Raw genomic sequence first — 55,481 nt, forward strand, 5'->3', positions numbered from 1 at the left:
AGCGTGCGCATTTCAGCGACGCGGTCGGAGATCTTCTGGCCAAGCAGCATGCCGCCGCCACCGGGCTTGGCGCCCTGGCCGACGACGACTTCGATCGCATCGGCCCGGCGCAGGTCGCGCGGGTTCATGCCGTAGCGCGAGGGCAGATATTGATAGACCAGCTGCTTGGAATGACCGCGCTCTTCCTCGGTCATGCCGCCATCGCCGGTGGTGGTCGAGGTGCCCGACAGGGTTGCGCCGCGCCCGAGCGCTTCCTTGGCGGGGCCCGACAGCGAGCCGAAGCTCATGCCGGCGATGGTGATCGGGATCTTCAGCTCGATCGGCTTCTTGGCATGGCGCGAACCGAGTACGACGCTGGTGTCGCAGCGCTCGCGATAGCCTTCGAGCGGATAGCGCGAGATCGAGGCGCCGAGGAACAACAGGTCGTCGAAATGCGGCAGCTTGCGTTTGGCGCCGGCGCCACGGATATCATAGATGCCGGTCGCCGCGGCACGGCGGATCTCGGAAAGCGTGTAGTCATCGAAGGTCGCGGATTTGCGCGGCGTCGTCGGCGGGTTGCGATAGGTCATGCTGCCTCAATACGCGTCGGCGTTGTCGATATTGAAATTGTAGAGGGTACGCGCCGAGCCGTAGCGCTTGAACTCCGACGGCTTGACGCCGGTGACGCCGGCGCGATCGAGCAGGCCTTGCAGCAATTCCAGATGTTCTGGCCGCATCTCCTTGGCGATGCAGTCGGCACCCAGGCTGTCGACCTTGCCGCGCACGAACAGCCGCGCCTCGTAGATGGAATCGCCCAGCGCATCGCCGGCGTCGCCCAGCACCACCAGATTGCCCGACTGCGCCATGAAGGCCGACATGTGGCCGATATTGCCGTGCACGACGATGTTGATGCCCTTCATCGAAATGCCGCAGCGCGACGAGGCGTTGCCTTCGATGACCAGCAGGCCGCCCTTGCCGGTGGCGCCGGCATACTGGCTGGCGTCGCCTTTGATGGTGATCGAGCCGGACATCATGTTCTCGCCGACGCCAGGCCCTGCCGAGCCATGCACGGTAATCGTGCTGCCGGAATTCATGCCGCCGCAGTAGTAACCGACGCTGCCACGCACATCGATGGCAACAGGCTGGTCGACTCCGACGGCGACCGAGTGGCTGCCTTTCGGGTTCAGCACTTCCCACGCCGTTTCATTCGAGCCGGGAGCCAGATTGTGCAGCGCCTGGTTGAGTTCGCGCAGCGACGATTGGTCAAGATCGAAGACCCGAGGGTCGTGCGCCGCGGTCTTTGAAAGCGTGGTTGCCGGCATGAACTCAATGCTCCCAGAAATAGACGGTTGCGGGCTCGGGTTCCCAGACCCTCGCATTGTCTATGCCGGGCAGTTTGGTCAGCGCGCGATATTCCGAGCCGAAGGCGACATACTGGTCGGTCTCGGCCATCACGGCGGGCTTGCAGGCGATCGGATCGCGCACCACGCCAAAGCCGTTCTTGGTGCCGACGACGAAAGTGAAGAAGCCATCGAGATCGGAAAGCGTGCCTTCCAGCGCCTCGCCGAGATTCTTGCCATGCGCCATCTGCGACGAGAGATAGGCGGCAGCAACCTCGGTGTCGTTTTCGGTCTCGAAGGTCATGCCTTCGCGGATCAGCTCGCGGCGAACATTGTTGTGGTTGGACAGCGAGCCATTGTGCACCAGGCACTGGTCGGCGCCGGTCGAGAACGGATGCGCGCCCATTGTCGTCACAGCCGATTCCGTCGCCATGCGGGTGTGGCCGATGCCATGCGTGCCGGTCATCTTGCGGACATCGAAGCGATCGACGACCGCCTCGGGCAGGCCGACTTCCTTGTAGATCTCGACAACGTCGCCGGCGCCCATGATGCGGATGTCGGGGCGCAGCGTCTGGATGGTTTCGCGCGCTTCATCGATCTTGGCGGCCGTGGTCCTGACGACCGCATGGGTGGATTTCACCGCGATCGTCACCGGCGTGCCGATGGCCTTGGCGAGCTCCGCCTCAAGGCCGCGGAAATCGCGGTCCGGCTTGGCCGACTGGATGGTGATCTTGGCCTCATTTTTGGAGGGTGCGCCATAGATGGCGATGCCGGCGCTGTCGGGACCGCGATCGCTGAGCGAGATCAGCATCTGCGACAGCATCGCGCCAAGCTGGGGCTCCAGCGACTTGTCCTTCAAAAACAGTCCGACAATTCCACACATGTCAGCCTCCCGATGTTTGTAGCTAAGAGATCGTTTGTAGCTAAGAGAGGATGTATCGAATGAGTTGCACAAATTCAATCGTATGAAAAAAATATTCCTCTAGTTACCTATGCGGCTCAATGCCGCTCTGCGCACTGTCGCCGTCTCGCCGGGCATCGTGAACCCATTTGGCGGTGCGGATGCGAGCGATCTTGTAGGCGTCGAGAATCGACAAGGCATAGATCAGGAAGCCGCCGGCGTGACGGCCGACAAAGCTGGCATCGGGCGGTGCGATCTTGGCCGTCACCCATGCCAGGATCACCATGAAGAAAAGGAACTGCAGGCCGCGCACCGGCACGCCCAGAATGACGTGCCCGCTTGCCGGCAGCACGATTGCCGCGCCGAGAACCAGATACGGGCTCGGAGGAGTGGGTGCAGTGGCGGAACTGGTCATGCGGCCTGCCGTTCGCTTTTATTGATCGCGTCGCGAAGCGCCGACACCGACACCAGCAGTCTTTCGATCAGTGCGGGATCCAGTGTTGCGTCGCCGAATTCGGCTTGCCGGAAAACGCCATAGCGTGCCCGTTCGGCTTCCGCCAGCAGCCAGACGATGCGTATACCTTTGGGCGTGATCAGCAGTTCCTTGGCGCGCCCTTCGGAAAAAATCCCGAGGTGACCGGCGATGGTCTCCAGCGGGAAGTGGACGCCCCTGCGATCCGTCCGCAACACGGCCTCAGCCGGAAATGCGGAACTCTTCGGCAGCGTGTGGTCAAGATGATCGAAATTGGAGAAGGTCGTTGGCGACCCCGGCCGCATCATCATGTCGAAGATGCCGGGCACAGCCACCGGCTCGGTGATCGAGATGCTGAGCCAACGTGCCGGGAGTTTTCGCGTCGCCAGTGTGTCGACGATCGTGCGCAGCTGAACTCGCCGCCCGCTCCATGACCCTTCCCAGGTGATGACGCCGGCGGTGCCATCCGAAACATTGGCAGCGTCGGCGATGACTGTGCGGATGCGGCCTTGCTCAACGGCGAGCGCCATCGATGCCCTGCTGCGGCTGGCACGCGCCTGCCGGGCAAGGTGGAGGACGACAGCCAGGACAATGGCCCCGGCCAGCAGTGCTGATGTCACCTCGGACATTTTCTCATGCCAGGCCCGCCCGGGATCCGGACGGGCCTACTCCCATCAATAACCCTGCGGCTTTGGCCACGGCATGGTGAATTGGTCGCCGCGCCGCACGAATTTGTAGCGATAGAAATGGAACCACAGCGAGATCAGGAAATAGAAGGCGACCATGGCGATCAGCTGCGAGCCGAAGCCGAGGAAGATGGCGAAGAAGGTCACCACGCACAGGCAAAACAGCACGATGGCCGGGATCGGATGGAAGGGGTGCGTGTAGCCGCGGCGGATCGAGCCGAGCGGCCACTTCTTGCGGAACATGATGATGTTGATGCTCATGAAGGTGTATTGCAGCACGCCCGACAGGATCGAGAAGGTGATCGCCTGATTAAGGTCGGCGATGAAGGCGAAGGCCAGCGCGATCGGCAGCAGGAACAGGATCGAGCGATAAGGCGTGCGGTATCTCGGATGCACCGCCGAGAACCAGGCCGGCAGATAACGGTCACGGCCGAGCGAGAACCAGGCGCGCGCCGCGTCGTTGATGCAGCCATTGGCCGACGCCAGCGCGGCAAGCAGCGTGGCGACGAACAACAGGTTCTCGAGCAGCGGGCTGCCGGTCAGCTTGCCGGCGTCCCACAGCGGATAATAGGTGATGCCGAGATACTCCCACGGCATCATCGAGGCGCAGACATACCAGGTCATGGCGGCTGCGATCAAAAGCGTGATCATGCCGGCCATGGTGCCGTAGGGCAGCGAGCGGGCGGGCGAGCGCACTTCCTCGGCGGCCTGTGTGGTGCCCTCGATGCCGAGATAGTACCAGATGCCGAACTGGAAGGCGGCGATGACGCCGATCCAGCCATAGGGGAGCGCATTGCCGGGAGTGACCAGTTCGTTCAGCTTCAGCACCGCGCCTTGCGTCCACGGGCTGACCGAGAAGAACAGGATGACGATCGAGATATAGGCGATCGCGGTGATGACGAAGTTGACGTTGAGCGTCATCAGCACGCCGCGATAGTTCAGCCACGCCAGCACGACGATGGTCGCGGCGATGAAGGAATTGTGGGTGAGCCCTTCGACGCCAGCCTTGGCGACGATGGTGTCGCCGAGCAGGATGGCGTCGGACACTTCGAGCATGGTGTAGGCAAAGACCAGGAACAGCGCGACGTTGAACGCCATCAGCGGTCCGACGATGTGCTTTGCCTGCGCATACTGGCCGCCGGCGGCGGCCACGGTCGATGTCACCTCGGAATCGATCATGGCGACCGAGGTGTAGAGCAATCCCACGACCCAGCAGACGATCAGCGCAGCAAGTGCGCCACCCTTGTCGGCCGAGAAATTCCAGCCGGTGAATTCGCCGACCAGGACGATGCCGACGCCGAGCGCCCAGACATGGGCCGGTCCGAGCACGCGCAGGAGTGAAACTCTGTCCCCTTGGGCAGCCGGGGCAGCCGGTTCAAGTGCGATCGTCATTGTTCAATCCTCACTCAGATCCGGTGTTTTTCGGAAGTGGCTTCCAGTTCGCCTTCGCGCGAGGAGGTCAGCACCTCTTCGGAGAAGGTCGTGTCGACCTTGAACCAGTCGTAGAGCATCCACAAAGCGAGCACGATCGAGATGCCCCAGCATGCGTAAGAGAGTGCCACCCACATGATCGTGTCCCCCGAATTAGATCGTCCTCAGAACTCTTACTTGTCGTCGAATTTTTCGTTGATGACGTCGCGATATTCGCGGTCTGATGCACGAAACAGGAAGACGAAATAACCGATCAGCACCGCCGCCATGATGATCAGCGTCGGCCAGTCGATGACATAGTGGAAGCGGTTCTGGATGATGTCGTGCGCCGTCTCGGGCGTATAGCCGAGCTTTTCCCAGATAGACGCCATGGTCGGGTTCTGGCCTAGCGCTTCCCAGGTCTTGGCGTCGAGCGCGTCGATGGATTTCGCCGCGCCGGCGAGGCCCAGCTTGAGCGGTAGCCACAGTGCCACGAAAATGGCGACGACGACGACGGCGATGTCGAAAACCTGCCCGGCCTTGCTTTGCTCCGGCGGCGTGTAGCGGGACATTTCTTCTACCCCTCAGGACTTGCGGTTGCTGAACGCGTCGGCGTTCTTGATGTCGAGCCCGTAGATGAATTCCTTGTCTTCCTTGTAGTGCCTTACCATCGCCAGGATGGCGGCGGTGTTGAAGATCAGCACGGCGCCAGCGGCGATCGCGACGACGGCTTTGATGCCGCCGTGCGGGATGTAGGGCCATGTCATGAGGAGAACGAAGAGGATCGTCGCCCACAGGCAGATGATCAGGAGCGCGCATCCGCGCAGGTCGGAACGGTACAGCGCTTCGATGCGCTGCTGCATGTCTGACATCGGCTTTCCCCCTTTTTTCCGGCATCCGGTTCCGAATCCCCGTACGCCGTCCTCTTTCAACAGAGTGAAATTTTTTTCATAAACTCGGTCCGAATTCCGCAATTGTCAAGCGCGATTTACGCAGGGTTAACCGTTTGCTTGGCGCAATGGATTTTGCCTGACAATGAAATTAATTGCTTATGGGTATTGCGGCGCCCGGAGGTTTGCGATCAATATTCGGCCAAAGCTTCCGCCGCTGCGCAGGGGGCAGGGAACAGCAGAGCATTATCGAAACGGAGGACGAGCGGATGACGGCATCCTGGAGATTTTCGACCCTGGCGGATCGCCACCGAGCGCTCGGTTCGAAGCTCGAAGACTGGAGCGGCATGGGCACCGCCTGGACCTACGACAAGGATGCCGATGAGGAGTATATCGCCATCCGCACCAAGGCCGGCCTGATGGATGTCTCCGGCCTCAAGAAGGTCCACATCACCGGGCCGCATGCCTCACACCTGATCGACCTGGCGACGACGCGCGATGTCGAAAAGATCTATCCCGGCAAGTCGGCCTATGCCTGCATGCTGAACGAGGCGGGGAAATTCACCGACGACTGTATCCTCTACCGGACCGGACCGAATGCATGGATGGTCGTGCATGGTTCGGGCACCGGCCATGAGGAGTTGCAGCGTGCTTCGGTAGGACGCGACGTCTCGCTGCGCTTCGACGACAATCTGCACGATTTGTCGTTGCAGGGGCCAACCGCCGTTGATTATCTGGCCAAACACGTGCCGGGTATTCGCGACCTCAACTATTTCCATCACATGCAGACGCAACTGTTCGGCTTGCCCGTCATGATTTCGCGCACCGGCTATACCGGCGAGCGCGGCTACGAGATCTTCTGCCGCGGCCAGGATGCCGGCACGATCTGGGACAGGATCCTCGACGAGGGCAAGAGCGCCGGCATCATTCCATGCCGCTTCACCACGCTCGACATGCTGCGCGTCGAAAGTTATTTGCTCTTTTATCCCTACGACAATTCGCAAAAGTATCCGTTCGACAATGAAGGCCCCGGCGACACGCTGTGGGAACTCGGCCTCGACTTCACCGTCAGCCCCGGCAAGACCGGCTTTCGCGGCGCCGAGGAGCATTACCGCCTGAAAGGCAAGGAACGCTTCAAGATCTATGGCGTGCTGCTCGACGGCAAGGAGCCGGCAGACGAAGGCGCGCCGGTCTACCGCGACGGCAAAAAGGTGGGCGTGGTGACCTGCGCCATGTATTCGCCGCTGGTCGAGAAATCGATGGGCATCGCCCGACTCGACGTCGACTGCGCGGTCAAGGACACCAAGCTCGAAATCCGCAACAAGAGCGGTGCCATCAAGGCGACGGCGCAGCCGCTTCCCTTCGACGATCCCAAGAAGACCAAGCGCACGGCGAAAGGTTGAGGCATAGTCAACGGCGAGGGGTTCGAGGCACGAAGACTTAAATGGCAGCCAAAAGCATCATCAGCCGGCCGGTTTACGGAACCTTGTCTCCGCAGCCCGGCAAGCATCATCTTTTCATCGCGGATGCGGAAGGGGCGCTGGCAATAGCGGAGATGGCCGGGAGCGCGCCGCCCGGGTTTTTCGACGACGCCGAAATCGTCTTCATTCCCGGGCCCGACGGCAAACACACCGCCGCCCTCGAAGCGCTGAAGCCGGCACAGTTCCACCAGGCGCCGTCCTTTGCCAGCCTGCTGCCACGGCTCCGGCAGACACTGGCCAACGCGCATATGGGCCTGCGCCTCTATCTCTCGGGCACCGAGGGCCTGATCGGCCAGGCGATGCAGGTGGCGCTTGAGGCCGGCATCGACCACACCTCGATCCAGACCGAGCACCGCGGCTCGCTGGCGCGGCGCATGCAATGCGTCCACTGCAAGGGCATCACCGAAAATGTCACGACGCAGCCCGCGACCTGCGCGCATTGCGGCCTGCTGCTGCTGGTGCGCGACCATTATTCCAGGCGCATCGCAGCCTTCCAGGGCGTCTGCATCAATGCGGAAGATCGCTCGGAGATTCCTCCGATGGAGGAGATTTTTCGATGAGCACCGGAACAACAAAACTCGATGTCGTGGTCAGCGACGTCGTCCCGGTCAACGACCTCGTCACCCGCTTCCATTTTCGCCGGCGCGACGGGCAGCTTTTGCCGACTTTTTCCGGTGGCGCCCATGTCGTGGTCGAGATGCGCGACGGCGAACGCACCAGGCTCAATCCCTATTCGCTGATGGGCTCGCCGCTCGATACGCGCGAATACACGATCTCGGTACGCCGCGACGATGTCGGCCGCGGCGGATCGCTGTTCATGCATCGGAATGTCAGGCCGGGGCTGGAGATGGTGGTCAGCTATCCGGTCAACCTGTTCTCGCTCGACCTGCGCGCCAAAAAGCACTTGATGCTGGCCGGCGGCATCGGCATCACCCCGTTCATGGCGCAAACCGCGCAACTGGCGGCGGAAGGCGGCAATTTCGAACTGCACTACACCTGCCGCACCGCTGCACTCGGCACCTATGCCGACGTGCTGCGCGAGCGCTACGACCGCCGGGTCAGGCTCTATCATGATGACCTCGACGAGCGCATCGAACTCGACCGGTTGCTGTCGACGCAGCCGCTCGGCACGCATCTCTATGTCTGCGGCCCGGCCGGCATGATCGGTTGGGTGCGCGATCGCGCGGCAAGCCTCGGCTGGCCGGCGGAAACCGTGCATTTCGAGCATTTCGCGGCCCCTCAACCCGGACTGCCGTTCGACGTGACGCTTGCCGTCAGCGGCAAGGCGATCCGCGTCGACGAACAGCAGAGCCTCTTGGAAGCGATCGAGGCGGCCGGCGTCGATCCGCCCTATCTCTGCCGTGGCGGTGTTTGCGGCCAGTGCGAAACCAACGTCATTTCTTGCGACGGCAAGTTCATCCACAACGACCACTGGCTGAGCGAGGAAGAGCACCGTTCGGGCAGGAAGATCATGCCGTGCGTGTCGCGCTTCGAAGGCCGGTCGCTGGTCCTGGAACGGTAGGAGAAGATCATGGGCATCACCTTTCGCAAGGAAACGTTCCGCGACGACTTCACCTTCAAGAACAGCCCGGAGCACATCAGGCGTTTCCCGTTCCCGTTCCACGAAGACGCCTACATGTATGCGGTCAACATCGAGCCGCATGTCGTCGGACCCAGGGGCAGCGTCTTGGAAAATCTGATCGACGTCGACGAGCACTATGTCGCCGAGATGCAGGACCGCGCGCTGGTGCTGGCCGAGGATCCGCTGCGCTGCCAGTCGCTGCCGCACATGACGCTGGCCGGCTGGGATCTGCTCGAGCTTTTGATGGAGCAGCAGGCGCTGGGCTATCCCGAGCATTTCACGCTGACCCGCGACGGCGATCGCTGGCGCTGGATCAACCGGCCGCTCGGCATCGACGACACCTTCACCTTCGGCGACACCTCGACGCTGCCCTACGGGCCGATGGAATACATCACCCGGCAAAGCCAGGGTGATTTCTGCATCCTCGATCAGCGCGACGGCAATCTGTGGATGGATGCCGGCATGGTCACCACCCAGGCCGACTGGTCGCTCGATTTCGACATCGGCATGAACTTCTTCGAATGGCATGCGCCGGTGCCGCTGGCGCATGAGAAGGGGATTTTCGTCAGGGCGCTGAAATTCCTCACCAACATCCAGCAGGGCAAGCCGGCGCGGCGCCTGAACTGGACGATGACCATCAACCCGCGCCTCGACACCAGCCCGGAGAATTACCACAAATGGGGGCCGGACCGGGCGACGGTGACGCCGGAGAATGTCGGCGACAAGGTGCATCTGCGTGTCGAGTTGCAGAGTTTCTGGCGCCTGCCGCGCTCCAACGGCATCGTCTTCCCGATCCGCTGCTATCTGATCAAGATGGACGAACTGGTGACGCAGCCGAAATGGGCACGGCGCCTGCACCGCGTCATCCGCGACCTGCCCGACGAACTCGCCAACTACAAGGGCCTGACGCGCTATCGTCCGGCGTTGGTCGAGTGGCTGTCGAAGCTGGATGATGGCAGTGCGACAAGTTCGGGCTTTGGGCCGGATTGAAGCTGCCGCCCGTGAAGCTGCCGATCTCCCCCCTCGTGGGGGAGATGCCCGGCAGGGCAGAGGGGGGCGCAAGGAACGCATACCTTTCCCGTGTCCGCGAAAGACCACCAACAACCCTAAGGCCGCAGCTCCAATCGATTGAGAAGTCGGCGGGACAGCGCCCCCCTCTGTCCTGCCGGACATCTCCCCCACAAGGGGGGAGATTGGCCAACTCACCCCGCGCTCTGCGGATAGCAAATAATCGACAAGTACCGCATCGGCAGTTTCGTGAGCTGTTCCGGCCCGTGCGGCGCGTCGGCGTCGAAGAACAGGCTGTCGCCGGGCTTCATCGGGTAAAGATTGCTGCCGTGCCGGTAAACCACCTCGCCTTCCAGCATGTAGAGGAACTCCATGCCCTCATGCTGGAAGGTCGGGAACACATCGGAATCCTCGGTCAGTGTGATCAGATAGGGTTCGACGACGACGCCGCTGGTGTTGGAGCCGATATGGCCGAGCAGATTGTACTGATGGCCTGCACGGGTGCCGCGGCGCTCGACATCGAGGCCTTGGCCGGCCTTGACGAAGACGGCGCTGCGCTCTTCCTCGAAGCGGCGGAAAAAGGCGGTGACAGGAACGCCGAGCGCCCGCGACAGTGCCTGCAAGGTGGTCAGCGACGGCGAGGTGATGCCGTTCTCGATCTTCGACAGCATGCCCAGAGAAATGTCGGTGGCGACCGCCAGATCGGCGACGGTGATACCGAGTTTCTTGCGGAACGCCCGCACCTCGCGGCCGATCGCCACCTCCAGCACTTTTTCGCGCGTGTCGCGAATGGCATGCGGGTTCTGCGTCAGCGGCGCGCGGATGATCTTGCCGTCGGCCGAAACCTTTGGCAGCGGCTTGGCCGTCGCACCGGCGAGACCAGCCTTGGGATCGGAAACCTTCTTCGCCATGTCGCCCCCGGCACTCCTGGGATTTATTTCACTCTAGGTGAACATGTCAGGTGCCGATACAGGAGCGCAACTGCGACGGCAAGCCGCGTGAACGCGCATGCGGATGATAATGATGTTTGGCAGCGTCCGATTTTTCGCGGGAAATCCACATCGGCGGAACCTTGTTTCAGCATCGGGCTGTTGACAGCACGAAAGGGCCAATTACTGTCCTGTGAGTGAAATTTGTTTCGTAAGAGCAATTCAGATCGGGAGGCCTGCCATGAAAAGTCGCGTTGCCGTCATCGGAGCCGGCCCGTCCGGCCTGGCACAGCTCAGGGCTTTCAAGTCGGCGGCCGACAAGGGCGCCGACATTCCCGAAATCGTCTGCTTCGAAAAGCAGTCGGACTGGGGCGGCCTGTGGAACTATACCTGGCGCACCGGCCTTGACGAGCATGGCGATCCGGTGCACGGCTCGATGTACCGCTACCTCTGGTCGAACGGACCGAAGGAATGCCTGGAATTCGCCGACTACACATTCGAGGAGCATTTCGGCCGGCCGATCGGCTCCTACCCGCCGCGTGCCGTGCTGTGGGACTACATCAAGGGCCGCGTCGAGAAGTCAGGCCTGCGCAAATGGGTGCGCTTCAACAGCCCGGTGCGCATGGTCACCTTCTCGGACGAGACGAAGAAATTCACCGTCACCGCGCACGACCGCACCAACGACGTCACCTATTCGGAAGAGTTCGACAATGTCGTCGTCGCTTCCGGGCATTTCTCGGTGCCCAACGTGCCCTATTTCGAGGGCTTCTCCACCTTCAACGGCCGCATCCTGCACAGCCACGATTTCCGCGACGCGATGGAGTTCAAGGGCAAGGATATATTGATCATCGGCCGCTCCTATTCGGCCGAGGACATCGGTTCGCAATGTTACAAATACGGCGCCAAATCGATCACCTCCAGCTACCGCTCGAAGCCGATGGGCTTCAAATGGCCGGACAATTGGAAAGAGGTGCCGCTGCTGCAGAAGGTCGTCGGCAAGACCGCGCATTTCAAGGATGGCACCACCAGGGATGTCGACGCCATCATCCTGTGCACCGGCTATCTGCATTCCTTCCCGTTCCTCACCGAGGAACTGAAGCTCAAGACCGCCAACCGTATGTGGCCGGACGGGCTCTATGAGGGCGTCGTCTGGGAGAAGAACCCGAAACTGTCCTTCATCGGCATGCAGGACCAGTTCTACACCTTCAACATGTTCGACGCGCAGGCCTGGTTCGCCCGCGACGTCATCATGGGCCGCATCAAGCTGCCGTCCGCCGAGGCGATGGCCGAGCACGGCGCAAAGTGGCGCGCACGTGAGGAGACGTTGGAAGACGCCGAGCAGATGATCTGGTTCCAGGGCGACTACACCAAGGAATTGATGGACCAGACCGACTACCCCGGCTTCGACGTCGAGGCGGTCAACCAGACCTTCATGGAATGGGAGCACCACAAGGCGGAGAACATCATGGGCTTCCGCGACCACGCCTACCGCTCGCTGATGACCGGCACCATGGCGCCGCTGCACCATACGCCGTGGCTGCAGGCGCTGGACGATTCGATGGAGAGCTATCTCGAGATGAAGGGCGTCGCGGCGGAGTAGGGCGGCGCCTGCTATCCCAGCCTCGCCCTGGCCTTCGCCGTCCAGGCGCCGAACAGTCGGTCGGCGACGATGCCGATGAAGGCGATGGCCAAGCCCGCGACGATGCCGCGGCCGGAATCGGCCTTGGACAGCGCGATGAACACCTCCTGGCCGAGATCGCGCGTGCCGACCATGGCGCAAATGATGATCATCGCCAGCGCCATCAGGATCGTCTGGTTGACGCCGAGCATGATCTCCGGCAGCGCCAGCGGCAACTGCACGCGAAAGAATGTCTGGCGCGGCGTGCAGCCCGACACCTTTGCCGCCTCGATCAGCGCCGGCGGCACCTGCCTGATGCCGTGATTGGTGTAGCGGATCGCCGGCACCACAGCGAAGGCTACCGTTGCGATCATCGCGGTGACGTCGCCGACCCTGAACAGCATCACCACCGGGATGATGAAGCAAAAGGATGGCAGCACCTGCAGCGTGTCGATGATGGGCGTGACGATCTTCTCGAAGCGGTCGCTGCGCGAGGCCATAAGCCCGATGGGGATGCCGATCAGGCAGGCAATTAAGGCAGAGATGCCGCAGAGATAGACCGTCGCCATGGTCTTTTCCCACAGGCCGGTGATGGCGCAGAAGGCGGTCAGTGCGGCTACCAACGCGGCCAGACGCAGGCCGGAGAGCTGATAGCCGGCGAGGCCGAGCAGGAACACCGCGCCCAGCCACGGAAACCCTTCGCAGAAGGCGCGCAGCGGGTTCAGAACATTGAGGATGAGCGCCACGCGAAACGCCTCGATCGTGTCGAAGAAGTTGATCGTCACCCAGTTCACCGCCGCTTTCCACAGCGGCGCCGTGGTGAAGGTGATCGCTTTCGGCACCACTGCCAAGGCCGGCACGAACAGGCCGAGCAGCGTTGTCACCACAAGGATGGCTATGGCCAGTGTCAGATTGGGGTAGCGCCGCCAGAGGCCGAGGCTTGCCTCCTGATGGACATGGCCCTTTGCTTGGCTGTGCGCGATGGCCTGGCTCAGCCGGTCGAGCGCGATGGCGAGCGCGACGATGGCAAGGCCGGCTTCCATCGCTTCGCCGACCTTCAGCGCGCGCAGTGCCAGGAGCACATCATAGCCGAGGCCACCGGCGCCGATCATCGAGGCGATGATCACCATGTTCAGCGCCAGCATGATCACCTGGTTGACGCCGACCATCAGCGTCGGCCGCGCCGAGGGCAAAAGCACCCGCCACAGTTTCTGTCGCGCCGTACAGCCGGCCATTTCGCTGAAATCGTCGATCTCGGACGGCACCCGCGACAGGCCCAGCATCGTCGCCCGCACCATCGGCGGCGTGGCGAAGATGGCGGTCGCGATCATCGCCGAGACCGGGCTGTTGCCGAACAGCAGCAGCATCGGGATCAGGTAGGCGAAGGTCGGGATCGTCTGCATCAGGTCAAGGGCAGGGGAGACGACAAGCCTTTCCGCCCACGGCTTGCGCCATGCCCAGATGCCGGCGAACAGCCCGGTGACGATGCAGAACGGCACCGCGATGGAAATCAGCGCCAGCGTCAGCATGGCGCTGGTCCATTGGCCGAACAGGGCGATGTAGAGGAAGCAGCCGCCGACCAGCAGGCTGAGTTTTCTGCCGCCAACGGCATGACCGGCGAGGAAGGCGGCGGCGCAGACGCCGACCCAGGACAGGCGCGGCAGGACATAGGCGTCAGCGCCGTGGCCGACCTTGAAATTCTTGGCCAGCAGATTGAGCGCGAAATCGAGGGGAACGCCGAGCACCGCGGTGATCGAGCGCGTTAACCAGGACAGGTTCGACTTGATCCAGCGCATCAGCGCGCTGACCCAATCGGCGACCGGCACGACGGCGCTTGCCGGATAGTTGACGGCCCAGGGCAGGCGGTCCTGCAGCAGGAACACGACAAGCACGGCGGCAAGCGCTGCCGCCCAGATCAGCAGCCATACCTGAATCGGCCGTGGCCTTGCCTCGCTGGCGCTTGCTGTCACCGTCATGCGCCGGCCCTCGAGCGATCGATGCCGGCCAGCAAATCGATCACCGCTTGCGGCGTCACCTCGCCGATCGGCTTGCCGGTGCCGTTGACCACCGCGAACGGCTTGTTGGCGGCAACGATACCGGCCGAGAAGCTGGCGATCTTGGCATCCGGGGCAACGGTGCCGCCATGTTCCGAGCCGTCGCAGGCGCGCATCAGGCTGCGTGCTGAAATCACCTTGGCGCGGTCGACGTCCCGAGTGAACTCGGCGACATAGTCGGTCGCCGGATTGACCACCAACTCCTCCGGCGTGCCGATCTGGATGACCTCGCCATCCTTCATGATGGCGATGCGGTCGGCCAGCCTGATCGCCTCGTCGAAATCATGGGTGATGAAGACGATGGTCTTGTGCAGCATGGTCTGCAGCCGCATCAGCTCATCCTGCATCTCGCGGCGGATCAGCGGGTCGAGCGCCGAGAACGGCTCGTCGAGGAACCAGATTTCCGGTTTTGTCGCCAGGCTGCGGGCGATGCCGACACGCTGCTGCTGGCCGCCGGAGAGTTCGCGCGGATAGAAATGCTCGCGGCCGCGCAGGCCGACAAGTTCGATGACCTCGCGCGCCCGTGCCTCGCGTGTCGGCCGGTCCTGCCCCTGAATGCTGAGCGGGAAGGCGATGTTCTCCAGCACGTTGAGATGCGGCAGCAGGGCAAAATTCTGGAACACCATGCCCATGCGGTGTCGTCGCAACTCGATCAGCGCTGCATCCGAAATCTTCAGGAGATCCTTGCCCTCGAATTCGACCTTGCCGTGGGTCGGCTCGACCAGCCTCGACATGCAGCGCACCAGCGTCGACTTGCCGGAGCCCGACAGGCCCATGATGATGAAAATCTCGCCCTGGCGGATTTCGAGGTCGACGGCGCGCACCGCGCCGACCAGCCCGGCGGCGGTGACGTCGGCCATGCTGGCCTTGCCGTCGCGTTCGCGGATGAAATTGGCCGCGTTCGATCCGAACAGCTTCCAGACATTGCGGCAGGCAAGCTTTATCGGGCGGGCATCTTTTGGCGTGCCCGCCCCAATGGACCCCTGTTCAGTCTTGTCCGTCATTCAAACGTCCTTCTGGAACATCAACAAGTGAGGCCCGGCTGATCAGGCAGCCGGGTCTCATTTTCCAGTTGGAACGATCACTGCGCCCAGGCTTTCCAGTCTGCCTCATGGGCAGCGATCCAGGCGGCCGCGACATCTTCCGGCGTCTTGCCGCCGAGATCGATCTCGCCGCTCATCTTGTTGAGTTCGTCGGTGTCGACCGTGTAGGCCTTGGCCACCTTGTAAGCGACCGGCCATTTGTCCTTCATGCCGGCCCAGGAGTACTTCCAGATCTCGCCATGCGGCTTGCCGCAATCATATTTGGCGTCGGGGTTGGTGCCCCATTTCGGGTCGTTGTAGCATTCGGGCGTGTATTCGGGGAATTCAACCCATTCACCCTTGTACTTGGCCGGCGCCCAGTGCGGCGAGTAGATCCACAGCATGATCGGCGCCTTGCGCTGATAGGCGGAATCCAGCTCCGCGAACATCGCCGCGTCGGTGCCGGCATGGATGACGGTGAAGGGCAGTTTCAGTGCCTCGACGCGCTCGTCGTCAAAGCCTTCCCATGTCACCGGACCACCGAGATAGCGCCCCTTCGGTGCGGTCTCGGCCGTCGAGAAGGCTTCGGCGCATTTCGGGTCCTTCAGCGCTTCCCAATTGGGTAGGCCGGGGCACTTCTCCTTCATGTATTCGGGAAACCACCATTCTTCCTTGGCCTTCGGGCCGAGCTTGCCCAGCCGTTCGGTCTGGCCTGTCGCATCGGAGGCCTTCATGGCCTCGCCGGCGGTCGTGTCCCAGAATTCCATGCCGACATCGAGATCGCCATTGGTGAGGCCTGTGGTCAGGCTGGAGAGGTAGTCGGCCGTCGGATACTCGACGGTGTAGCCGAGCTTTTCCAGGATGCCGCCGAGGATCTTGGCGTTCAGGTTGACGCTGGTCCAGTCGAACAGCGCGATCTTGATCGGGTCGTTGGATTCCGGCGCGGCTGCGTAAGCCGGTGATGTAAGCGCACTTGCGGCGGCAAGCGCGAAGGCTCCCATTGTTAAGTTCGAAATCACACTGCGAAGTGACATGCTTGTTCTCCTTCAAGCTGTGAAAATTATCGTTCGTTCCCTTCTTGCGGCTTTTCTTGATTGTGTTGGAAAGGCTGGTCTTTGCGCAAGGCCGTCGGCGCCAAATTGTTGCCCCGGCTTTGGCCAGCGCAGGCAAGATGGTGCTCAATTCTGGTGATGATGGGATAGGACTGCAGTGTCAGCGTCATGGCTGCCGACGGATCGCTGCGGGAGCGGTCATCTGCGGATCGATTGCCAGTCCTGCGGCGCCCTGCAAGGTGCGAGCCATCAAGGTCCTATGATCTCGGCTACCCGCCTGGTAAGCCCCACCTCGCCAAGGCCGTTTCACAGGATGAAATTATATATACCAAGGTTCATGTCGCGCAACGACTAACGCTTCGCGAGACGTACAAATTCAGACTGCAGGCGAAGCTGAGCTCTTACCAGCAGACGTAGCCGCCATCGACAATCAGGTCGAGGCCGGTGACGAAGCTCGCTGCGCGGCTGGCCAGGAACACCGTCGGCCCGACCATTTCCTCCGGCGCCGCCATGCGCCCCATCGGCGTGTCGCGCTTGAAGATCTTCACTTCTTCCGCCACCTCCGGCCGCTTGTTCATCGGCGTCAGCGTGTAACCGGGACTAACCACATTGACGCGCAAGCCGCGATCGGCCCACTCCATGGCGAAGCTCTTCGACATGTGGATGACGGCGGCCTTCGAAGAGTTGTAGTGCGCCTGCGTCAGGCCCCGGTTGACGATGGTGCCGGACATCGAGGCGATGTTGATGATCGAGCCCTTGCGTCGCGCCAGCATCTTGCGGGCTTCGGCCTGACAGGAGAGGAAGACACCGGCGACATTGACCTCGTGCACCTTCCGCCATGTCTCCAGCGGCATCGTCTCGGCGGGCTCGGAGCCGGCAATGCCGGCATTGTTGACGGCGACTGTCAGCGCACCGAGTTCGGCCTCGATGCGATCGATCGCCGCCGCGAGATCGCTCTGCGACGTCACCGTGCCGGTCAGCACCAGCGCCTTGCGGCCGAGTGCCGCGATCCGGTGCGCGGTCTCGTCCAGCCCACCCTTCGATGTATGGCCGAAACAGGCGACGTCGGCACCTGCCTCGGCGAGCCCGATCGCGATTGCCTGGCCGATGCCGCTACCGGCGCCGGTGACCAGCGCGACATCGCCATCCAGCTTGAAAAGATCCATCGAGTGCCCTCCCTGCCTCGGAGAGGGTATGGCTGAGCCGTGTTTCGATCAAGCGCCCGCGCGCAGGCGGCGTCGATGCTCAGAAATAACCGCTCGACGCGGCCGTGGCTTCCTTCGGGATTTCGACGCCGTCGACCAGGATCTTGTCGACCAGTTCGTGGTGGAAGCAGACCAGCCCCTTGATGCGCTCTGCCTCGTGCACCGGTTCCGGATAATGCCAGACGAGGTTCTCGTGACGTTTGGCCTTCGTCGTCACGTGATAATAGCTGGAGATGCCCTTGTAAGGACAGCGCGAGATGTAGCGGCTGGGCGCGAACATATCGAGCCGCGTGTCGGCGATCGGCAGATAGTGGCGCACCGGATGGCCGGTCTCGAACAGGAACACGCCGCGGCGTGAATCGGCGACCTGTTCGCCGTCGAGGATGACCTGCACGCGCCGCGACGACGGGAGGCAGTCGACCCGGCGGAACGGATCGCGGGCATGGACGAAGATCTCCTCGTCCTCCTCGAACCAGTGGCCTATCTTGCTCCAGGTGAACGACATGTAGTCCGATATCGGCGGACAGCCCTTCACCGGATCGAGATAGCGCCAGGCCGCGTCCTCGACCAGCGTGATGCCGGTGTTGAGCGAGTAGTGGGTGGCTGTGCCCTTGAATGGGTCCTCCGTCGTCGTCTTGCTCGGCAGCAGGAATTCCTCGCGAACGTCGCCGATCGGGAAATAGTAGACCGGCAGGTGGTCGGATTCGTAGAACACCAGCGCGTTGGTCGTATCGGCCACGGTCATCGACCCCACCTGCACACGCAGGCGCTTCTGCGTGGGCATGGTGAAGGCTACATAGCCCGGCTCGAATTCGTACTGCACGATGGTGTCGAGCAAGGGAAAATGCGGCCCACGGCCGCGCAGATGGGGCTTGCGAATGGTAGTCTCCCGTTTCGTTTCTTTTGTCATCGGGCGTTGCCGCACGATCAGCTCAAGGACACGCGATCGAGCAGCAGGCCGGCGGCGATCGGCGGCAAGCCGCTGACATTCTTGCGCACCGGCACCAGCAGATCGGGGAAATAGCTGAAGATGACAGGCGTCTCGTCGAGCAGCAGTTTCTGGATCTCGGAGGCGGCACTGCGCTGCGCGCCGACGTCGAGCGCCTTGAGATAGCTGGTGACCATGCCGTCATAGGCCGGGCTCTTGAAATGCGCCGCGTTCCACGGGCCGTCGCTGACCAGCGGGCTCTTCAGGAAGACGTTCGGCACGCTGCGATGCGCGTAGTCGGTGATGCCAAGCGGGCTATCTAGCCAGTCCGACTGGCCGAACACCGCCTTGCCGTAATATTTGTCCTGGTCCTCAATGTTGAGCGAGATGCGCGCGCCGATCTCCTTGGCGAAGTTCTGGAACAGCTGCGCATAGCCGGGAATGTCGGAATAGCGCAGCGTGGTCAGCGTGATGTCGAAGCCGCTGGCGAGGCCCGCCGCCTCCAGCAACTGCTTGGCTTTGGCGATATCCTGGACACGCTGCGGCACCGACTTGTCGGTCGCCGGGAAAGCCGGCGCGAACGGGCTATCATTGCCGGTCGCGGCCATGCCGCGGCAGAGGCCGTCGACCAGCTTCGAACGATCGATGCACAGCGCCAGCGCCTGGCGCACGCGCTTGTCGGTGAACGGGCCGGTGTCGCAGCGCATGTGAAGCTGGCGGTGCGCGGTCGAAGCGACACGCAACACGATGATATCAGGGCTGTTCAGCACCACCTGGCTGACATCGAGCGGAACAGCATCGAGAATGTCGACCTCGCCGGCCTGCAGCGCCAGGATGCGCGGTTGCACGTCACCGTAGAACTTGAACTCGAGCCGGTCGGGCAGCGCTTTCTCACCCCAATAGTCTGGGTTGCGGATGAAGGTCGCGCCGACCTTCGGCGTGTAGGTCTCCAGCCGGAACGGCCCGGTGCCTTCAAACGTCTTTTCGTAGTCGCCCTTGTAGCTCGCCGGCAGGATGACGGCGTTATAGTTGTCGATCGACACCGAATAGGGAAAGCTGCCATTCGGCGCATCGAGATGGAAGGCGACGGTGTGGTCGTCGACCTTCTGGGTGCCGCCCTTCGACAGCAGCCCCTTGAACACCGACAGCGCGTTGGAGGCACCGTTGGGGTCGGCCAGCCGATCGAAGGTTGCGACGACGTCGTCGGCCTTGAAGTCCTCGCCATTGTGGAATTTCACGCCCTTGCGCAGCTTGAAGGTCCAGATGCTGCCGTCCTCGTTCGGCGCCCAGCTCTCCGCCAGCACCGGCTTCAAGGTGAGGTCCGGCTGCGTGACGCAGAGAAATTCGGCGGTCTGGAAAACCAGCTGGTAGCTGCCACTGTCATAGTATGTGACGGGATCGATGGCGCCGCCCGGCGTCGCCACGCCGGCGCGCACCGTGCCGCCCGGCTTGCCCTCGGCGCGGGCCTGCTGTGTACCGAAGCCGGCCGCCGCGACGAGGCTGCCCAGGAACGGCACGGAGAGGCCGAGCACGCTGCCATGGCGCAGGAAGTCGCGCCGGCCCATCCTGCCGGCCAGCAATTCGTCGACAGCGGAATTTTCGATTGCAGTGAGTGTTCTGCGAGCGTTGTCGATCATCCGGAAATGCTTGGGCATGGCTGGATTCCTCGCTTGTCTTGGGGTTCAGTCATCTAGTTCATTGTTGACTGCCGCCGGAAAGCGATATTTTTTGATAGGGGTCATCGAAATTTTCGATGCGAGAGGTGGGCATGGACACTGAGAATCTGCGCAGCTTTCTCGAAGTCGCCACCCATGGCAGCTTCACCGTCGCGGCCAGCCGGCTCAACCTCGCCCAGTCCACGGTCAGTGCGCGGATCAGGGGACTGGAGGATCAGTTGGGACGCCGGCTGTTCGTGCGTGACCGTGATGGCGTCACGCTGACGCCGGCCGGCCGGCAGTTCCTGCCGCATGCCTCTTCCATCACCCGCACCTGGGAGCAATCGAGACAGGACATTGCCGTTCCCGATGGCTACGAGACCTTGCTGCGGCTGACCGCGCCGGCCTATCTCTGGGACCGCATCACCTCGCCATGGGTCGAGTGGATGCGCGCCAGGCGGCCGAACGTGGCGCTGCGGCTTGAAGGCAGTTTCCCGGATCTGGCGATCGACCAGCTGGCAGAAGGCCTGCTCGACATCTGCATCCTCTATCTTCCGCGACCGCATCCCGGCATTGTCTACGAGACGCTGGCCGTCGATCAGGTCGTGCTCGTCCAGCACGCCGCACAGACCAAGCCGTGGACCGAAAACTACATCCTGATGGACTGGGGACTGGAATTCCGCATCGAGCACGACCGCGCCTTTGCCGGCATGGTCAAGCCGGCCATTTCGGCCGGGCTGGTCTTCATCGGGCTGCAGCACGTGCAGTCGCGGCAGGCCGCCGCCTATCTGCCGCTCAGCGCCGTCAGCGGCCATATCGAGCGCGGCGAGATGCGGCGCATCGACAACACGCCGGTATTCCAGCGGCCGATCTACCTCGCCTATCCCTCAAACCCCGTCTCGTCCGATGTTCTGGATGTCGCGCTTACCGGCCTGCGCACGCTGGCCAGGGACTGGGCCGAAGGGGAGGGCTTTTCGGAAGGTGATCGTGCTCTCAGCATGGCGGGCCAGATCTGACTGGCTAAGCCACGCGAGCGACAGCGCTATGCCAGCTCTGGCGCGATCGCCCTCTGCAGCCTTGCCAGCTCGGCGTAAGGAATGTGGCAGCGGATGGAATGGCCGGGCTGGGCCTCGCTGAGCGGCGGCTCCTGCTGCTCGCAGATCGGGCCGATCTTGCGCGGGCAGCGCGTATGGAACACGCAGCCAGACGGTGGGTTGGTGGCGCTGGGGATCTCGCCGTCGAGACGAATGCGTGCCGTATCGATCTGGTCGAGTTTGGGCACGGCCGACAGCAGCGCTTCGGTATAGGGGTGATGCGGCCCGGAAAAGACGTCTTCGGACGGTCCGAGTTCCATGATGCGGCCGAGATAGAGCACGGCGATCTTGTCGGAGAGGTAACGCACCACGGCAAGGTCGTGCGAGATGAAGATGTAGCTGACGTCTTCCTTCGACTGCAGGTCGGCGAGCAGATTGAGGATCGCAGCCTGCACCGAGACGTCGAGTGCCGAGGTCGGCTCGTCGCACACCACGATGCGCGGATCGCCGGCGAAGGCGCGCGCGATGGCGACGCGCTGCTTCAGGCCGCCGGAGAGCTGGCGCGGCTTGACCGCAAGATGGCGGTCGGTGAGCCGGACCGAGCGGACGAGGTCGTTGAGACGAGCCTCCAGCGCCTTGCCGGAGAGGCCGGCCAATCGCTTCAGCGCGCGGCCGATCAGGTGGCGGATCGAATGCGAGCGGTTGAGTGCGGAGTCCGGATTCTGGAAGACGATCTGCATCGCCTTGATCTGGTCGTCGCTGCGGTTCTCCAGCCTGGGCGCCAGCGCCTTGCCCTCGAGCTCGATGGTGCCGCCGTCGTCGGGCGGCACCAGGCCGAGCAGCAGCCTGGCGAAGGTCGTCTTGCCGCTGCCGGATTCGCCGACCAGCCCGAGCGTCTCGCCGGGCCGCAGGTCGAGCGACACATCCTTGACGGCGCGCAGCGCGTGGCCATGGCTGGCATAGGTCTTGTTCAGCCCCGCGACCCGCAGCACCGGTGCGGCTGTCGCCTTTGGTGCTACCGCTACATCGCTGGGTGTCGTGCGTGGCAGCGCCTGCGCCTTGTCGTGATAGTGGCAGCGTGACAAGCGCCTCCCGCGTTCGTCACTCAGATCATAGAGCGGCGGCAATTCGGTGCGGCAACGGTCGTCGGCGAGCGCGCAGCGGTCGGCGAAGGCGCAGCCCTTGATGTCAGCCCCGATGCCCGGCAAAAAACCCGGAATGGTATCGAGCCGGCCCTGATCCTTGCGTTGGCCGCCGCGCGGCAGGCAGCGCAGCAGCGCGACTGTATAGGGATGGCGCGGATCGTTGAACACGACCTCCGTCGGCCCTTCCTCGACCAGCATGCCGGCATAGAGCACGCCGACCCGGTCGCACATGTTGGAAACGACCGCGAGGTTGTGGCTGATGAACAGGATAGAGGCCGACAGTTCCTGCCTGAGCTGTGCGATCAGGTCGAGCACTTCGGCCTCCACCGTCGCATCGAGGCCGGTGGTCGGCTCGTCGAGGATCAGCATCGAGGGATCGTTGGCCAGCGCCATGGCGATAGCCACGCGTTGCTGCATGCCGCCGGAAAGCTGGTGCGGGTAACGCTGCATGACGCTGACGGGATCGGAGATGCGCACGCGGTTCAGCATCGCAATCGCCCGGTCGGTAGCCGCTTGTCCCGAAATGCCGCCGAGTTCAAAAATCTCGGTCAGTTGGCGGCCGACGCGGATCGATGGGTTCAGCGCCTTGCCAGGGTCCTGATAGACCATGGAGACGCTTTCCGCGCGCGCCCGCCTGAGCGCCTCGGCGTCCAGCTTCATCACATTCTGGCCATCGAGGGAGATGGCGCCGCCGGTGATCGAACCGTTTCTAGGAAGATAACGCACGACAGTGAGCGCCACTGTCGACTTGCCGCAACCGGATTCGCCGACCAACCCATAGGCTTCGCCCTGGCCGATGGTGAGGCTGAGGTTGCGCAGCACGGCGCGATTGCGGCCGGCGACGCGGTAGGCAACCGAAAGATCGGTGAGTTCGAGTGCGTTTTCGGCCTTGGCGGAGTTAGTCATTGAGCGCTCCGTGAACGCCGTCGGCCGCCAGATTGACGCCGATCACCAGCGAAGCGATGGCGAGCGCATCGAACAGCACGGTCCACCAGAAGCCGCCGCCGATCATGCCGTAATTGTTGGAGATCGACAGCCCCCAGTCGGGCGAGGGCGGCTGGATGCCAAAGCCCATGAAGGAGAGCGTGGCGACGGCGAAAATGGCATAGCCGAGCCGCACGGTGGTTTCGACCAGGATCGGCGGGATGACGTTGGGCAGGATCTCGACGAACATCGTATGCAGTGCACTTTCATGCCGAAGCTGTGCGGCGGCGACATAGTCGAGCTCGCGCTCGGCCATCACCGCCGAGCGCACTGTGCGCGCGATGATCGGCGCGAAGCTCAAGCCGATGACGACGATGACGGTCGTCTTCGAGGTGCCGAGCGCCACGATCGCCAGCAGCGCAACGATGACCACCGGGATCGCCATGAAGGCTTCCAGGATGCGGCTGACGACATCGTCGACGAGGCCGCGAAAATATCCGGTCAACAACCCAAGCGCCGTGCCGGCCACTGTCGCCAGCAAGGTTGCCAGCGGTGCGACGGTCAGGATGTCGCGCGAACCGACGATGACGCGCGAGAAGACGTCGCGGCCGATCTGGTCGGTGCCGAACCAGTGTTCGGAAGAGGGCGGCGCCAGCGCGTTGATGATGTCGTCCGCAAGCGGATCATAAGGTGCGAAATGCTCGCCGAACAGCGCACAGGCGACCCAGAACAGCACGATGGCGAAACCGACAAGGAATGTTCGCGAGCGCAACAGCGAGAAAAAGACCTCCGCCAGCGGGCCGCGCCGGCGCGTGTCGTCTGGTGTCGGAGAGCTGGTTTGGACGGCGCTCATAGATCTGACCCCAGACGGATACGCGGATTGAGCACGGAATAGAGGAAGTCGGCGACAAGGGTGGCCACGGCATAGACGATGCCGATGGTGAGGATGCCCGACTCCAGCATCGGGAAATCCTTGCCGCGCGCGGCGGTGAAGATCAGCGACCCGATTCCCTGATAGCGAAACAGCGTTTCGATGACGACAAGGCCGCCGATGAGGTAGCCGGTCTGCGTCGCGATGACAGTGATGGTCGGCAGCAGCGCGTTGCGCAGCACATGCCGCCAGATCACCGTGCGCCAGGGCAGGCCCTTCAGCACGGCCGTTCGCGTGTAGTCGGAATCGAGCGCCTCGATCATGCCGGAGCGTGCCATGCGGGCGATGTAGCCGAACAGCACCAGGAACAGCGGCAGCGAGGGCAGGATCAGGTAATAGAGCTGCGTGAAGAAGCCGGCATCGCGCGGCCATGCGGCCGAGATCGGCAGCCAGCGCAGCCACACGCCGAAGATCAGGATCAGGATGATGCCGGTGACGAATTCCGGCAGCACCGTCACCGACAGGCCGCCGAGGCTGATGATGCGGTCGAGCGGGCGGTTGAGATTGAGTGCTGCAACGACGCCGCCGAGGATGCCGATCGGCACCACCAGAACGAAGGCGACCGCCGCCAGCTTCATTGAGTTGCCCAGTGCATCGATGACGAAGGGCGCGACCGGTGAGCGGAAGATGTAGGACGTGCCCATGTCGCCCTGGACGAAATTGGAGATCCAGCTCCAATACTGCGCCAGCAGCGGACGATCGACACCGAGCGTCTGATTGAGCGTGTCGACCGCGCGCTGGTCTGCGAACGGACCCAATATTGCGCGCCCGACATTACCGGGCAGCACCTGGCCGCCCAGGAACACCATGATGCTGAGCAGGAACAGCGTGACGAGCGACAGCGAGACACGCCGGACAAGGAAGGAGAGAATGGCTAGGACTCCTTGTGGAGCCAGCCCCCATGCGGGAGCTGGCTGTTAGAGGATTGGCTTTCCCTTCTGAGCATGATCCCGAAAAGTGGGTACCGGTTTTCGGAAAAGATCATGCTCCAACAACGAGTTTGCTCAGGCCTTCGATGCCTTATCGAGGAACAGCTGCGACATGGCGGTCGGCTGTACGCCGGCCACGCCCTTCGCCGTCGCCGTCAGATAGTCGTAGAAATAGCCGAAGATGACAGGCGTTTCCTCAAGCAGCAGCTTCTGGATCTTGCCGGCGTCCGCCTTCTGCGCCTCGAGGTCGAGGGCTGCGATGTAGCTGGTCGCCAGCGCATCATAGTCCTTGTTCTTGAAGTGTGCCGCGTTCCAGGTGCCTTCGCTCTTCAGCGGGGCCGCGAGGTACACGTTCGGCACGCCGCGGTGGCCGTAGTCGGTGATGCCCATCACCGAATCCAGCCAGTTCGACTTGCCGAACACCGCGTCTCCGTAATAGCCGCTCTGGTCGAGGATATTGAGGTCGAGTTGAACACCGATCTCCTTGACCCAGTTCTGGATGAGCTGGGCGTATTCAGGGATTTCCAGGTAGCGTTCGGTGGTCAGGGTTATCTTGAAGCCCTGGCCAAGGCCGGCTGCTTCCATGAGCTGCTTGGCCTGGGCGATATCCTGCTTGCGTTGCGGCACGCTCGTATCGGTCGAAGGATAGACGGCGGCGAATGGGCTGTCATTGCCCAGAGCGGAGCGTCCCTTCATGAGGCCGGCGGCCAGCTTGTCGCGATCGAGGCAGAGCGCAATGGCACGGCGCACGCGCGCATCCTTCAACGGGCCCTCGTCGCAGCGCATGTGCAGTTGCTGATGGGCCGACGACTTCAGGCTGATGATGTCGACGTTCGGATCGTTGAGCAGAGCGACGCCGGCCAGCACCGGCATCTGGTTGATGATGTCGACCTGGCCGCCCTGCAGCGCCAGGATCTGCGGCTGCATGTCGGTGAAGAAGGTGAACTCGGTGCGTTCCGGCAGCGCCTTCGGCCCCCAATAGTCCTCGTTGCGGACGAAGGACGCACCGACCTTTGCCGTGTATTTCTCTATTTTGAACGGCCCGGTGCCGTCGAAGCTCTTCTCGTAGTCGCCCTTGTAGCTCGCCGGGATGATGACGGCGTTGTAATTGTCGGACGACAGCATGTAGGGGAAGTTGCCGTTCGGCGCATCGAGGTGGAATTCCACCGTGTAGTCGTCGACCTTCTTCGAGGCGCCCTTCTGCAGGATGCCGGTGAACACCGACAGCGCGTTGGACGAATTGGCCGGATCGGCAAGGCGGTCGATGCTGGCCACGACATCGTCGGCTCTCATCTCGCCGCCGCTGTGGAATTTTACGCCTTTGCGCAGCTTGAAGGTCCAAACGGTACCGTTGTCGTTCGGCTTCCAGCTTTCGGCAAGCGCCGGCTGCAGAACGAGGTCGGGGCCGTCGACGCACAGGAACTCGGCAACCTGCTGCATGACCAGCAGGCCCCCTGCGTCAGCGATGGTGACCGGGTCGATGGTTGCCGCTGGCACGCTGCTGGCGACGCGGATGGTGGCGCCGGGCGCGCCTTGGGCGCGCGCCAGCGATGGCATGCCGCTGAGGCCGGCTGCCATGCCGATGCGGCCCAGCAGCGGCAGCGACAGGCCAAGCAGGCTGCCGTGGCGGACGAAGTCGCGGCGGCTGACCCTGCCGTCGACAAGGCCGTCGATCAGGTGATTTTCAAGCGGCGAGCGATTGCGCCGGATCAGGTCGAGAATGCTGTAATTCTTGCTCATGGGTTTTTACCCTTTCCCCTGTTTCTTATGGTTGACGAAATTTCGTGGATTGCTCCATTTTGCGGTCGCCAGAGAGGCCTGTCGACCGGAACCTTAGCATGCGGTTTTGTCCGGTCCATCCAGTCGTGGCGTGGACGCGCCGGATTGCTGGCTGCACTGCTTCCATCGTCTTTGTCCAACCTTCCCGGCCGAAGTCGCGGTGGTTGGCTTCTCGCCTCTTGGCCGCCTTGTCGTGGCCGCTTGCCGTCATCTAGTTCAGCGGCAAACGGCGATAGGTTCCGGGCTTTGCCGGGTCATGATACTTGTTGCACGGTCCTTTCTCGGTAAAGTCTCTGTGACAGGCAGCGAGGTTTTCGCGCGACAAGGTGACGCCGAGACCGGGACCTTCCGGAACGCTCACGAAATTGTTTCTCGGCGAAAACGGCCCTCCCTCGGTGACATCCATCGGCAGCATGCGAAACAGCGACTGGTTAGGCTCCCTGATCCAGCCGAGTGCCGCGCACAGGTGCAGATAGGCGGCACTGCCGATGCCGCTGTCGCCGCTGTAGCACCAGAAATCGATGCCGGCGTGCTCGCAGGCGCCGACGAAGCGCAGCAGCCGGCCTATGCCGCCATGCGTCGTCGGGTTGCCGACGAACGCGTCCGGAACCTTGGTTTCCATGGCGCGCGCAATGTCGATGTTGTGGGTCGAGAACGGGATCGAGCAATGGCGCCGCAATTCGCGCATCTCCTCGATGGTTGCCACCGGGTCCTCCCAGTTGCGCACGCCGAGGTCTTCCAGCGGCCGCGCTAGGCGACGCGCGGTGCTGAGCGAATAGGCCTGGTTGGAATCGATGCGGATCATCGCATCGTCGCCTAGTTTGCGGCGAATCAGTTCGACCATCCTGAGCGAGACTTTCGGGTCCTCGGTCGAGAACTTGCCCTCGAAGAAGGTCGTTCCAAAAGTCTCGTGCAATTCGACGCAATAATCGGCGACCTCTTCCGGTGTCGTCTCGCCCTTTACCTTTGGCCCGTCGCCGCGCAGCGAAAAATAGTCGGTGAACGGGATGTCTTTGCGCACGGCGCCGCCAAGCAACTGGTAGAGCGGCTGGTTCCACGCCTTGCCGCGCAGGTCCCACAAAGCCATCTCGATGGCGCCGAAAGCCATGATGCGGGTACGGTCGTTGATCGACTGCACGCCGGTCCAAAAGGGCAGGCAGACATGTTCGGCGCCGGCAATGTCGAAGGCATCGCGGCCGACCAGCCGTGGTGCCAGGACATCGTTGATGCTCGCGGCCGCCGCTGGCGTCGGCGCTTCGCCGAGGCCGATCAGGCCATCCTCGGTCTCCACTTCGACAATGGTCGGCGAAAACCCGTCGAGTTCGCCGAACACCCAGGCATAGGGTGCTTCGAGGCGCAGATTGATCGGCGTGGCTTTGATGCTGCGGATTTTCATCTCAGCGGCCGACTTCGAAGAAAGGCTTGCCCAGCAGATCGGGAACGACGTCGATACCGAGGCCCGGTCCGTCCGGAATGCCCATGCGGCTGCCGGTGACCGGTGGCATGTTCGACGCCGTGCGCACCGTCACCCACTCATGGAAGGCAATCGCATGCAGGCGGCGCTCTTCCGGCGTCGACAACGACAGATGCGCCATGGCCGCGGTGTCGATCTCGGCGCCGCCCGTGTCCTCGACCGTGATCATGAAGCCGAGGTCGACGGCAACGTCGCGGATCTGGCGCGTCTTCGTCACGCCGCCAAGGCGCGAGATCTTCAGCGTTAGCCCGTCGGCCGCGCCCTGGCGGTGGATTTCCAGCATCGCCTCGAGCGAGGTGACGGATTCGTCGAGCACCATCGGTTTGTCGAGCATGCGGCGAACCGACATGTTCTCGTCGATCGTCGTGCAGGGCTGCTCGAACGTGTAGTCGATGGCGCGCGTGGCGTCGGCGAACTGGCGCGCCTGATAGGGCGTCCAGCCGGCATTGGCGTCGCAGAAGATGACCGTGCCTTTCGGCACCGAAGCGGCGACCGCGGTGACGCGTTCGATGTCGTCATGGACATTGCCGCCGACCTTGACCTGCAGCCGGTGGAAGCCGTCCTTGACGATGCGCTTGGCAAGTGCTGCCATGGCGTCGACGCTGCCGTGCGTGACGACCTTGTAGAGTTCTGCGGTGTCGCTTTCCTTGCCGCCAAGCAGCGTGACTAGCGGCACGTCGGCGGCGCGCGCCGCCAGATCCCAGCAGGCCATGTCTAGCGCCGACTTGATGTAGGGATGACCCTTGAACACCGTGTCCATCAGCCGGCCGATGCTGGCTAGTCCGCGCGGATCATGGCCGATCAGATGCGGCGCGATCTCGACCACGCCGGCGCGAACGCCGGCCGGGAAGGCTGCCGAGTAAAAATTGCCGAGCGGCGCCATCTCGCCCCAGCCGGTGATGCCGCTGTCTGATGCAATGGACACGATCACCGCGTCGAAGGCGTCGGCCTCGCGCCCCTTCGACATGCGGTATGGCCCGTCCACGAAGGGCTGCACGACATGGTAGGCCTTGATGGTTTCGATCTGCACGTGTCTTGTCCGCTGTCTGTGATGTTGGGAACGGGTCAGGCGCCCCTCGACGGGCGTTGTTCGAGGCCGCGCGCGTAGGCAAGCAACTCCTCGAAATCGAGATCGATGTGCTCCCTGGCATGGCGCTGGGCGGCACGCATGTCCTTGCCCTTCAGCAACCGCACATAGGTTTCGTGAACGTCTTCGGCCGGAACCGGCTCATTGCGGGCATGTTGGTGGAGCGCAAAATACATCTGCAGCCGGCTGGTCAGCCGTTGCCAGGTTTCCAGCAGCACCGAATTGTCGGCCCATTCGTAGATCAGGCCATGCAGTTGCAGCGCGGTTTCGATTTGGCGTGTCGTGTCCAACGCACGGGTCGCCTGCTTCACGGCTTCGTGGCGCCGGTCGAGCTCGTCGAAGAAGCGCTGGTCGCGCAGCGGCCACGCCCGCTCGATGGCCAGCTCGTCCATCACCTTGTTGAACGAATAGGCATCGTCGATGTCATTGGCTGTGACCTCGATGACAAAGGTGCCGGCATAGGGAATGCTGGTCAGGATGCCTTCCTGCACCAGCTCGCGCATTGCCTCGCGCAACGGCGCGCGGCTGACCCGCATCTGTTCGGAAATCCGCAGCTCGTTGAGCTTCTGGCCGGGTGCGAGCTGCCCGGTCAGGATCGCGCGCCGCAACAGCGCGACGATCTCGGCGCGGCGCGTCGTGTCCGCGATCGGACTGAAATCCGCTTTCGCCATTCGGCCACTCCCAGGGAAATCGAAAGCAAGACAAGCAGATTGTCGACAATCTAACAAGAGGTCATCTTCGGATTCTTGGGGCCGCTGGCATATTGCCTCTTCGGTCTCAGGCGGCGCGGCCGTAGAAGCCGACGCGCTCCTCGGCGCTGAACATCACGCCGGGCTTCTCATAGTAGGAAAACACCGCGATCATGCGCTCTCGCTCGCCTTCGACGGTGGTGACGCGATGCGCGGTGTTCTTGCCACGGAAGACATTCAGTGTGCCCGGTTTCATGCACAGGATCTTGGAATCGGGGTCGCGCCCTTCCAGCAGCCTTGCGACGCCGTCATAGTTGGGATTGTCGTCCGACCTCAGATCGGTGCGGTATTCGAGGTCGCCGCCACGCTCCGCTGCCTGCAACAACAGCGTCGTCGTGAATTCGGAACGATCGAAATGCCAGTTCAAAGCCTCGCCAGCGCGATAGGCCATGACGTTGGTTCGCGCCAGCGGATCCTGCATCACATGCAGTCTGGTCTTGCCCATCGTCGCTGCCAGGAAGCGCAAAAGCGGTTCGTATTCGTAGATGGCGAGCACCACGCTGCCCGGAATCTGGTCGGCACAGACGGTGTGGCTTATGGTCTCGACCTTGCGCAAAGCGGGGTGATCGGGCGCCAGTTCGGGAATGTCCGGCTTGAAGTAGATGTTGTGCATCCGCTTGTGCACATGCGACCGCGCGGCCATGACCGGCTGGATTTCCCGCACGGCTTTTTCAGCCACGCTGGGGCGCAAAAACCCTTCGAGATTGAACATGCCGTCGGCTTCGAGCGCAGTGAGGGATTGTTCGACGAGGCGCTGCCATTCGGCGCTGCCTTCGCGGTCGAGCGGATAGCGGTCGAGATCGAGGATGTCTTTCATGGTCACAGGCTCCAAGGTTCGGAGCACAGAAGACGGCAAAAAAATCTTTCTCTCAACGGAGAAAATAATTAGGATTGAACAAGAAAAACTTACGGACTCGATGTGGAACGGTTGCCGCCGCTGAATGCGATCAAGGCTTTCGAGGTTGCGGCGCGTGCCGGCAGCTTCACTTTGGCCGCCTCTGAACTCGGCGTATCGTCGGCGGCGGTCAGCCAGCAGATCCGCAACCTCGAGAGCTGGTTCGGCAAACAGCTGTTTGTGCGTAGCGGCAATCGCATCGCGCTCACCGACGCCGGCCACGCCATCTATCCGCAGACAGCGAAAGCTTTGGGAGACATCGCCGCCATAGGCCAGCGCATGCTGGAGGGCGGGGTGCGGACGCGTCTGGTCGTCAGTGTGCCATTCTCGTTGGCCGAACTGTGGCTGGCGCCGAGGCTGGCGGTACTTCTCGATGCCTTTCCGCAGATGGCGATCGACGTTCGGGTCGAGGACGATCCGGTCGACCTGATGCGCCAGAACATCGATCTGCGCATCAGCTATGGCGACTATCACTATCCCGGGCTGAAACTTGTTCGTCTCGTCCATGACGATGTCCTGCCGGTCTGTGCACCGGAATTCTGGCACCGGCACGGCAATGGTGATCCCAGTCTGGCGGATTTGCACGAGAGCCAGTTCATCCACACCAATTGGGGGCCGAACTATGCCTCGCACCCGACCTGGGCGGACTGGTTCGCGGCATCCGGCGGCAGTCGCTCGCCCGACCCGTCGCACGGGCGCCGCGTCGGCCTGTCCAGCCTTGCGATCGCCTCGGCAAGGCTCGGCCTGGGCATCGCGCTTGGCCAGCGGGTCATGGCGCGCGCCGATCTGGAGGCCGGTCGGCTGATTGCGCTCTCCTCCGTCTCGGTGCGCCTCGGGCATCCCTACTGTGCATTCATGCCGCCGGCCAAGGCCGACCGCGCCGATGTTGCCGGTCTGGTGGAACTGCTCAGTCGAGCGGCGCCCGCGACCTGTGGGAAGGTCGGGGCGCCGCGCTGAAGCCGGGTCCTGACGGGGGTGTTCAGGTGGCCGGCTTTTCCGGTATCGGCGATACAGGCGCTCCGGGTCCGATCTTCTGGAGGTTGCCCGTGATCACCTGGTCGCCCTCGGCGACGCCGCTGAGGATGGCGACCTGATCGCCGCTCGTCGGTCCGAGCGAAACCAGCCGCTGGTCGACGGTGTTGCCCTTGCCGACGACATAGAGATATTTGCCGAGCTGGCTCGAGCCCAGCGCCGTCTGCGGCACCATGAGCGCGTCGGCCTGCTCTCTCACATGCAGCCGAACACGAACATATTGGCCGGGCAGCAGCGTGAACTTGCCGTTACCGATCGTTGCGCGCGCCGTGATCGTGCCGGTCGAGCGGTCGACCGAATTGTCGATGAAGGTAAGCTCGCCCTTTTGGCTGGCCTCGGTCTGGCCGGGGAGCAGCACCTCCACTTCGATCGGGCCGTTCGCACGGGCTTGCTCGATCTCGGCCAGATCCGTCTCGCTCGGGTTGAAGGTGACGTAGATCGGATCGAGTTGCACCAGCGTGTTCAGCACGGTGCCGGCAACGCTGACCAGCGTTCCGACCGAAGCCTGGTTGCGGCCGAGACGCCCGGCAAACGGCGCCCGGATTTCGGCATAGCCCAGATTGAGTTCGGCCGTGCGGACCGCCGCCTGGTTGACCGCCAGCGACGCCTGCGCTTCGCGCAAGGTGCTGGTGCGCTGGTCGAAGCCGTCCTTGGCGAGGTAGCCGCTCTTGGCGAGCTCGGTGCCGCGACCGAGATTGGACCGGGCATAGTCGAGCGTCGCCGTGTCGCGCTGCACTTGCGCCTTGGCCTGGTCGAGAGCCGCCTGGAAGTCGTCAGGCGAGATCTTGTAGAGAAGGTCGCCTTGCCGGACGTCGACGCCGTCGGCTGCGGTCTGCTCCTGCAGATAGCCCGGAATCCTGGCCTGCAAGGTAATGCTGCGGATCGGTTCCGTCCGCGCGGCATAGTCCAGGTAGATCGGGATCGTCTTCTTGACGACACTGACCACCGGCACAGGCATGACGAATGCCGCCGGAGCAGGCGTCGCCGCGGCCGTGCCGGCATTGAGGCTGAGGTTGCCCATGTCGAGCAGATGGACGCTGGCCACCGAGATCGCTCCCAGCGCGACAGCCGTTCCCAACGCGATTTTCCATTTACGCATGATCAGTCTCCAATCTTATTCGGCCGCTTCCGCCAGGGGCGGGATAGCGTGCTCACTCGTTGGTTCATTGTCTTGAGAGGCGGGCTCGTCACTGCCGCGGCGTTCCCGCAGCTGTTCGATGACCGCGTAGAACACCGGCACGAACACCAGCGACAGGATGGTCGCCGCGACCATGCCGCCGAACACGGTGGTGCCGATCGACTGCCGGCTTGCCGCACCGGCGCCGGTCGCAAACATCAGCGGCAGCACGCCGAGGATGAAGGCGAAGGCCGTCATCAGGATCGGCCGCAGCCTGAGCCGTGCCGCCTCCATCGCCGCGTCGACGATGCTGAGGCCTTCCTCGCGCCGTCGCCTTGCGAACTCGACGATCAGGATCGCGTTCTTGGCCGCCAGACCGATCAGCATGACGAAGCCGATCTGCGAGTAGACGTCGATCTGCATGCCGCGCAGCAACAAGGCCACGAAGGCGCCGAACAGGGCCAGTGGCACCGCCAGCAGCACCATGAACGGCATCGCCCAGCTCTCATATTGCATCGCCAGGATCAGGAAGACGAAGACGATGGCGAGGCCGAAGACGACGGACGCGATCGATCCTGCCTTGAGCTCCTGGAAGGTGATGCCGGTCCATTCGAAACCGAAATCCCTTGGCAGCGCAATGGCAGCGGCCCGTTCCATCGCGGCAACCGCCTGGCCTGAGGAAAAGCCGGGTGCGGCACCGCCATTGATCGAGGCCGAGGCGTTGTTGTTGTAGTGCGGCACGGTCTCCGGGCCGACGAAGGGCACGAGTTTGCCCAGCGTCGAGAGCGGCACCATGCCGCCGGAGGCATTGCGCACATAGAGCCGCGAAATGTCGGCGGCACCCGCACGTGCATCCTTGTCGGCCTGGATGGTCACCCGGAAGGTGCGGCCGAACAGGTTGAAGTCGTTGACGTATAGCGAGCCGAGATAGATCTGCAGCGTGTTGAAGACATCGGGCAGGTTGAGGCCGAGCAGTTTGGCCTTGCTGCGGTCGAGGTCGTAGTTGAACTGCGGCGTCGAGGTCGAGAACGGCGAGAACAGCTGCTGCGGGTTGATTTCCGGCTGTTTGCGCGCCTCGGCGATCACGGCTTGCGTGGCGTCATTGAGAGCTGAACTGCCGCGGCCGGTCAGATCCTCGACGACGAATTCGAAGCCGCCGGTGGTGCCGATACCCGGTATCGACGGCGGATCGAAGCTCAGCGCAAAAGCTTCCGGAATCTGCATCAGCTTGCCGCGCACGTCGGCGACGAGCTTCGACGCGCTCTGGTCGGGACCGCGTTCTTCCCAAGGCTTGAGGATGGCGAATTCGACCGCCGAGTTCGACTGCGCCGCACTGGTCAGAAAGTTCAGGCCGCTGATCGAACCGACAATCTCGACGCCGGGCGTCGCCTGCAGGATGTCGCGCGCCTTCTGCGCCACCGCGTCGGTGCGTTCCAGCGACGCGCCGTCGGGCAACTGGATGACGACGAAGAAATAGCCTTGGTCCTCGACCGGAAGGAAGGTCGAGGGCAGGCGCTGCCAGACGAAGTAGGTGGCGACAAGGCCGGCCGCGAACAGGCCGAGCATGATCCAGCGCAAGCGGATGAGAATGCGTACGCCATTGGCGTAGGCATGCGATAGCCTGTCGAAGCCGGTGTTGAACCAGCGGAACGGGGCGAACTGCGTCTCGCCGCGATGGCGCAGGAAGGCCGCACTGAGCGCGGGACTGAGCGTCAATGAGTTGAAGGCGGAGATGCCGACGGAGATCGCCACGGTCAGCGCGAACTGGTTGTAGAGCTTGCCGGAGACGCCGGGAATGAAGGCGACCGGCACGAACACCGCCATCAGCACCGCGGTGGTGGCGATGATCGGTCCGGTGACCTCGCGCATCGCGGCCTTGGTCGCCGCAAGCGGCTTGAGTCCGGCCTCCAGCTGTCGTTCGACATTCTCAACCACGACGATGGCGTCGTCGACGACGAGGCCGATCGCCAGCACCATGCCGAGCAGGGAGAGCATGTTGAGCGAGAAGCCGAGCATCTCCATGACGACCAGCGTCGCCACCAGCGACACCGGAATGGCGATGGTCGGGATGATCGTCGTGCGCCAGCTTTGCAGGAAGAGGAACACCACGGCGACGACCAGCACCAGCGCTTCGCCGAGCGTGATCAGCACGTCATGCATCGATGCCGAGACGAAGCGCGTCGTGTCGTAGTGCATCGCATAGGACACGCCCTTCGGGAAGCGGCCCGACAGCTCCTGCATCTTGTCCTTGACGCGCTGCTGCAGATCGAGCGCGTTGGAGCCGGGCATCTGGTAGACGGCAAGCACCACGGTCGGGTCCTTGCCGAAGAAGGCCGACGACGAATATTGCAGCGCGCCGAGCTCGATGCGGGCGACGTCGCGCAGCCTGACCAGCGAGCCGGTGTCGGTGTTGGCGCGCACGACGATGTCGCCGAATTCCTTTGGATCGCTCAACCGGCCGACGGCGTTGACCTGCATCTCGAAGGCGGTGCCAGCCGGGGCCGGCGATTGGCCAATCTTGCCGGCCGCCACCTGGACATTCTGCTCGGCGATGGCGTTCTGCACATCGACGGCGGTGATGCCGAGATTGGCGAGCTTGTCGGGATCGAGCCAGACGCGCATCGAATAGCGCCGCTCGCCGAAGATCTGCACATCGCCGACGCCGGGCAGGCGCTTCAGCGGATCGACCACCTGCAGATAGGCAAGATTGCTCAGCGCCACCGGATCGACCGAACTGTCGGGCGAAGTCAGGTTGACGATGAGGACGAAGTTCGGGTTTTGCTTCTTGATCGTCACGCCGCCCTGGTTGACGATCGCCGGCAGCGACGAGGCGGCCTGCGAGACGCGGTTCTGCACGTCGACGGCGGCGGTGCTCAGCGAATAGCCGACATCGAAGGTGATGGTGATGGTCGAGGAGCCGTCATTGGAGCTCGTCGACGACATGTAGGTCATGCCTTGCACGCCGTTGATCTGCTGCTCCAGCGGCGTCGTCACCGTATCGGCCACCACTTGCGCGCTGGCGCCCGGATAATGGGCGCTGACCACGACCTGCGGCGGTGTGATGTCGGGAAACTGCGAGACGGGCAGCAGGAAATAACAAATCGACCCGGCGAGCACCATGATGATGGCGATCGCAGAGGCGAAGATCGGACGGTGGATGAAAAAGTTTACCACGACACGCACGCCTCTCCGGCTGCTGTTGCCCGCCCGAAGGCGCTGGCAACCCTGGACAGCCTCTGGCCGCGCTTGTCGCCGAGGCCGTCCCGCGAATGCAGCAACGGCACCTCGTGGCGCTGCGCATCTGCGAGCGAGCGCAGCATCGTCTCGAAGGCGCGCGGGTCGACGCCATCGGCTTTCATGACCAGCCGGATCATCGGATCCCGGACGGCCTCATCTATGGTAAGATCGCGGCGCTGTGGCATTGGCCGGCTCCTTGTCTGTCGATTCGCAGCCCATGCTCGCGAACCGTTTTTAATCTCTTCACCGGCCGAGGCCGCATGATTGGCAGTTTCTCGCCCCTCTCGTCTGGCAGGGCAGTTCACGGCCTTGTTATTGACGGTGGACGATATAGGTGTTACCAGTAAGTAACATTCTGGAAGTTACAGACCGGTAACACCCTAGTCAAGAGGTGGCCGAGGGTTTTTTGGAAACGAAAGGAGATCATGATGACAGACGGCATCGTGGAGCGCTCTCGTCCCCGGGATCGGATCCTGGAGACGGCACGCGACATGTTCCACAAGCATGGCATCAAGGGCGTCGGCGTCGACGCCATCACCGAAGCTGCCGGCACGAACAAGATGACGCTCTATCGTCACTTCGAATCCAAGGACGAACTGATCGTCGAATGCCTGCGCGCCAATGCGGCCAAGGCCGGCGCCATGTGGGATGCGTTCGATGCCGAATTTCCTGGTGACAAGCTTGCCCAGCTGCATGCCTGGGTTCGCAAGGCGGCTGCCATGCTCAATGCGGACGGGCGCGGCTGCGACATGGCCAACGCCGCCGCTGAACTGACCGAGCCGGACCATCCGGCCAGGCTGGTGATCAAGGAACTCAAAGAAGCCCAGCGCGAGCGCCTTGTGACGCTATGTCGGGACGCGGGCATCGGCCAGGCTGAACTGCTCGCCGATACGCTGTCGCTTCTGCTCGAGGGTGCGCGGGTTAGTGTACAGACTGTGGGTTCGGAAGGTCCGAGCACGCAGTTCGTGCGCATGGCTGAAGGATTGATCGCTTCTTTCCGGGGCGCAGCCGCCGGTTGACGGGGTCCGTCGCCTGTCAACGTGCGTTATTCCATCTGCGATGACTGGGCGTGCTTTGGTGTCGCTGTGCTCGCCATTCCTGCCGGCCAAACGAAAAAAGCCCGCTGCCGGGAGGAGGTGGCAGCGGGCTCGATTTTCGAATGTGGCGCGGGAGGAGGTGCACCCCATTCAGCGTCGGCATCGCATCTGGGAGGAGTAGATGGCCGACAACCAGAACCTACGAGTTGCCCAACGATTCGGCAACAAAGAAACTTGCATAGCTGCTGTGCAGATTTGCCGTGCCAATTATCGTACAAATCCGGAAACCCGGTTTAGCCAAGCCATTTCGCATTACTGCACGGGGACGTTTTCCCTGAAGATCAAGCGCGGTTCGATGAACTTGCGCGTCAGATAGGGTGCCGAGGAGGCAATCGAGCCGAGCAGGCGAATGACCGACTGTTCCGCGATCAGCCTGGCATTCTGGTCGATGACGACATCGAGCAGGTCGTCGACGAGATGACCACGCGTGTCCTTGGTCAAGTCGTGGCAGATGAACACCGGCTTGCGGTTCGGCCTGGCCTCGCGGATCGCCTTTGCAACGCCCGAATGTCCAGCTCCGACGCAATAGATGCCGAGCAGCTCCGGCTCGTCGTGCAGCGCCTTCATGGTCTCGGTGTAGCTGGCATCGGGCTCGTCGTTGACCTCGACGGCGGTGCTGACGGTCAGATTGGGAAACTCCTCACTGAGCACCGAGCGGAAACCCATTTCGCGTTCCTCGTGGCCGCGATAGGAACGTGAGCCGACGACCATCGCCAGATGACCGATGCGGCCGCCAAGGAAGCGTCCCATCAGCAGCGCCGCCGTTCGTCCCGCCACCCGGTTGTCGATGCCGACATAGGCCGCGCGCGGTGCCGCCGGAACATCGGACACCAGCGTCACCAGGCGCATGCCGGCATCGACGATGTCGCGCAGGATGTTGCGCGTACGCGGATGATCGACGGCGATGACACCGACGCCATTGGCCCTGAGCGAAAGGTTTTCGACAGCGCTCTGCAGCGCGTTCGGCGAGATACCGGCGAGGTTATGGATCCGGCACGAGGCAACAAGCGGCAGGCGCGCCGCGTAGTCCTCAATGTGCCCGGCGAGATCGCGCATGAAGGCATTGCTGCCGATCGGCAGCAGGAATTCAAGGTGGGCGGGCCGCGAGGGTAGCGTCACCTGATCGGCGACCGGCAGATAGCCGACTTGCTTGGCCGCCTCCATGACGCGCTGGCGGTTGGCCGCACTCGCACCCGGCCGGTTGTTGAGCACCCGGTCGACCGTTGCGGTCGATAGCCCGCAGCTACGAGCGATATCGGAGACAGTGGCTTTCATGCCGTAACCCACAGCCCGCAGTTGCGTGCGGTATCCGAGACTGTGGCTTTCATGCTGCAATCCTGTTCGCCATGCGATGGCGCGTCAGACAAGCGATGCGATCTGACGTGACGGGTGATTGCTGCCCATCACCATTCTCAGTGCGATGGCTTGCCATCGGCGATGGCATCGCGGATCTCCTTGTCCGACATGCCGGTGATGATCCGTTCGACCTCCGCTACGCTGGTCTTCTTGGGGTCTATGTCGTCAGCAACCACCTTGCCCCGGCGCATCACGACGATGCGGTCGACCACCTGGAAGACATGGTGGATATTGTGGGCGATGAAAATGCAGGAATGGCCGGAATCGCGGGCGCTGCGCACGAAGCTCAGCACACCCTGTGTTTCGGCGACGCCGAGATTGTTGGTCGGCTCGTCGAGAATGATCAGGTCGCTGTCGAAATGCATGGCGCGCGCGATCGCCACCGCCTGGCGCTCGCCGCCGGAGAGCGAGCCGATCGGCGTCGTCGGCGGGATGTTCTTCGAGATGCCGACCTGCTTGAGCAAGTCGCGGGCAACCGTGTTCATCGCGTCCTGGTCCATCCGGTTGAGAAAGCGCGGCGGCTTGATCGGCTCGCGGCCGAGGAACAGATTGCGGGCGATCGACAATTGCGTGACCAGCGCCGAGTCCTGGTAGATGGTCTCGATGCCGTGGGCGATGGCGTCGCTGGTGCTGCGCAGGCTTACCTTCTTGCCGCGGATGAAGATATCGCCGCTGGTCAGCGGAACGGCACCCGAGAGCACCTTGATCAGCGTCGACTTGCCGGCGCCATTGTCGCCGAGCAAGCCGACGATCTCCCGTTCATTGACGTGGAAATTGGCATCCTCCAGCGCCTGCACGCGGCCGTAGGACTTGCGGATGTTCGTCATGCGGATCAGTGGCTCGGCCATGGTTCAAGTCCCTGCCTGATGCCGGCGTTCCAGCCATGAATGCAGCGCCATCATGCCAAGGATGATAGCGCCGATGAAGATGTTGTAGGCAAGGCCGGGCACGCCGATCAGCACGATGCCGTTGCGCATCACGCGCAGGATCAGGATGCCGAGCACGGTGCCGATGATCGTGCCGCGCCCGCCGGTCAGCGCGGTTCCGCCGATCACCACCATGGCGATGACTTCCAGTTCATAGCCGGTGCCGCTGTTGGGGTTGGCCGCCGAGGTGCGCAGCGACGAGATGACGCCGGCAAGCGAAGCCATGACCGACGACAGCACGAACAGGCCGATCTTGACGCCGCTGACATTGACGCCGCGCGCCCTTGCAGCACTCGGGTTGCCGCCGGCCGCCTGGATCCAGTTGCCGGTGCGGCTTTGCGTCAGCACATAGCCGAGCGCGATCGCCGCGGCGATGAACCAGAACAGCGACATGTAGATGCGGAACGGTCCGATGAAGAAATCGCCGACCAGCGCTTCGGCCAGCCAGTTGCCCTCCGCACTCCAGGTGCGCTGCGGAAAACCGTCGGTGACGAAAAGGGCGGTGCCGCGCACCACAAGCAGCATGCCGAGCGTCACCAGGAAGGACGGGATCTTGAGCTGCGTCACGAACCAGCCATTGACCAGCCCGATGCAGGCGGCGACCAGCAGCGCGGCGACAAAGCCGACCTCAAGGGAGGTCAGGCCGCTGTTGAACAGGGTCCACATCAAGACCGGCGAGAAGCCGAACAGGGAACCGACCGAGAGGTCGAACTCGCCCGACGTCATCAACAGCGTCATCGCCAGCGCGATCAGGCCGAGCTCGACCGTGAAGGCCAGCGTGTTGGAGATGTTCTGCGGCGACAGGAAGTCGTGGTTGAAACTCCAGAAAACGGCGATCTCGACGACGAGCAGCACGAAAGGGCCGAATTCCGGCCGTGCGATCAGGCGTTGGACGAGCGAATGATTTTCCACAGGCAATCCGCGACATGAGTGGAAGGCTGAGCGTTGCACATCGCGTGCGAAGGGCTCGGCGAAATGGAGAGCCAGTCGCGACCGTTGGGCGGCCGCGACTGTTGAGATTGGATGTTACTTGCCGGACAGGATATCGTCGTAGATCTGCGCGGTGTCCTTTTCGTAGAGCGCGCCGGTGATGACGTTGAAGCCCGGAGGAATTCCGCCGGCGGCCATATTGGCCAGCGAAAGCGCGACATAGCTGGTCGCCTGCGGGTCCTGCCACTGGCCGGCATTGACGTAGCCGTTCAGCACTTCCTGGGTGGTGTCGAGCGAGTTGCCCCAGCCGACAACCGGGATTTCGCCCGGCTTGATGCCGACCTGGTCGAACACCCGCTTGATCGAGCCGGTGACGAGATCGCCCAGGCCGATGATCGCCTTGACCTTGGCCTTGTTGGCAGTGAGGTAGTCGACCATGCGGTTGATCACTTCAGCCTGGTCGAGCGTCGCTTCGGTGATTTCATAGGTGATGCCGAGCGGCTCGAAGACGCTCTTGATGCCTTCTTCTTCCTGCACGCCATAGGTGGCACCGGGGATCTCGACCGGCATCCAGACGAAGTCGCCCTTCTTCACCAGGCCTTTGTCGACCAGATACTGTGCCCAATGCTTGCCGAAGGTGACATTGTCGCCGCCGACATAGGCGTTGAAGTCGGCTTTAGGGTCGGGCGTGTTGAAATTGATGATCGGCACTTTCGCCGCACGCGCTTCCTTGACGATCTCGATCAGGCTGCCCGGATCAGGGCTCGTGGTGACGATACCATCGGCCTTGGCGGAGAGGGCGGCGCGAACCGCTTCCTGCTGCGAGGCGACATCGCCATTGTGGAACGAGGTGTTGACCGTGTTGCCGGTATCCTTGGCCCATTGCTTGGCGCCGGCCAGGAAGTAGGTCCAGACCGGATCGGCCGGGCCGCCATGCGAAATCCAGTAGAACGTCTTGGCCTGTGCCGCTGCTGGTATCACCATCAGCGCCACCAACAGGCCGTATAGAACGAGTCTTAGCCGTGTCAGCATTTGATTTCCTCCCGTTTGTAGATGGTCAGTTCAAAATCCGTCCCTTGTTCCGCGTCTTTTGCCAGTGCCGATTGAAGGCGTCAGAGCATCCCCTTTTTCGACGGATGGCAAGCCTCCATCTGCCAAGCCTCCATCTGCAGGTGTAGTGGGCGCCTGACGGGTCGTCATCAGCGGTCCCATCAGATTGCATCAGTTGAGGTGATTTTCCGACTGTCGGATAATTGGTGTGATTGTTTCGGGTCGCGCGAACGCGGCCTGCGCCGACAAGGGGCACTCTTGCGACCATACACGCCACGGGACCAGGTCCGTAGCGCTCTGGCAGGGCGTCGACGATACCAGTTGCTAGATCAGATCGGCTCTGGCTAGCTCCCGCATCAGATGGCTGGCGCCATAGGTCCAGTGCGGGCAGTCGGGCGAGAGCCGCACCCGGTTGACCAGCGCACCGAATTTCTCCGACGAGATGGTGACGATGTCGCCGACCTTGTGGGTAAACCCCTTGCCCTTCTCGCCGCGATCCTTGGACGGAACGAACATGGTGCCGAGATAGAGCGCCAGCCCGTCCGGATACTGGTGGTGCGGCCCTATGGCCGCGGCGACCAGTTCCTCCGGCGAGCGGCTGATCTCGGCCATCGAGCTTGCGCCCTCCAACGAGAACCCGTCCTCGCCCTCGACTTTCAGGCGCACGACGGCGCGCTTGACGTCATCGATGGAGAATTTGTCGTCGAACAGGCGGATGAAGGGGCCGAGCGAGGCCGAGGCATTGTTGTCCTTGGCCTTGCCGAGCAGCAGCGCCGAACGCCCTTCGACGTCGCGCAGATTGACGTCATTGCCGATGGTGGCGCCGACGATCCTGCCGCTGGAGGCGGCGATCATGGCGATCTCGGGTTCCGGATTGTTCCAGGTCGACACCGGGTGCAGCCCGACATCGGCGCCGAAGCCCACCGAGGCCATCGGCTGGCACTTGGTGAAGATCTCGGCATCGGGGCCGATGCCCACTTCCAGATATTGCGACCAGGCGCCGCGCGAAATCAGCTTGGCCTTGATCTCCATCGCTTCGGGCGAACCGGGCTTCAGCTTCGACAGATCGTGGCCGATCAGTCCTGCGATGTCGGCGCGGATGGCATCGGCTTTTTCAGCCGAACCGCGCGCCTGTTCCTCGATCACCCGTTCCAGCAGGCTGACGACGAAGGTAACGCCCGATGCCTTGACCGCCTGCAGGTCGACCGGTGAGAGCAGGTAGGGTTTTGCTGGATCGCGCCCGGTCTCAAAACTGTTGGCGGCGATGTCATCGAGCGATCCGATCGGTCTGCCCTCGGCCGAGCGGACATGCCCAGCGGGGTCAGCCATCTCGCAAAGGTCTCGCATGGTTGGTGCCGCACGCGAGGTGATGTCGAAGACCGTGCCATCGCGCACCGTGACGACCAGCGGATATGCGGCATCGCTACCTCTGGCGCGTCCGACAAAAAGGCCCTCGGTGGGCAGGTGGGTCGGGTTCGTCATAGCGCTCTGTCCTCTGAGTGATCGACAATGTGGCGAAGTGATCGTCAATGTGGGTGGCCGGATCGGCGCGGCACTTTCACCGGATTCCCGTCAAAGGTCTATCCCGCCGAGGCGATACGAACGCTGGGTCTCCGATCGCCTCGGCGGCCGTCCCCAGCCGAAAGCCGGAGTGCTCTTTCAAAAATGTGAAATTCTGACTAGGATTTTCACCAATCGCAGCGCATTCAGGTGACCCTTGGCGACAGCATTCTCCGATCCGATCTGGCGCAAGCCACAGGCAGCTTCCACGTTTCAATCGCTTCCCAATGGCGAACGTGTCGATCTCGCCATTGTTGGCGGTGGCATCATGGGCTTATCGACCGCCTTGCATGCCGCCCGGCTTGGCCTGTCGGTGCAGGTGCTGGACGCCGGCGAGATCGGCCAGGGCGCATCAGGCTTGAATGGCGGCCAGGTCATTCCCGGCCTGAAATACGATCCGGAATGGCTGCTGGAGCATTTTGGCCTTGAGCGCGGCGAGGCGCTTGTCAATTTTGCGGCATCGACCGCCGATGCGGTGTTCGAGCTGATCCGCGACGAGAAGCTGGCGGTGCCGTTCGTTCGCAATGGCTGGATCCAGGCGGCGCACACCGAGGCCGCGCTGAAGGCGGCGGGAAACCGTGACCGGCAATGGCGGGCACGGGGCGCGGATGTCCAGTTGCTGAACGCAGCGGAGATCGCGGCCAAGACCGGTGCGCAGGGCTATCTCGGCGGCTGGCTCGATCGCCGCGCCGGTGTCATCGATCCGCTTGCTTACACGTCGGAACTAGCACGAATTGCCGCGGCTGCGGGCGCGAAAATCGCCGAACACCAGAAGGTGGTCCGGTTGGAGAAGAGCGCCGGCGTTTGGCGGATCTCAACCGAGAACGGGGTGCAATTGCAGGCAAAGGCGGTCGTGCTGGCGACCAATGCCTATACGGACGGTCTGATCCCCGGTCTCGCCGAGACGATCGTGCCGTTGCATTCCTTCCAGATCGCCACAGCGCCATTGCCGCCCAATCAGGCGGCCCCGATCCTGCCGGAAGGGCAGGCGGTGTCGGACTCCAGGCGCATCCTCGTCTACTACCGCAAGAGCGCCGACGGCCGGCTGGTGCTTGGCGGGCGGGGTCGCACGGCGCTGCCGACGAGCGCCAGCGACTGGGCGCATCTCGAGCGGGCGCTGCGGCGGCTCTATCCCATGCTGTCCGGCATCGCCATCGAGAAGCGCTGGTTCGGCCGCGTGGCGATGACGCCGGACCATCTGCCGCACATCCACGAGCCGGAGCAGGGCCTGCTGGCCGTGGTCGGCTGCCAGGGTCGTGGTGTCGGCCTGATGACCGCTCTTGGCGAGCGCATCGCCGGCTATCTCCAAAGCGGCGACGCCAGGCATTTGCCCTTCCCGGTCTCGCCGATCCGACCGATCCCGTTTCACGCCTTCCGCCAAGTCGGCGTCGCCGCGACCATCGCCTGGTACCGGCTGCTCGATGCGTTGGAGCGCTGACCAAAGCAATTCCTGTCGATGGGTTTCCGTTTGGGATTCCGCTTGACAGTTTCATGGATATGAAAAACTCTAAGCCAATTTCAAATTCCGATAGGCAGGTCGATGTCGACCCTAGTTGCAACGTCAGCGCCAGAGGCCCGGTCTTCTCAGGGCTTCCGGGTCGCCATGCTGCTGCCGGGCGCTCTGGTCACTTTCCTGCTGATCCTGTTTGCCCTCGGCCTCGTGCTTTTCCTCGCCTTCCGCAACAATGACGGTTCGCTGCTCGGCGCCGGCTTCACCGTGGCGAATTTTGTCACCGTGGTGTCCGATCCGCTGTACTGGACGGTGACGCTGCGTTCGCTGATCATTGCCGCTCTGGTCACGCTGGCGACCGTCGTCACCGCCTATCCCGTCGCCTACTATCTTGCCTTCCACGCCGGCCGGCGGCGCGGCCTGCTGCTGTTTCTGGTGACGCTGCCATTCTGGACCAGCTATCTCCTGCGCGTCTTCGCCTGGAAGATCGTGCTCGCCTACAATGGCGTTTTGAACTCGGCGCTGATCGAAAGCGGAATCTGGTCCGAGCCGACATTGGCCTTTCTCAACACGCCGGCCGCCGTCGTCGTCACGCTGGCGCACGCCTACGCGCCTTTCGCCATCCTGCCGATCTACGTGGCGCTGGACACCATCCCGAAATCGCTGATCGAGGCCGCTTCCGATCTCGGCGCGCGGCCCTTCACCTCTTTCCGCCGTGTCGTGCTGCCCAATTCGATGCCGGGCGTGCTGGCGGCAGCCCTTGTCGTCTTCGTGCCGACGGTCGGCGACTATGTCACGCCGGCTCTCGTCGGCGGTCCGGCCAGCACGATGATCGGTACGCTGATCCAGGCGCAATTCGGCAAGGCCAATGACTGGCCGTTTGGCGCCGCACTCTCCGTCGCCGTCATGCTGGTCATCCTGTGCGTGGTGCTGGTCGCGCGTTTCGCCGACCGCAGATTTGGCAGCCGCACATGAGCGCTGCACGCACGCAGGGAGGCGGCCGCTGGCTCGGCGTCTACGTCGTCGCCTATCTGGTCTTTCTCTATCTGCCGGTCCTGCTGATCCCGCTGTTTTCCTTCAACAACTCGATCCAGGCAGCGTTTCCCCTGCAAGGCTTTACCTTGCAATGGTACGCGACTTTGTTCGGTAATTCGGCGCTGACCGGTGCGCTGTTGAACAGCCTCGTCATCGGCGCCATCGCCGCCACGGGTGCGACGCTGTGCGGCATCACAGTATCCTACATGGACCTCTACGGCCGCTCGCCGCTGGCCGCCACCATCAGCGCCATCGCCCGGCTGCCGATCCTGATCCCCGGCGTCATCGTCGGTATATCGCTGCTGATCCTCATCAACCTCATCGGTCTGGGGCCATCGCGCATCGCCATCGTTCTCGGCCACATATTGGTGGCGCTGCCGACGACCGTGGTGATCATGCGCAGCCGCTTCGCCGCCATCCCGAAAACCATTCGCGAGGCGGCGCTCGATCTCGGCGCCTCCGACTGGACGACCTTCCGGCGGGTCATGCTGCCGCTCAGCCTGCCGGCCATCGTTTCGGCCTTCATGCTGGCCTTCCTGATCTCCTTCGACGAATTCATCGTCGTCTTCTTCCTGGCCGGCACCGAGCCGACGCTGCCGCTCTACATCTGGAGCCAGCTGCGTTTTCCAAAATCGCTGCCGACGGTCATGGCGCTGGGCACGTCGATCCTGGCTGTGTCCTTCGTCATCGCTGCAGCAGCCGAAATCCTGCGCCATCGCGGCTTGTCCGCCACGGCGCCAAAGCCCGCGGATCCATCACAACCAAAACAAACCAAGAGAGGAGAACTGCAATGGCATTCGACCTGAAATCGATCTCTGCAAAGACTGTTTGCGCTGGATTGACGGCGTTCGCGCTGGCGCTGTCGTCGACCGTCGCTTTTGCCGGCGACAAGCTGCAATATTTCACCTGGTCGGGCTACGAACTGCCCGATTTCAACAAGAGCTTCCTGGCTGCGCATCCCGATGGCGTCGAGGCCTCGATCTTCGGTGACGACGATGACGCCTTCACCAAGGTCAAGGCCGGCTTCCGCCCCGACATCGCGCATCCCTGTTATGACAAGGTGGCGCGCTGGAACAAGGAAGGCCTGCTGCAGCCGATCGACACCAAGCGGATCAAGAACTGGGATTCGATTTTCCCGGTGTTCAAGAACCTGCCCGACCTGCAGGCCGGCGACGGCAAGGTCTGGATGGTGCCGTGGGACTGGGGCAACACCTCGATCCTTTACCGCACCGATCTGGTGAAGAACCCGGAAGCGAGCTGGAACCTTCTGTGGGACAAGCAGTATGCCGGCCGCATGGCGACGATCGACGCGGTGCATGACACGCCTGTCGTGGCGGCGCTGCTCGCCGGCGTCAATCCGTTCGACATGACGCCGGAGCAAATGGACAAGGTGGCCGAGAAGCTGCGCGAACAGCGCCCGCTGCTCTCCAACTACACCACCGACATGACCTCGGTCGAACAGGCGCTGGCCAGCGGCCAATTGGTCGCCGCCATGACCTGGAACGCGTCGGCCACCTCGCTCAAGAAGCAGGGCGTGCCGGTCGAGTTCATGAAGCCGAAGGAGGGCATGCTGACCTGGGCCTGCGGCTTTGTCATGCTCAAGGACGCCAAGAATGTCGACCTCGCCTATGACTTCATCAACAGCCGGCTGGAAGCCGACTCCGGCAAATACCTGATCGAGGCCTATGGCTATGGCAGTTCGCTGAACTCCGCTTTTGCCACCGTGCCGAAGGAGGAGCTGGAGAAATTGCAGCTGCCGTCGGATCCGGAGGTGATGCTGAAGACCACCATCTTCACCGGACCGATGAAACAGAATGACGACCTCGCCAAGATGTTCGAAAAGGTCAAGGCAGGCGGGTGAGCTTCGGCTGTATTGGGCGATTGGACGACTATTGTTGAAGTTTACGCCTCACCTGCCTGCCGGCATCCTCTCCCCGTATAGTGACGGGGAGAGGGGCGCTCTCATCGCCGGTTTCGCTAGTCACCTGCGTCGCAAAAAAGGCGCCAAGGTCGCGGCCAGCCCCCTTCTCCCCGTCACTATACGGGGAGAAGGGGGCTGGCAGGCGGATGAGGGGCGGCGCCGACGCCTGGTAAAAGTGCGAATTCAATCCCGAGGCAGGCCTTTGTCAGGCGCTGGCCCCAGAGACCGCAACAAGGACCGACCGATGGATGTTCTGGATGAAGCGGCTGAGAAGCCGAAGGACGATGCCGATGTGCGGGTCGGCCGGCGCGTGCGGGCGCTGCGGCTGGAGCGCAGCCTGTCGCTGGCCGATCTTGCGGCAAAAGCCGGCGTGTCGATCGGTGCATTGAGCCAGATCGAGCGCGGCATGTCCTCGCTGCGCGTCAAGGTGATCTGGCCGCTCGCCGCCGCCCTCGACATCGAGCCGTCGGCGCTGATCGCCGACGGCAACGATGCCGTCAACGATCTCTATTGCGTGCGTGCCGACAAGCGGCGGCAAATCCCGGTCAAATCGGAAGGCATTGCCAAGGCGCTGCTGTCACCGCCGGGCGCGACGCTGACCGGCATGCTGGTGACGGTGGAAGCCCGCGGCGGCACCGCCGAAGCTTACGCCCATGCCGGCCATGAGTTCGGCTTCGTGCTGGCCGGCGAAGTCGAACTGGTGGTGGATTCGACAAATTATGTGCTGAAGGCCGGCGACAGTTTTGCGTTCAAGAGCACGCTTTTGCATGCCTTCCGCAATCCCGGCGCCGAGCGCTGCCAGATCCTCTGGGTCAACACCACCAAGCCGTCCGAGGTTCGCGATGGCGCCTGATCCACTCGTCCGGCTGCAAACGGTTTCAAAAATCTTTCCCGGCGGCATCGTCGGGCTCGACGCCGTCGATCTCGACATTGTCAGCGGCGAGTTCATCACCCTGCTTGGGCCGTCGGGCTGCGGCAAGACCACCAGCCTGCGCGTGATAGCCGGTTTCGAAAGCCCGTCGCGCGGCAAGGTGCTGCTCGACGGCCGTGATATTACAGCGCTGCGGCCCTTCGATCGGCCGGTCAACACCGTGTTCCAGGACTACGCGCTGTTTCCGCACATGAACGTCGCTGAAAATGTCGGCTTCGGCCTGTCGTTGCGAAAATTGTCCGGGGCCGAACAGGCAAGGCGCACCGGTGAAGCGCTTGACATGGTCGGTCTCGCCGACAAGATCGGCGCTCGCGTCTCCGAACTGTCGGGCGGCCAGCGCCAGCGTGTTGCGCTGGCGCGTGCCATCGTCTGCGAGCCACGCGTGCTGCTGCTCGATGAGCCGCTATCGGCGCTCGACGCGCATCTGCGCGAGCAGATGCAGGTTGAATTGAAGCGGCTGCAGTCGCGGCTCGGCACCACCTTCGTCATGGTCACCCATGACCAGACCGAAGCGCTGTCGATCTCCGACCGCATCGTCGTCATGAACAAGGGCCGCATCGAGCAGATCGCGCCGCCGGCCACCCTCTATGATCGGCCGGCCACCACATTCGTCGCCAGCTTCATCGGCACGATGAACCTGCTGCAATCGCGTTTCATCGGCCGCGATGGCGATCGCCTGCGTTTCGCCGCCGGCGCTCTGCCGCTGGAAGCCATTTCCGAAACAGGCGACGCTCCCACCGAAGGGGCCATGCGCACCGTCGGCGTGCGACCGGAGGATCTCCTGGCGACGACCGAAGCCGCAGCCGGCACGGCGCCGGCACGCGTCAACAGCATCGTCTTTCACGGCCGCACGCTGCGCCTGCATGCCGAACTCGGGCAAGGCGCACCTGTCGTCATCGACGCGCCGCGCCAGGCCGAGGGTTTTCAATTCAGCGTCGGCGACGTGGCCCACATCAGCCTGCGCCGCGGCGCCAACTGCCCGGTGCTACCAGGTTAGTTTCATTGGTATCCAAAAACGGAGCACACGTCGCACGTTCGGCGGCTACAAGCAGTCGGGCAATGATCGCGAATATGCCGATTGGGATATCAACGATTTCCTCGAGGTTGAGGGCGTAGGCTTCCAGTCCAACTCAGCAGGGGCTTCTTCGACCGTTGAACTCGCGGGCGCGGATCCGGAAAGCCCCAACGCTCGCTTCATTTCGCTTGCAATGTTCCCTTTTTGTTCTAAAGTCTCGGACTTGGCGGAGATGGGTGGCGCAAAAAGAGTAAGGACATGAACGAACTGCCCACATTCAACACAGCCGAAAACGGTCAAACATCTTTCAATTGGCATGAGCGGAGCAGGCGTCGTCGCACTGATCGGTTGTTCTTCTGTCACCTGATGGAAGGCGCCATCGCCGACCCTATCGCTTTACAAGCAACCACTTGGCGGCAGGAACTCGGGCTGAAAGGGAAAATAGTTGCCAATCACATCTCGCTTGTTGGACTCGGCGACCATGACGGATTGCCGGAGGGGTTGGTAGAACTCGCTCACCACATAGGCTCGATGATTGTCGCAAAACCATTCGACGTTTCTTTTGATCGTTTGTGCGCTTTTGGCGGTGGCGCGCTTGTTTTACGCAACAGCGACGGCAATCCTTCGCTGCAAGAATTCTGGCGAAACCTCACAGCGGTGATTTCGGATAGCCCGTTAAAGCTCTTTCTCACAAAATCCATTGAACCGCATGTCACGCTGCTTCGTGACAAAGTGGGAGTGCCCAAAATTCGCGAAAGGGCGATTGACCGCATCAGTTGGACAGTGCGGGATTTTGCGCTCGTCCAGAGCTTCATCCAGGAAGGTCGGTACGAGGTGCCTTACCGTTGGCAATTGACGGGCCAGGACGATGCCCGGCCCGCGATGTAGACGCCCCAAATCATCGTCATATGTCCGCGGGACCATCATGCTGACATGGCTTGTCAGCTACGACGTGGCCCGACGATGGCAGGCCAGCAAGCTGTTCCCCATTTGCAGTGCGTCTGACAGGAGGAATACAAATGACCATCGCGGAAATTGCCAAGGATTTCACCGAGCTGCTCAAGCAGGGCGATAACGAAGCTGCTGCCGAGAAGTACAACGCCGATGATATAGTCAGTCTCGAAGCCATGGCGGGGCCGATGGCCATCTCCCATGGCAAGGAGGCGCTCAGGCAGAAGGGCCAGTGGTGGCAGGAGAACAACGAAGTGCATGGCGGCTCGGTCGAGGGCCCCTACGTCAACGGAGACCAGTTCGCGGTGCGCTTCAAGTTCGACATAACGCCCAAGGCTACCGGCGAGCGTGTCACCATGGATGAAGTTGGCCTCTACACGGTCAAAAACGGCAAGATCACCGAAGAGCGCTTTTATTATTGAGGCCGTGAAATACCATCGGCTTGCGGGAACTCGGTCTCGTCGCTGAAGGTTGAAAAATAAGCATGGCGGCCGGGACGATGTCCCAGGCCGCCATGTGAGAGGCTCAAATGGTCTTCACGTACTGCGCAAGCTGATCGGCCACCGTGCCCCAGCCATCGAAGAAACCCATCTCTTCATGGTTGTTGCGGGTCGCCTCGTCGCGATGGATGGCGGTGGCGGTGTAGCGCGTGCCCTTGCCGTCCGGTTGCAGGGAAATGACCGCTGTGATGAACGGCTCCCCTGACGGCCGATAGCCCGGCAGCAGTGCATCCGTCCACACCAGTCGCTCGTTCGGCACGATTTCGAGATAGCAGCAATGGCGGTCGTTGACCTCATTGCCGTCGGGCGACTGCATGCGCGTCCGGAACAGACCGGCCGGCCTGAGGTCGATCTCGCAGTCGGTGATCATCCAAGGCCTAGGCGTGAACCATTGCTTGACATGCTCAGGCGTCGTCAAGGCGCGCCACAGCAATTCGGGCGGCGCATCGATGACGCGCTCCAGCACGAGGTCCAGTCGGGGATCCGGCTTGAGGGGATAGATCATTTTTCTGTCTCCTGGAGGGTCATCACATAGGCGTCGAACTGGTCGAGGCGGCGCTCCCACAGCGTGCGCTGTTCGGCCAGCCAGTTTTCGGCAAGCTTCAGCGGCTCGGGTGCCAGTTGATAGGTCCTGACCCGGCCGGTCTTTTGCGAGCGCACCAGCCCGCAACCTTCGAGGATTTTGAGATGTTCGATGAAGGAGGGCAGGGCCATGTCGAACGGTTGGGCAAGCTCGCTGACCGAGGCAGGGCTGCGGTTCAGCCGCTCCACTACGCGTCGCCGCGTCGGATCGGACAGTGCGCGAAAGATGCCGTCGATCGGCGGAGGGCTCGGAGTTGTGGTCCGAAGGCTTGTCATTGGTTGGTCCTGAGGCACTGTCAAAACACTTAGGGAAATTCCTTAGCGTTGGCAAGAGCAAAACCGCAGGCATGCCGGGGAGCGCTGGCAAAGCGCGCAGAGCGTCCTTAATCTGCGGTCAGATTCGAAATCGGAAGGGCCACTGTTTTGACGATCACCATCTACGGCATCACCACCTGCGACACGGTCAAGAAGGCGCGCGTCTGGCTGGAGGGCCATGAAATTGCCTACCGGTTTCACGATTTCAGGGCAGAGGGGCTGGACGCCAAGCGGCTGGATGGCTGGGCGGGCAAAGTCGGCTGGGAAAAGCTGCTCAACAAGGGTAGCACCACGTTCCGCGAACTGGCCGACAAGGACAAGCAGAGCCTGGACGAGAAGAAGGCCAAGGCGCTGATGCTGGCCAAGCCGACCATGATCAAGCGACCGGTGCTGGAGGTTGGGGATCGGGTGCTGGTGGGCTTCAAGGCTGATGTTTATGAGGCGGTGGTGAAGTAGGGCAGCGCATACACCTCACTTCGTCATCCTATGGCGAAGCGAGGAGCGGAGCGACGCAGCGCAGACCATAGGATCCATGCCGTGATCTATCCGTGTTGCAACGGTGCAGATTCTGCTCCGCTGCGCCTTTCGACTGAGGTCGCGGCATGGATCCTCGGGTCAAGCCCGAGGATGACGAAGGTCTGGCTAACGATGGCTAATTGTGAGCGCTTGCGCTGAGATACCCCGCCAGCGCCACCGCATTGTTATACGCCTCATCATGCGCGCCATAGAGCAGCGTCACCTTGCCGTGGCTGATCAAGCCTCGCAATTCACCCACCGCCTCGCCGTTCCCGTCCAGCTCAGCACGATACCGCTCCTGAAACTCCACCCAGCGCGCCGGCTCATGTCCGAACCACTTTCGCAGCTCGTCGCTCGGCGCGATCTCCTTCAACCACAGCGCCAGCCCGGCGTGTTCCTTGCTGACGCCGCGTGGCCAGATGCGGTCGACCAGAACCCGCTGCCCGTCATCGGGAGCGGGTGGCTCGTAGACACGCTTGACCGCGATGTTGAAGGCCATCACACCTCCTGGCTGGAAACCCTCAGGCCCACTCGCCCTTGCGCATGACAGGCACGCGGGCGCCGTCCTTGTGGACACCGTCGATGTCGATCTTGTCCGAACCGATCATCCAGTCGATGTGGATGAAGCTCTTGTTGCCGCCGCGCGCCGCGATCTCGTCCTGGCTGAGCGAGGCGCCGTCGACAAAGCACTTCGAATAGCACTGGCCGAGCGCGATATGGCAGGCGGCGTTCTCGTCGAACAGCGTGTTGAAGAACAACAGCCCGCTCGCCGAGATCGGCGAGGAATGCGGCACCAGCGCCACCTCGCCGAGGCGGCGCGCGCCCTCATCTGTATCGAGCACCTTCTTCAACACATCCTCGCCCTTCGAGGCCTTGGCCTCGACGATCCTGCCTCCTTCGAAACGCACCGAGATGTCGTCGATCAGCGTGCCCTGGTAGGACAGCGGCTTGGTCGAGGAGACATGACCCTCGACCCGCCTTGCGTGCGGCGTGGTGAAGACCTCCTCGGTCGGGATGTTGGGGTTGCAGGTGATGCCGTTCTTGGCGGTCGAGGCGCCGCCCATCCATTCATGGCCGTCCGCCAGTCCAACCGTCAGGTCGGTGCCCGGTCCGGTGAAGTGCAGCGCGTGGAAATTATGGCCGTTGAGCCATTCGGTGCGGCTGCGCAGCGCCGCGTTGTGCGCCTTCCAATTGCCGATCGGGTCCTCAACATCGACCCGCGACGCGGCGAAGATAGCATCGGCGAGCTTCACGACCGCAACATCGTCGGCATCGCCGGGGAAGACCTGTTTGGCCCAGGCGAGGTCCGGATAGGCGACGATGTTCCAGTTGATGTCGAAGCCGGTGATCTTTTCCAGCGCCGGCTGGTAGGCCATCGAATTCGCCTTGTTGGCGCGCGCCACTTTCGCCGGGTCCTGTGCCGACAACAGCGACGGATCCTCGCCGCGCACGGCAAGCCGCGCCGCATTGTTGGCAAAGGCTTTCGCCATGCCCTCATAAAGCCAGCCGGCGGCGCGGTCGAAGCTCGCGTCGGCGCCGAAACGGTAGCGGGCCAGCGTCATCTCGTCATCGTTGAAGATCGGCGTCACCAGCCCGGCGCCGGCCTTGTAGGCATGCTCGACGATCCGCCTGGTCAACGGCAGTGCCGCGATCGATGAGGTCAGCACCAGATCCTGTCCTGGCTGCAATTGCAGCCCGACCTTGATGGCGACTTCCGCCAGCCTGTCGAGCTTCACCGGGTCGATCGATGCGGAAACGCCGCGCGAATGTGTGGTCATGATCCTGCCTGTCGTAGTTTGATGTCCGACCTACCATAGAGCGGCGGCGCGGTGCTTTCCACCGCGATCGCGCCGGCGGGTGCTGGGTTTGCGGACCCGAACCGCGCCATGGTTGCCTCGATCTCTTCCCTGATCCAGAGCTTGAAATCCCGGACCTTGCGGCTTTCCGCCTTGACGGACGAGGTCACCAGCCAATAGCCGAGCCCGCTCTGGGCGCGGATTCCGAACGGCGCCACCAGCCGCCCATCGGCCAGCGCATCGGCGGCGAGCAATTGCCAGCCCAGCATCACGCCGTGGCCGGCGATTGCCGATTCCAGGCACAGCATCGGGTCTGTGAAACGCGCGCCCTTCAGGAAGGTGACGGGTGGAACGCCGGCTGTCTCGAACCAGCTTTCCCAGTTGATCATCGCCCGCTCGTCGGTGATCGCGCAGGTCTGGGCAAGGTCCTCGATCGACTTCAGTTTTTTGGCGATCGCCGGCGCGCAGACCGGGAAGACTTCCTGCGCCAAGAGCAGTTCCGCCCGCCCGCCAGGCCATTTGCCGTCGCCAAGCCGGATGGCGATGTCGATGTCCGAGTGATCGAGATTGGCCAGCCGCACCGAAGCGTCGATGCGCAGCAGCACGTTGGGATGCCGGTCGAAGTGGCGAGATAGCCTGGGCAACAGCCACTTCGAGGCAAAGGCCGGCGCCACCGAAACCACCAATGTGCATTGCGTCGCCTCGTCGGCCAGCGCCACGGCCTGTGAAAGCTCACGAAATCCAGCACCAAGGCGGGCCGCGAAGACGGCGCCGAATTCGGTCAGCACCAGACCGCTCGCCGTTCGCTCGAACAGCGCTTGGCCGAGCTGTTTTTCGGTACGGCTGATCTGTTGGCTGACGGCGCTGACGGAAACGTTGAGCTCACCGGCCGCCGCCGCCAGCGATCCGAGACGGGCAACGGTTTCGACGGCGCGGAGGCCGTTGAGATGGACGCGGTTGAGCATGGCCATTGAGTTTTTCTAAACTGATCCGGCTGAAATCTCA

54 protein-coding genes (1 of these 54 only partly in view) are annotated in these 55,481 nt (G+C 62.8%); 17 read left to right on the forward strand and 37 right to left on the reverse strand.

Going from position 1 to position 55,481, the window contains the following annotated elements:
- From NKH52_RS12545 to NKH52_RS12585, 9 genes are all read right to left on the reverse strand, one after another.
- Nucleotides 1-569, reverse strand: the 5' end (the start) of a protein-coding gene (locus tag NKH52_RS12545) for an FMN-binding glutamate synthase family protein (RefSeq protein WP_127255237.1). Its footprint begins 760 nt before the window's first position; the window shows 569 of its 1,329 coding nt (coding positions 1-569); the start codon lies at nucleotides 567-569; the stop codon falls past the left edge of the window.
- Nucleotides 570-575: 6 nt separating this feature from the next.
- Nucleotides 576-1,301 carry a GltB/FmdC/FwdC-like GXGXG domain-containing protein gene (locus tag NKH52_RS12550; RefSeq protein WP_352735746.1) on the reverse strand — a complete coding sequence of 242 codons (726 nt, stop codon included), beginning with the start codon at nucleotides 1,299-1,301 and terminating at the stop codon, nucleotides 576-578.
- Nucleotides 1,302-1,305: 4 nt separating this feature from the next.
- Nucleotides 1,306-2,202, reverse strand: coding sequence for a class II glutamine amidotransferase (locus NKH52_RS12555; RefSeq protein WP_352735745.1), 897 nt, complete (start codon nucleotides 2,200-2,202; stop codon nucleotides 1,306-1,308).
- Between the two features lie 103 nt (nucleotides 2,203-2,305).
- Nucleotides 2,306-2,635, reverse strand: coding sequence for a hypothetical protein (locus NKH52_RS12560; protein WP_352735744.1), 330 nt, complete (start codon nucleotides 2,633-2,635; stop codon nucleotides 2,306-2,308).
- Nucleotides 2,632-3,321 carry a hypothetical protein gene (locus tag NKH52_RS12565; RefSeq protein ID WP_352735743.1) on the reverse strand — a complete coding sequence of 230 codons (690 nt, stop codon included), beginning with the start codon at nucleotides 3,319-3,321 and terminating at the stop codon, nucleotides 2,632-2,634. The genes NKH52_RS12560 and NKH52_RS12565 overlap by 4 nt, the downstream gene beginning before the upstream one ends.
- Nucleotides 3,322-3,366: 45 nt before the next feature.
- Complete coding sequence (locus NKH52_RS12570; protein ID WP_352735742.1) at nucleotides 3,367-4,770, reverse strand: APC family permease; 1,404 nt, start codon at nucleotides 4,768-4,770, stop codon at nucleotides 3,367-3,369.
- A 14-nt stretch (nucleotides 4,771-4,784) separates the two neighbouring features.
- Nucleotides 4,785-4,946 (reverse strand): hypothetical protein, encoded by a 162-nt coding sequence (locus NKH52_RS12575; RefSeq protein WP_013532900.1) that lies wholly within the window; start codon nucleotides 4,944-4,946, stop codon nucleotides 4,785-4,787.
- Nucleotides 4,947-4,982: 36 nt separating this feature from the next.
- Nucleotides 4,983-5,360, reverse strand: a complete 378-nt coding sequence (locus NKH52_RS12580; RefSeq protein ID WP_013532899.1) for a hypothetical protein — start codon at nucleotides 5,358-5,360, stop codon at nucleotides 4,983-4,985.
- Nucleotides 5,361-5,372: 12 nt separating this feature from the next.
- Nucleotides 5,373-5,660: a hypothetical protein gene (locus tag NKH52_RS12585; RefSeq protein WP_352735741.1), complete on the reverse strand. Its 288-nt coding sequence runs from the start codon at nucleotides 5,658-5,660 to the stop codon at nucleotides 5,373-5,375.
- 287 nt (nucleotides 5,661-5,947) lie between these two features.
- Here NKH52_RS12585 and NKH52_RS12590 point away from each other — a divergent pair, with 287 nt between their 5' ends.
- Genes NKH52_RS12590 through NKH52_RS12605 form a run of 4 tightly spaced genes read left to right on the forward strand, consistent with a single transcriptional unit; the run spans nucleotide 5,948 to nucleotide 9,731 of the window.
- On the forward strand, nucleotides 5,948-7,081 hold the full coding sequence (locus tag NKH52_RS12590; RefSeq protein WP_128307690.1) for an aminomethyl transferase family protein: 1,134 nt from the start codon (nucleotides 5,948-5,950) through the stop codon (nucleotides 7,079-7,081).
- Between the two features lie 41 nt (nucleotides 7,082-7,122).
- Nucleotides 7,123-7,719 carry a dimethylamine monooxygenase subunit DmmA family protein gene (locus NKH52_RS12595; RefSeq protein WP_352735740.1) on the forward strand — a complete coding sequence of 199 codons (597 nt, stop codon included), beginning with the start codon at nucleotides 7,123-7,125 and terminating at the stop codon, nucleotides 7,717-7,719.
- Nucleotides 7,716-8,681, forward strand: coding sequence for a PDR/VanB family oxidoreductase (locus tag NKH52_RS12600; RefSeq protein ID WP_352735739.1), 966 nt, complete (start codon nucleotides 7,716-7,718; stop codon nucleotides 8,679-8,681). Before NKH52_RS12595 ends, NKH52_RS12600 begins: the two co-directional genes overlap by 4 nt.
- A gap of 9 nt (nucleotides 8,682-8,690) precedes the next feature.
- Nucleotides 8,691-9,731: a heme-dependent oxidative N-demethylase family protein gene (locus NKH52_RS12605; RefSeq protein WP_023808729.1), complete on the forward strand. Its 1,041-nt coding sequence runs from the start codon at nucleotides 8,691-8,693 to the stop codon at nucleotides 9,729-9,731.
- A 212-nt stretch (nucleotides 9,732-9,943) separates the two neighbouring features.
- Here NKH52_RS12605 and NKH52_RS12610 read toward each other — a convergent pair whose 3' ends face one another.
- Nucleotides 9,944-10,660: a helix-turn-helix domain-containing protein gene (locus NKH52_RS12610; protein ID WP_352735738.1), complete on the reverse strand. Its 717-nt coding sequence runs from the start codon at nucleotides 10,658-10,660 to the stop codon at nucleotides 9,944-9,946.
- Between the two features lie 259 nt (nucleotides 10,661-10,919).
- Between NKH52_RS12610 and NKH52_RS12615 the strand changes: the two genes are divergently transcribed.
- A complete protein-coding gene (locus tag NKH52_RS12615; RefSeq protein WP_352735737.1) occupies nucleotides 10,920-12,278 on the forward strand; it encodes a trimethylamine monooxygenase in 1,359 nt (452 codons plus the stop codon).
- 11 nt (nucleotides 12,279-12,289) lie between these two features.
- Here the strand turns inward: NKH52_RS12615 and NKH52_RS12620 are convergent, their stop codons facing one another.
- The 6 genes from NKH52_RS12620 to NKH52_RS12645 form a co-directional block, all read right to left on the reverse strand.
- Nucleotides 12,290-14,272, reverse strand: coding sequence for an ABC transporter permease (locus tag NKH52_RS12620; RefSeq protein ID WP_352735736.1), 1,983 nt, complete (start codon nucleotides 14,270-14,272; stop codon nucleotides 12,290-12,292).
- Nucleotides 14,269-15,354, reverse strand: a complete 1,086-nt coding sequence (locus NKH52_RS12625; RefSeq protein WP_352735735.1) for a quaternary amine ABC transporter ATP-binding protein — start codon at nucleotides 15,352-15,354, stop codon at nucleotides 14,269-14,271. Before NKH52_RS12625 ends, NKH52_RS12620 begins: the two co-directional genes overlap by 4 nt.
- 77 nt (nucleotides 15,355-15,431) lie before the next feature.
- Nucleotides 15,432-16,406 (reverse strand): ABC transporter substrate-binding protein, encoded by a 975-nt coding sequence (locus NKH52_RS12630; protein ID WP_352735734.1) that lies wholly within the window; start codon nucleotides 16,404-16,406, stop codon nucleotides 15,432-15,434.
- 419 nt (nucleotides 16,407-16,825) lie between these two features.
- Nucleotides 16,826-17,590, reverse strand: coding sequence for an SDR family oxidoreductase (locus tag NKH52_RS12635; RefSeq protein WP_352735733.1), 765 nt, complete (start codon nucleotides 17,588-17,590; stop codon nucleotides 16,826-16,828).
- Nucleotides 17,591-17,669: 79 nt separating this feature from the next.
- A complete protein-coding gene (locus NKH52_RS12640) occupies nucleotides 17,670-18,539 on the reverse strand; it encodes a DUF427 domain-containing protein (protein WP_502908022.1) in 870 nt (289 codons plus the stop codon).
- Nucleotides 18,540-18,556: 17 nt separating this feature from the next.
- Entirely contained in the window at nucleotides 18,557-20,212 is a 1,656-nt protein-coding gene (locus tag NKH52_RS12645) for an ABC transporter substrate-binding protein (RefSeq protein WP_352735732.1), read from the reverse strand.
- A gap of 113 nt (nucleotides 20,213-20,325) precedes the next feature.
- Between NKH52_RS12645 and NKH52_RS12650 the strand changes: the two genes are divergently transcribed.
- Nucleotides 20,326-21,228: a LysR family transcriptional regulator gene (locus NKH52_RS12650; RefSeq protein WP_352735731.1), complete on the forward strand. Its 903-nt coding sequence runs from the start codon at nucleotides 20,326-20,328 to the stop codon at nucleotides 21,226-21,228.
- 26 nt (nucleotides 21,229-21,254) lie between these two features.
- On the opposite strand, the gene NKH52_RS12655 is transcribed toward NKH52_RS12650, so the two are convergent.
- The 8 genes from NKH52_RS12655 to NKH52_RS12690 form a co-directional block, all read right to left on the reverse strand.
- Entirely contained in the window at nucleotides 21,255-23,297 is a 2,043-nt protein-coding gene (locus NKH52_RS12655; protein WP_352735730.1) for a dipeptide ABC transporter ATP-binding protein, read from the reverse strand.
- Complete coding sequence (locus NKH52_RS12660) at nucleotides 23,290-24,168, reverse strand: ABC transporter permease (RefSeq protein WP_352735729.1); 879 nt, start codon at nucleotides 24,166-24,168, stop codon at nucleotides 23,290-23,292. Before NKH52_RS12660 ends, NKH52_RS12655 begins: the two co-directional genes overlap by 8 nt.
- Nucleotides 24,165-25,055, reverse strand: a complete 891-nt coding sequence (locus NKH52_RS12665; RefSeq protein ID WP_502908023.1) for an ABC transporter permease — start codon at nucleotides 25,053-25,055, stop codon at nucleotides 24,165-24,167. The genes NKH52_RS12660 and NKH52_RS12665 overlap by 4 nt, the downstream gene beginning before the upstream one ends.
- Before the next feature lie 195 nt (nucleotides 25,056-25,250).
- Nucleotides 25,251-26,915 (reverse strand): ABC transporter substrate-binding protein, encoded by a 1,665-nt coding sequence (locus tag NKH52_RS12670; protein WP_352735728.1) that lies wholly within the window; start codon nucleotides 26,913-26,915, stop codon nucleotides 25,251-25,253.
- Between the two features lie 250 nt (nucleotides 26,916-27,165).
- Complete coding sequence (locus NKH52_RS12675) at nucleotides 27,166-28,350, reverse strand: mandelate racemase/muconate lactonizing enzyme family protein (protein ID WP_352735727.1); 1,185 nt, start codon at nucleotides 28,348-28,350, stop codon at nucleotides 27,166-27,168.
- Nucleotide 28,351: 1 nt separating this feature from the next.
- Nucleotides 28,352-29,458: a mandelate racemase/muconate lactonizing enzyme family protein gene (locus NKH52_RS12680; protein WP_352735726.1), complete on the reverse strand. Its 1,107-nt coding sequence runs from the start codon at nucleotides 29,456-29,458 to the stop codon at nucleotides 28,352-28,354.
- Between the two features lie 35 nt (nucleotides 29,459-29,493).
- A complete protein-coding gene (locus tag NKH52_RS12685) occupies nucleotides 29,494-30,186 on the reverse strand; it encodes a GntR family transcriptional regulator (protein ID WP_352735725.1) in 693 nt (230 codons plus the stop codon).
- A 106-nt stretch (nucleotides 30,187-30,292) separates the two neighbouring features.
- Complete coding sequence (locus NKH52_RS12690; RefSeq protein WP_352735724.1) at nucleotides 30,293-31,081, reverse strand: HalD/BesD family halogenase; 789 nt, start codon at nucleotides 31,079-31,081, stop codon at nucleotides 30,293-30,295.
- Between the two features lie 102 nt (nucleotides 31,082-31,183).
- Between NKH52_RS12690 and NKH52_RS12695 the strand changes: the two genes are divergently transcribed.
- Nucleotides 31,184-32,116: a LysR substrate-binding domain-containing protein gene (locus tag NKH52_RS12695; protein WP_352967112.1), complete on the forward strand. Its 933-nt coding sequence runs from the start codon at nucleotides 31,184-31,186 to the stop codon at nucleotides 32,114-32,116.
- Between the two features lie 22 nt (nucleotides 32,117-32,138).
- Here NKH52_RS12695 and NKH52_RS12700 read toward each other — a convergent pair whose 3' ends face one another.
- From NKH52_RS12700 to NKH52_RS12710, 3 genes are read right to left on the reverse strand one after another with little or no spacing between them, the layout of a single operon-like run.
- A complete protein-coding gene (locus tag NKH52_RS12700) occupies nucleotides 32,139-33,290 on the reverse strand; it encodes an efflux RND transporter periplasmic adaptor subunit (RefSeq protein ID WP_352736765.1) in 1,152 nt (383 codons plus the stop codon).
- Between the two features lie 15 nt (nucleotides 33,291-33,305).
- Nucleotides 33,306-36,482 carry an efflux RND transporter permease subunit gene (locus NKH52_RS12705; protein ID WP_127291002.1) on the reverse strand — a complete coding sequence of 1,059 codons (3,177 nt, stop codon included), beginning with the start codon at nucleotides 36,480-36,482 and terminating at the stop codon, nucleotides 33,306-33,308.
- On the reverse strand, nucleotides 36,476-36,730 hold the full coding sequence (locus NKH52_RS12710) for a hypothetical protein (protein ID WP_352736763.1): 255 nt from the start codon (nucleotides 36,728-36,730) through the stop codon (nucleotides 36,476-36,478). The genes NKH52_RS12705 and NKH52_RS12710 overlap by 7 nt, the downstream gene beginning before the upstream one ends.
- A gap of 243 nt (nucleotides 36,731-36,973) precedes the next feature.
- Between NKH52_RS12710 and NKH52_RS12715 the strand changes: the two genes are divergently transcribed.
- Nucleotides 36,974-37,564 carry a TetR/AcrR family transcriptional regulator gene (locus tag NKH52_RS12715; protein WP_023808707.1) on the forward strand — a complete coding sequence of 197 codons (591 nt, stop codon included), beginning with the start codon at nucleotides 36,974-36,976 and terminating at the stop codon, nucleotides 37,562-37,564.
- A 330-nt stretch (nucleotides 37,565-37,894) separates the two neighbouring features.
- On the opposite strand, the gene NKH52_RS12720 is transcribed toward NKH52_RS12715, so the two are convergent.
- The 5 genes from NKH52_RS12720 to NKH52_RS12740 form a co-directional block, all read right to left on the reverse strand.
- Nucleotides 37,895-38,917 (reverse strand): LacI family DNA-binding transcriptional regulator, encoded by a 1,023-nt coding sequence (locus NKH52_RS12720; RefSeq protein WP_352736761.1) that lies wholly within the window; start codon nucleotides 38,915-38,917, stop codon nucleotides 37,895-37,897.
- A gap of 137 nt (nucleotides 38,918-39,054) precedes the next feature.
- A complete protein-coding gene (locus NKH52_RS12725) occupies nucleotides 39,055-39,846 on the reverse strand; it encodes an ATP-binding cassette domain-containing protein (RefSeq protein WP_127328463.1) in 792 nt (263 codons plus the stop codon).
- A gap of 3 nt (nucleotides 39,847-39,849) precedes the next feature.
- Nucleotides 39,850-40,836 carry an ABC transporter permease gene (locus NKH52_RS12730; RefSeq protein WP_352736758.1) on the reverse strand — a complete coding sequence of 329 codons (987 nt, stop codon included), beginning with the start codon at nucleotides 40,834-40,836 and terminating at the stop codon, nucleotides 39,850-39,852.
- A gap of 114 nt (nucleotides 40,837-40,950) precedes the next feature.
- On the reverse strand, nucleotides 40,951-41,886 hold the full coding sequence (locus tag NKH52_RS12735) for a substrate-binding domain-containing protein (RefSeq protein ID WP_023808703.1): 936 nt from the start codon (nucleotides 41,884-41,886) through the stop codon (nucleotides 40,951-40,953).
- Nucleotides 41,887-42,228: 342 nt separating this feature from the next.
- Nucleotides 42,229-43,386 carry a fumarylacetoacetate hydrolase family protein gene (locus NKH52_RS12740; RefSeq protein ID WP_352736756.1) on the reverse strand — a complete coding sequence of 386 codons (1,158 nt, stop codon included), beginning with the start codon at nucleotides 43,384-43,386 and terminating at the stop codon, nucleotides 42,229-42,231.
- Nucleotides 43,387-43,621: 235 nt separating this feature from the next.
- Between NKH52_RS12740 and NKH52_RS12745 the strand changes: the two genes are divergently transcribed.
- The 8 genes from NKH52_RS12745 to NKH52_RS12780 all read left to right on the forward strand — a co-directional run bounded on the left by NKH52_RS12745 (nucleotide 43,622) and on the right by NKH52_RS12780 (nucleotide 51,189).
- Nucleotides 43,622-44,902, forward strand: a complete 1,281-nt coding sequence (locus tag NKH52_RS12745) for an NAD(P)/FAD-dependent oxidoreductase (protein WP_352734663.1) — start codon at nucleotides 43,622-43,624, stop codon at nucleotides 44,900-44,902.
- 102 nt (nucleotides 44,903-45,004) lie between these two features.
- Nucleotides 45,005-45,889 carry an ABC transporter permease gene (locus tag NKH52_RS12750; protein WP_352734661.1) on the forward strand — a complete coding sequence of 295 codons (885 nt, stop codon included), beginning with the start codon at nucleotides 45,005-45,007 and terminating at the stop codon, nucleotides 45,887-45,889.
- Entirely contained in the window at nucleotides 45,886-46,755 is an 870-nt protein-coding gene (locus NKH52_RS12755; protein ID WP_352734660.1) for an ABC transporter permease, read from the forward strand. The genes NKH52_RS12750 and NKH52_RS12755 overlap by 4 nt, the downstream gene beginning before the upstream one ends.
- Entirely contained in the window at nucleotides 46,740-47,810 is a 1,071-nt protein-coding gene (locus NKH52_RS12760) for an ABC transporter substrate-binding protein (protein ID WP_352734658.1), read from the forward strand. The genes NKH52_RS12755 and NKH52_RS12760 overlap by 16 nt, the downstream gene beginning before the upstream one ends.
- A gap of 304 nt (nucleotides 47,811-48,114) precedes the next feature.
- A complete protein-coding gene (locus NKH52_RS12765) occupies nucleotides 48,115-48,723 on the forward strand; it encodes a cupin domain-containing protein (protein WP_352734656.1) in 609 nt (202 codons plus the stop codon).
- On the forward strand, nucleotides 48,713-49,798 hold the full coding sequence (locus NKH52_RS12770; RefSeq protein WP_352734654.1) for an ABC transporter ATP-binding protein: 1,086 nt from the start codon (nucleotides 48,713-48,715) through the stop codon (nucleotides 49,796-49,798). Before NKH52_RS12765 ends, NKH52_RS12770 begins: the two co-directional genes overlap by 11 nt.
- Nucleotides 49,799-50,074: 276 nt before the next feature.
- Nucleotides 50,075-50,704 (forward strand): 2'-5' RNA ligase family protein, encoded by a 630-nt coding sequence (locus tag NKH52_RS12775; RefSeq protein WP_352674083.1) that lies wholly within the window; start codon nucleotides 50,075-50,077, stop codon nucleotides 50,702-50,704.
- 131 nt (nucleotides 50,705-50,835) lie between these two features.
- The gene (locus tag NKH52_RS12780; protein WP_127261632.1) at nucleotides 50,836-51,189 is read left to right on the forward strand and encodes a nuclear transport factor 2 family protein; all 354 of its coding nucleotides are present in this window, start codon (nucleotides 50,836-50,838) and stop codon (nucleotides 51,187-51,189) included.
- Between the two features lie 103 nt (nucleotides 51,190-51,292).
- On the opposite strand, the gene NKH52_RS12785 is transcribed toward NKH52_RS12780, so the two are convergent.
- Entirely contained in the window at nucleotides 51,293-51,772 is a 480-nt protein-coding gene (locus NKH52_RS12785; protein WP_352734652.1) for an SRPBCC family protein, read from the reverse strand.
- A complete protein-coding gene (locus NKH52_RS12790; RefSeq protein WP_352734650.1) occupies nucleotides 51,769-52,125 on the reverse strand; it encodes an ArsR/SmtB family transcription factor in 357 nt (118 codons plus the stop codon). Before NKH52_RS12790 ends, NKH52_RS12785 begins: the two co-directional genes overlap by 4 nt.
- A gap of 147 nt (nucleotides 52,126-52,272) precedes the next feature.
- Here NKH52_RS12790 and NKH52_RS12795 point away from each other — a divergent pair, with 147 nt between their 5' ends.
- Nucleotides 52,273-52,620, forward strand: a complete 348-nt coding sequence (locus NKH52_RS12795; RefSeq protein WP_352734648.1) for an ArsC family reductase — start codon at nucleotides 52,273-52,275, stop codon at nucleotides 52,618-52,620.
- Nucleotides 52,621-52,816: 196 nt separating this feature from the next.
- On the opposite strand, the gene NKH52_RS12800 is transcribed toward NKH52_RS12795, so the two are convergent.
- From NKH52_RS12800 to NKH52_RS12810, 3 genes are read right to left on the reverse strand one after another with little or no spacing between them, the layout of a single operon-like run.
- Nucleotides 52,817-53,179, reverse strand: a complete 363-nt coding sequence (locus tag NKH52_RS12800; protein ID WP_352734646.1) for a DUF488 domain-containing protein — start codon at nucleotides 53,177-53,179, stop codon at nucleotides 52,817-52,819.
- Nucleotides 53,180-53,201: 22 nt separating this feature from the next.
- The gene (locus NKH52_RS12805; RefSeq protein WP_352734644.1) at nucleotides 53,202-54,458 is read right to left on the reverse strand and encodes an aminopeptidase; all 1,257 of its coding nucleotides are present in this window, start codon (nucleotides 54,456-54,458) and stop codon (nucleotides 53,202-53,204) included.
- Nucleotides 54,455-55,447 carry a LysR substrate-binding domain-containing protein gene (locus NKH52_RS12810; protein ID WP_352734642.1) on the reverse strand — a complete coding sequence of 331 codons (993 nt, stop codon included), beginning with the start codon at nucleotides 55,445-55,447 and terminating at the stop codon, nucleotides 54,455-54,457. The genes NKH52_RS12805 and NKH52_RS12810 overlap by 4 nt, the downstream gene beginning before the upstream one ends.
- Nucleotides 55,448-55,481 lie beyond the last annotated feature (34 nt).

Source organism: Mesorhizobium sp. M1066 (assembly GCF_040318635.1).
GTDB lineage: Bacteria > Pseudomonadota > Alphaproteobacteria > Rhizobiales > Rhizobiaceae > Mesorhizobium.

Excerpts from the sequence above, each read along its gene's own strand:
- NKH52_RS12550 (WP_352735746.1), bottom strand. The coding sequence starts at position 1,301 with ATGCCGGCAACCACGCTTTCAAAGACCGCGGCGCACGACCCTCGGGTC.
- NKH52_RS12555 (WP_352735745.1), bottom strand. The coding sequence starts at position 2,202 with ATGTGTGGAATTGTCGGACTGTTTTTGAAGGACAAGTCGCTGGAGCCC.
- NKH52_RS12560 (WP_352735744.1), bottom strand. The coding sequence starts at position 2,635 with ATGACCAGTTCCGCCACTGCACCCACTCCTCCGAGCCCGTATCTGGTT.
- NKH52_RS12565 (WP_352735743.1), bottom strand. The coding sequence starts at position 3,321 with ATGTCCGAGGTGACATCAGCACTGCTGGCCGGGGCCATTGTCCTGGCT.
- NKH52_RS12570 (WP_352735742.1), bottom strand. The coding sequence starts at position 4,770 with ATGACGATCGCACTTGAACCGGCTGCCCCGGCTGCCCAAGGGGACAGA.
- NKH52_RS12575 (WP_013532900.1), bottom strand. The coding sequence starts at position 4,946 with ATGTGGGTGGCACTCTCTTACGCATGCTGGGGCATCTCGATCGTGCTC.
- NKH52_RS12580 (WP_013532899.1), bottom strand. The coding sequence starts at position 5,360 with ATGTCCCGCTACACGCCGCCGGAGCAAAGCAAGGCCGGGCAGGTTTTC.
- NKH52_RS12585 (WP_352735741.1), bottom strand. The coding sequence starts at position 5,660 with ATGTCAGACATGCAGCAGCGCATCGAAGCGCTGTACCGTTCCGACCTG.
- NKH52_RS12590 (WP_128307690.1), top strand. The coding sequence starts at position 5,948 with ATGACGGCATCCTGGAGATTTTCGACCCTGGCGGATCGCCACCGAGCG.
- NKH52_RS12595 (WP_352735740.1), top strand. The coding sequence starts at position 7,123 with ATGGCAGCCAAAAGCATCATCAGCCGGCCGGTTTACGGAACCTTGTCT.
- NKH52_RS12600 (WP_352735739.1), top strand. The coding sequence starts at position 7,716 with ATGAGCACCGGAACAACAAAACTCGATGTCGTGGTCAGCGACGTCGTC.
- NKH52_RS12605 (WP_023808729.1), top strand. The coding sequence starts at position 8,691 with ATGGGCATCACCTTTCGCAAGGAAACGTTCCGCGACGACTTCACCTTC.
- NKH52_RS12610 (WP_352735738.1), bottom strand. The coding sequence starts at position 10,660 with ATGGCGAAGAAGGTTTCCGATCCCAAGGCTGGTCTCGCCGGTGCGACG.
- NKH52_RS12615 (WP_352735737.1), top strand. The coding sequence starts at position 10,920 with ATGAAAAGTCGCGTTGCCGTCATCGGAGCCGGCCCGTCCGGCCTGGCA.
- NKH52_RS12620 (WP_352735736.1), bottom strand. The coding sequence starts at position 14,272 with ATGACGGTGACAGCAAGCGCCAGCGAGGCAAGGCCACGGCCGATTCAG.
- NKH52_RS12625 (WP_352735735.1), bottom strand. The coding sequence starts at position 15,354 with ATGACGGACAAGACTGAACAGGGGTCCATTGGGGCGGGCACGCCAAAA.
- NKH52_RS12630 (WP_352735734.1), bottom strand. The coding sequence starts at position 16,406 with ATGTCACTTCGCAGTGTGATTTCGAACTTAACAATGGGAGCCTTCGCG.
- NKH52_RS12635 (WP_352735733.1), bottom strand. The coding sequence starts at position 17,590 with ATGGATCTTTTCAAGCTGGATGGCGATGTCGCGCTGGTCACCGGCGCC.
- NKH52_RS12640 (WP_502908022.1), bottom strand. The coding sequence starts at position 18,539 with ATGACAAAAGAAACGAAACGGGAGACTACCATTCGCAAGCCCCATCTG.
- NKH52_RS12645 (WP_352735732.1), bottom strand. The coding sequence starts at position 20,212 with ATGCCCAAGCATTTCCGGATGATCGACAACGCTCGCAGAACACTCACT.
- NKH52_RS12650 (WP_352735731.1), top strand. The coding sequence starts at position 20,326 with ATGGACACTGAGAATCTGCGCAGCTTTCTCGAAGTCGCCACCCATGGC.
- NKH52_RS12655 (WP_352735730.1), bottom strand. The coding sequence starts at position 23,297 with ATGACTAACTCCGCCAAGGCCGAAAACGCACTCGAACTCACCGATCTT.
- NKH52_RS12660 (WP_352735729.1), bottom strand. The coding sequence starts at position 24,168 with ATGAGCGCCGTCCAAACCAGCTCTCCGACACCAGACGACACGCGCCGG.
- NKH52_RS12665 (WP_502908023.1), bottom strand. The coding sequence starts at position 25,055 with ATGGTGTTCCTGGGCGGCCAGGTGCTGCCCGGTAATGTCGGGCGCGCA.
- NKH52_RS12670 (WP_352735728.1), bottom strand. The coding sequence starts at position 26,915 with ATGAGCAAGAATTACAGCATTCTCGACCTGATCCGGCGCAATCGCTCG.
- NKH52_RS12675 (WP_352735727.1), bottom strand. The coding sequence starts at position 28,350 with ATGAAAATCCGCAGCATCAAAGCCACGCCGATCAATCTGCGCCTCGAA.
- NKH52_RS12685 (WP_352735725.1), bottom strand. The coding sequence starts at position 30,186 with ATGGCGAAAGCGGATTTCAGTCCGATCGCGGACACGACGCGCCGCGCC.
- NKH52_RS12690 (WP_352735724.1), bottom strand. The coding sequence starts at position 31,081 with ATGAAAGACATCCTCGATCTCGACCGCTATCCGCTCGACCGCGAAGGC.
- NKH52_RS12700 (WP_352736765.1), bottom strand. The coding sequence starts at position 33,290 with ATGCGTAAATGGAAAATCGCGTTGGGAACGGCTGTCGCGCTGGGAGCG.
- NKH52_RS12710 (WP_352736763.1), bottom strand. The coding sequence starts at position 36,730 with ATGCCACAGCGCCGCGATCTTACCATAGATGAGGCCGTCCGGGATCCG.
- NKH52_RS12715 (WP_023808707.1), top strand. The coding sequence starts at position 36,974 with ATGACAGACGGCATCGTGGAGCGCTCTCGTCCCCGGGATCGGATCCTG.
- NKH52_RS12720 (WP_352736761.1), bottom strand. The coding sequence starts at position 38,917 with ATGAAAGCCACTGTCTCCGATATCGCTCGTAGCTGCGGGCTATCGACC.
- NKH52_RS12725 (WP_127328463.1), bottom strand. The coding sequence starts at position 39,846 with ATGGCCGAGCCACTGATCCGCATGACGAACATCCGCAAGTCCTACGGC.
- NKH52_RS12735 (WP_023808703.1), bottom strand. The coding sequence starts at position 41,886 with ATGCTGACACGGCTAAGACTCGTTCTATACGGCCTGTTGGTGGCGCTG.
- NKH52_RS12740 (WP_352736756.1), bottom strand. The coding sequence starts at position 43,386 with ATGACGAACCCGACCCACCTGCCCACCGAGGGCCTTTTTGTCGGACGC.
- NKH52_RS12750 (WP_352734661.1), top strand. The coding sequence starts at position 45,005 with ATGTCGACCCTAGTTGCAACGTCAGCGCCAGAGGCCCGGTCTTCTCAG.
- NKH52_RS12755 (WP_352734660.1), top strand. The coding sequence starts at position 45,886 with ATGAGCGCTGCACGCACGCAGGGAGGCGGCCGCTGGCTCGGCGTCTAC.
- NKH52_RS12760 (WP_352734658.1), top strand. The coding sequence starts at position 46,740 with ATGGCATTCGACCTGAAATCGATCTCTGCAAAGACTGTTTGCGCTGGA.
- NKH52_RS12765 (WP_352734656.1), top strand. The coding sequence starts at position 48,115 with ATGGATGTTCTGGATGAAGCGGCTGAGAAGCCGAAGGACGATGCCGAT.
- NKH52_RS12770 (WP_352734654.1), top strand. The coding sequence starts at position 48,713 with ATGGCGCCTGATCCACTCGTCCGGCTGCAAACGGTTTCAAAAATCTTT.
- NKH52_RS12775 (WP_352674083.1), top strand. The coding sequence starts at position 50,075 with ATGAACGAACTGCCCACATTCAACACAGCCGAAAACGGTCAAACATCT.
- NKH52_RS12780 (WP_127261632.1), top strand. The coding sequence starts at position 50,836 with ATGACCATCGCGGAAATTGCCAAGGATTTCACCGAGCTGCTCAAGCAG.
- NKH52_RS12785 (WP_352734652.1), bottom strand. The coding sequence starts at position 51,772 with ATGATCTATCCCCTCAAGCCGGATCCCCGACTGGACCTCGTGCTGGAG.
- NKH52_RS12790 (WP_352734650.1), bottom strand. The coding sequence starts at position 52,125 with ATGACAAGCCTTCGGACCACAACTCCGAGCCCTCCGCCGATCGACGGC.
- NKH52_RS12800 (WP_352734646.1), bottom strand. The coding sequence starts at position 53,179 with ATGGCCTTCAACATCGCGGTCAAGCGTGTCTACGAGCCACCCGCTCCC.
- NKH52_RS12805 (WP_352734644.1), bottom strand. The coding sequence starts at position 54,458 with ATGACCACACATTCGCGCGGCGTTTCCGCATCGATCGACCCGGTGAAG.
- NKH52_RS12810 (WP_352734642.1), bottom strand. The coding sequence starts at position 55,447 with ATGGCCATGCTCAACCGCGTCCATCTCAACGGCCTCCGCGCCGTCGAA.